This window comes from Mesonia algae (assembly GCF_003253545.1).
Taxonomy (GTDB): Bacteria; Bacteroidota; Bacteroidia; order Flavobacteriales; family Flavobacteriaceae; genus Mesonia; species Mesonia algae.
This window is the reverse complement of the sequence record NZ_QKYV01000006.1, coordinates 115343-173013: the sequence shown is the minus strand read 5'-3', so window position 1 is coordinate 173013 and position 57671 is coordinate 115343. Positions and strand designations below refer to the sequence as shown.

The window sequence follows — 57671 nt, the reverse complement described above, 5'->3', positions numbered from 1 at the left end:
TCTTTATCAATATCAATAAAAGGTAAAGAAGCTGGTTTACTTCCTGTAGCAATAATAGTATGCTTTGCCTCTATCGTTTGATCTTCCCCTTCCGCGGAAGCGATATTGATATGAGTTTTATCCTTAAAAGAACCCATACCTTGAAAAGTATCGATTTTATTTTTATCCATTAAAAACTCTATCCCTTTTGTAGTTTGCTCTACCACAGATGCCTTACGGCTCATCATCTTCTCTAGGTTAAGTTTTACCTCTCCTGGAATTTCGATCCCGTGATCTTCAAAATGTTTTAGGGCGTCTTCGTAATGGTGTGAAGAATCTAATAATGCTTTAGACGGGATACAGCCTACGTTAAGGCAGGTACCACCCATCGTGGCATATTTTTCTATAATTGCAGTTTTTAATCCTAATTGTGCACAGCGTATGGCGGCTACGTAACCTCCAGGGCCCGAACCTATCACTGCTACATCGTAAGTGCTCATAATTTAGTTTTTGTTGAGTTGAAAAACGTTCACAAAAATACGATATCTAATTCAATGAACAAGGTAGATGTGGAAAAGGATTGTTAAATTACTCAGAATTTTAAAGTACAATGTGTGTTGTGTTTTTCACTTCATTAATCACAAATGTACTTTGCGTACTACCAATTCCTGATATTACCGTTAGTTTTTCCACTAAAAATTTTCGATAAGCATCCATATTTTTCACAAATACCTTGATGATATAATCATAATCTCCGCTTACATGATAACACTCTAGTACTTCTTCTAGTTTTAAAATTTCTTTTTCAAATTGAAGTATATTCTTTTTAAGATGTTGATTAAGCTTTACGTGACATAACACCATAAAATTCTTCTCCACTTTTTCCTTATCGATTAAAGCTACGTAATTGGTGATTACTTGCTGGCGTTCTAGCTTTTTAATGCGTTCATAAACAGCTGTATTAGATAATCCTAATAAAAATGATAATTCTTTTGTCGTCTTTTTGGCATCTTGCTGTAGGTAACCTATCAGCTTCTTGTCTATGGTGTCTAGTGTTATCATCTGAATAAAATTCGGTTATCTTAATTCATCTCTTCACTAAGATAAATAATAATTCTATAAAATTTTTAATTAATAGAATTATATTCTAAGTTATCATATAATGCTTGATAATTATTTAATTAAAGTAGAATTTAGTATGATAATTAACTAAACTCTAATACGATGAAATATAAGCCTGCTGATAAAATTCAAGATTTACAATATTTCGGGGAATTTGGAGGTGTAAACCCGTCCATATCCGATTCTTCTACCTATACTTTTCTTTCTGCCAAAACTATGTTCGATACTTTTGAAGGAAATGCCGAAGGTTGTTATTTATACTCTCGACACTCTAGTCCGAGTAATTTATATCTAGGAGAAGCCCTTGCAGCTATGGAGGCTACAGAATCTGCTACCGTAACAGCTAGTGGAATGGGAGCGATCACACCGGTCTTAATGCAATTATGTAATAGTGAAGATCATATTGTCTCTAGTCGAACTATTTACGGAGGAACCTATGCTTTTATGAAAAATTTTCTTCCTAAAATGAATATTGAAACTTCATTTGTAGATATAACAAAGCTCGAAGCTGTAGAGACTGCAATAACTTCTAAAACCAAGATTCTTTATTGTGAAACTGTGAGCAATCCTTTATTAGAAATAGCAAATCTACCAGCGTTAGCGGATTTAGCTAAAAAATACGGCTTAAAATTGGTAGTCGACAATACTTTTTCTCCGCTTTCAATCACTCCTTCTCAATTAGGCGCAGATGTAGTTATACACTCTCTTACTAAATTTATTAATGGTAGTAGTGACACTGTTGGTGGGGTTGTTTGCGCTTCCGCGGAATTTATAGATGAACTAAGAAATGTAAACGATGGAGCTTGCATGCTTTTAGGATCAACGATGGACAGTTTTAGATCTGCTTCCATATTAAAAAACCTAAGAACGCTTCACCTAAGAATGCACAAGCATAGTGAAAACGCGATGTATTTAGCTAAAAAGTTTGAGGGGTTAGGTTTGAGAACTGTTTACCCAGGACTTTCTACTCATAAAGGTCATCAACTATTTAAAAAAATGATGAATGAAGAGTATGGTTTTGGAGGAATGCTGACAATCGATGTGGGATCTTTAGATAAAGCTAATACACTAATGGAACTTATGCAGGAAAGAAATTTAGGTTATCTCGCGGTAAGTTTAGGGTTCTACAAAACCTTATTTAGCGCTCCAGGAACCTCTACTTCTTCAGAAATACCTGAAAACGAACAAGAAGAAATGGGACTCAGCGACGGACTAATACGTTTTTCTATTGGCCTCGATAATCATATTGATCGCACCTTCCAAATAATGAAAAGCTGCATGGAAGAAGTTGAGGTATTATAATAAAGTAACCACATTAAAAAAGCCTCTTATTTCTAAGAGGCTTTTTTTTATAGAAAAATCTAAGAAATTCTATTTATTCTTCTCTAATATTAATTTTTCAAGACGCTCAATTCTTTGTTCTAAATCATCAATTTGAGAATCTTTCTCTTGCAATTCTTTAGCTTGAGATTTCACCTTACTATTTAACTCAATTGAATACAAAAACAGTTCTTCAATTTTCTCCAAGTTCTTTATTGATGTTGCACTTAATTCTATATTAAAATTATTTTCCTCTACTTCTTTGTAAGATTTCACTCCTGGTAAATGACCATGAGTTTTAATGAATTGCTCTACTTCCTCTAAAGATTTAAATTCATATTCTGGTAAAATAGAAGATTCTCCTTCAAAATATTTTTGAAAAACGTAATCTGGATATGTATTTGTTGGAGTTATAAAATCACCTGAAGCAAATATATCTCCGCCTACGGTAAGGGTATGCGTTAAAGGACTCACTCCAAAGCCATTTGGAGCAACACTTATATTTATCCCTACTCTATTTGAAAAATAACTTCCTGATATTAAAGGTTTATTAAACCCATCACTATTAGCGTCTTCGCCATTTTCTATAAATAACATTTGAGAAAATGGAAAACCTGTACTTCCTGCATAATTTCCTAAAACCATATTATTCGAGCCATTTGCAAAGGCAAAATTATTACCAGCATTTCTCCCTAAAAGAATATTATTATTTCCATTTCTACCATTACCCGCATTTCTACCCATAATAATATTATCACTCCCAGAAATATCTAAACCAGCGTTTCTTCCTACAAATACATTATTATTTCCTGAGTTATTAATACCTGCACGTCTACCTATATGTATATTTCTTGCACCTGAATTCCCATTACCTGCATTCCAACCTAATGCTACTATGTCTAAATCATTATCTGTAATCAATTGTCCAGAAGTTGTAATACTCAATGTTGGATTATTATTAGTTCTAATCACCAAGTCTTCATTATCTGTAGTTCCAATAAAATCAGTTGCACTATTTGTCCCTGTATTCCCTTCTAAAGACCAATAATCACCAGTAGGAGCAGTTCCCCCACCCCCAAAAGAAGTCCAACTGGATACATTTTCATCCCAATAATAAAACCCCGGAGTAAAGGTTCCTATTGTATTATTTAAATAAATTATCATACTGTGTTGGTCTGCACCTGCCGCTGGTAAAGTTTGCACTCTAGGAACAAGTAGTCCATCAGAAGGTTGTGGTGAAACCGCATCAGCTGCTTCAACATCGAGTTGCGCTTTAGGGTCATTGGTGTTAATTCCCACTTGAGAAAACGCAGAATTTGCAATAAGAAGTGCACCTACAAAAAAACTTAGGTAGTTGATTTTCATAATTTTAAATATAATTTTATATTATCGGGGGGTGATACAATATTAATTATTTTTTTTGAAGTATCCCATTATACTCTTTAAATTTTGACTAAAATTATAAAATGTTAAAAAAATCTAATTATATTTCTTGGTTCACAAAGTGAAAATTGATTACATTACTCGTCATAAACCTAACATTTTATTGACATTTTATGGATAGTCAAACTTCCGACCCTAACAATCAAAACATTATAAAAAATAACATAAGCATTGGTGCAGCATTACTTCCGGTTATCGCACTAGTAGGTATGCTTGCCTATAATGTATTTGTCTTTGGAGATGATGCCCTTAGCGGATCAAATCAATTTATACTGCTCATGGGGGCAGCTGTAGCTGCTATTGTTGGTCATTTCACCAATACCTCTTACGATACTATGGTAGAGGAAGTCTCTCAAAATATTAAATCTACCTCTGGAGCTATTTTAATTTTATTAATGGTGGGAGCTCTCGCAGGAACGTGGCTTGTGAGCGGAATTATTCCTACTATGATTTATTATGGGTTACAGATTTTAAACCCTACTATTTTTCTAGCAGCTTGCGTAGTAATCTGTTCAGTTATTTCGGTTGCCACCGGAAGTAGTTGGACTACTTCAGCAACTGTAGGGATTGCATTGATAGGGATTGCAGAAGCCTTGGGAATTCCTTTAGGTATGACCGCAGGAGCAATTTTATCTGGAGCTTATTTTGGAGATAAGCTTTCTCCCCTTAGTGACACAACCAATCTCGCTCCTGCTATGGCTGGGACAGATTTGTTTACACATATAAGATATATGTTATACACCACCGTTCCTTCTATAGTTGTCACTCTTATTATTTTTATAATTATTGGTTTAAACCTAGAAACCGAAGGTGTTGCCGATACTGATTCAATTTTAAATTCTATTGATGCTGCCTTCAATATTTCTCCTTGGTTATTTATCGTTCCTGCGTTAGTGATTTTTCTTATCATAAGAAAAACACCTCCTTTAATTGCATTATTACTAGGAACATTATTAGCGGCAGTGGCCAGTCTCATTTTTCAACCAAATATTGTGGCAGAAATTGCTGGAAGCACTCAATTAACAGTAGAAAGTGCCTATAAAGGAATTATGAATGCCATTACTGTAGATACTCAAATTGAAACTTCTAATGAAGCTTTAAACGATTTATTCTCGTCTGGTGGTATGCGAGGTATGCTAGGAACAATTTGGTTAATTATTTGCGCTATGACCTTTGGTGGAATTATGGATGCAATAGGAGCTTTATCAAGAATAAGTCAGGCTCTACTTCAAATGTTTCATACTACTTTTGGGTTATTTAGTAGTACCGTAATTAGCTGTCTTGCGTTGAATGCTACTGCCTCAGATCAATATTTAGCTATTGTAGTTCCCGGAAAAATGTTTGCTAAAGCATATAAAGATAAAGGTTTAGCACCTGAAAATTTAAGTAGAACCTTAGAAGACTCGGGAACCGTTACCTCTGTGTTGATACCGTGGAATACCTGCGGAGCTTATCATAGCGGAGTGTTAGGAGTTCCTGTAGCAAGTTATTTTGTATATGCTATATTCAATTACTTAAGTCCGTTTATGACTTTACTTTTCGCCGCATTTAATATAAAAATTAAACAACTTACACAAAAAACCACTGCATGAAATTAGATATTTTAGCCATAGGAGCTCACCCCGATGATGTTGAATTAAGCTGTAGCGGAACTATCGCTAAGGAGATAGCTCAAGGCAAGAAAGTTGGTATTTTAGATTTAACTCGTGGCGAACTCGGCACAAGAGGAACTGCTGAAATTAGAGATCAAGAAGCTAAAGATGCTGCTGAAATTTTGGGGGTTTCTATGCGAGAAAACCTAGAGTTTAGCGATGGTTTCTTTATCAATAACATAGATCATCAACTAGAAATTATAAAAATTATTAGAAAGTATCGTCCCGATGTTATTTTATGTAATGCTATTAAAGATAGACACATTGATCACGGCAAGGGAAGTCAATTGGTGAGCGATTCTTGTTTTTTAAGCGGTCTTAGAAAAATAGAAACCACTTACCAAGGTAATCATCAAAAACCGTGGCGTCCTAGATTAATTTTACATTACATTCAATGGATAGACATTGAACCCGATGTTATCGTAGACATTACAGGATATATAGACACAAAAGTTGCTTCCGTAAAGGCTTATAAATCACAGTTTTTCGATGAAAATAGCGACGAACCCTCTACTCCTATCTCTAGTGACAATTTCTTAGATAGTGTAACTTATAGAGCTAGAAATTTAGGTAGACTCATAAATACAGAACATGCAGAAGGTTTTACCGTAGAACGCTGTCCTGCAGTATCTTCTATTTTTGATTTAATTTAATTCAATTTTTATTTTGTCATATTGGTATAAAGTATTAAATTTGCCAGCTCAAACAAATGGTGGTTGTAGCTCAGCTGGTTAGAGCGCTGGTTTGTGGTACCAGAAGTCGCCGGTTCGAACCCGGTCTTCCACCCTTTTTTCAAAGCCTTGCTTTTTCAGCAAGGCTTTTTTTATTTAAAAACTTCCTGCTTTAGCTTTATAGTATATTTTTCAACTAAAAGATTGTTAATAACAACTCTATATCTATATAATTGTTTGAAATTTACCCTAGGATTAACTCCAATATGAAATCACTTTACAATAAGTTACTAAGTTTTATAAATACGATTCGCGGAAAAATCGCTTTTTACCCTACTCTTTTCAGTATTATTGGGTTCAATTTCGCAATGTTGATGCTTTATTTAGAGGATAAGGGAATTTCAGCTTTTATTATAGAACATGTACCCGAATTAGTAATCAATAACCCAGATACAGCAAAAACTTTATTAAGCTTTTTAACTGGCGGGATTATTTCTATTATGGTTTTTAGTTTCTCCATGGTAATGGTGTTGTTAAACCAAGCTTCCAGCAACTTTTCGCCGCGCGTATTACCCGGACTTATATCCAACAGAAATCATCAATATGTACTGGGAATTTACCTAGCTACCATCTTATACAACACATTTACTTTAGTTGGTATAAACCCACAAGAAGACAGCAAATATCAATTACCTGGATTTTCTGTTTTGTTAGGTATTATTTTTACTGTTATATGTTTTGGAGCTTTTCTTTATTTTATACATTCTATATCACAGGCAATACAAGTCAATAATATTCTGGATAACATCTATAAAAAAGCAAAAAATAGACTGGAGCATTTGTTAGAAAAAGAAGAAGAAACTCCGCCTGAATTTCCCGACACTTCAAACTGGAAAAGTTATTACAGTACAGAAACAGGATATTTTCAAAAAATTGCTGTATCTAACCTTATTGCCATTTGCAAAGAACACCAAATAAAAATAAAAATATTACCTATACAAGGAATTTTTGTTCTTAAGAAAGTTCCTATTATCAAAGTAAGTCAAGAAATAGATTCAGAATTAGTAAAAAGAATATTATCTAACTTCAACTTCGCAAGAGGAGAGTTTATAGAAGATAACTATGCTTTAGCTTTTAAACAAATTACCGAAATTGGAGTAAAAGCTATGTCTCCAGGTATAAACGATCCTGGTACCGCCATCAACAGTATAGATTATTTAACTGAATTATTTGCACTAAGACTTCAAAAAAATGATAAAACGGTAATCTCTTCAGAAGAAAAGGAACCGTTAATAGCTATTACAACAGCTAACTTTAAAGAAGTTCTTTACCAAGTGATGTCTTCTTATAGAACCTATTGTAAAAATGACCTTACTTGCATCCAAAAGCTTTTTATTATGTTTAAATATCTTCTCTTACAGGAACCACACCTTAAAGAATATCATTCTGCTATTTTAGCTGAAGCTGAATTACTCTTTCAAGATACCAAACGAACTATAGAAAATCAAACCGATATCAATAGAATTGAATCCTTATATAAATCACTACCACAACCCAAAACCAATTAAAAACAGTAAATTTGCATCCTAAAAAATTATTATGCCTTTAACCAATAATGATACTTTTAAGAAATTAAGAGTGGCTCACAAGTTGAGAGACGACGATATAATTAAAATTTTTGCTTTAGTAGATTTTAAAGTAACTAAAAGTGAGTTAAGTGCTATTTTCAGAAAAGAGGATCATCCTAAGTATGTAGAATGCGGAGATCAATTTTTGAGAAACTTCCTTAACGGACTTATTATTCATTTAAGAGGACCTATGCCTCCTAAAAAAGATAATAATCCTAAAGACAAAAATCCTACTGCATAAATGTTATCATATGATAGATGAAATTGCCTACCCCAAGCGAATTCTAACTGAAGAAGAAATTAATATTCTAAATAAAAAATATCAGCCTTTATCTGTTGATCAAAGAATAAATGAGCTTTACCATGACTTTGATGTGAATGAGGTAATGCTTACAAGTTCTTTTGCTGCTACTTCTGCATTTTTGCTAAAACTTTTTGCTGATATCAACAAACAACAAGAGGTGTTTTTTATAGATACAGGATATCATTTTCCCGAAACACTTGACTATAAAGAAGAGCTTTCAAGGAAATACAACTTGAATGTAAAGTCTATTAGCGCTTTAAAAGAAGAACATGCATTTACTACAAAAGATGAAACTTGGAAAAAAAATCCAGACTTTTGTTGTTCTATCAATAAAGTAAGACCTTTAGAAATTATCAAAGAAAATTATTCTGTTTGGGTATCAGGTTTAATGGAATGGCAATCAGATCACCGTTCTACTTTAAATATTTTTGAGCAAAGAGGAGAAATCTTAAAGTTTTATCCTCTATTAGATGTATCTAAAGAAAGAAGAGATTCTTATATAAAAAAACACCAACTACCCTTTCATCCATTGGTTGAAAAAGGATATCATTCTATTGGCTGTAGCCATTGTACGGTACCTGGCGAAGATCGTAGCGGACGCTGGAACAATAATCCAAAAACAGAATGCGGTTTGCATTTGTAGTTTTTAACAGATAAAAAAACCCGCTATGCTAGCGGGCTTTTTTTTATGAATTAATCTTAGTGTTTAAGCTAAGACTTTTTGAACTTTATCTGCTGCTTCTTGAAACTGAACAGCGCTCTCTACATTAAGACCACTATTATCAATTAGTTCTTTAGCGATATCTGCATTTGTTCCTTGTAAACGTACAATAATTGGCACATTAATCGCATCACCCATATTTTTATAGGCATCTACAACTCCCTGTGCTACACGGTCACAACGAACAATTCCTCCAAATATATTAATTAAGATAGCTTCTACTTTATCATCTTTTAAGATTAGACGAAAAGCTTCTTCTACACGTTTTGCATCGGCTGTACCCCCTACATCTAAGAAGTTTGCTGGCTCACCACCTGCAAATTTAATTAAATCCATAGTTGCCATCGCTAAACCTGCTCCGTTAACCATACACCCTACGTTTCCGTCAAGGTCAACATAGCTTAAACCTGCATTTCTAGCTTCTACTTCTGTTGCATTTTCCTCACGCTCATCACGCATAGCCGCATAATCTTTGTGACGGTATAATGCGTTATCATCTAAAGATACTTTAGCATCTACTGCCATAATCTTATCATCACTTGTTTTTAACACTGGGTTAATTTCAAATAATGATGAATCTGACTTATCGTAAGCTGTATAAAGAGCGGTAACAAATTTTGTCATTTCTTTAAACGCAGCTCCAGATAAACCTAAGTTAAAAGCAATTTTTCTAGCTTGGAAAGGTAAAATTCCTGTAGCAGGATCAATTTCTTCCGTAAAGATCAAGTGCGGAGTTTCTTCTGCAACAGTTTCGATATCCATTCCACCTTCAGTAGAATACATAATCATATTTCTACCATTAGCTCTATTTAAAAGTACAGACATGTAATACTCATCTGGTTCACTATCTCCAGGATAATAAACATCTTCTGTAATCAAAATTTGATTTACTAATTTTCCTTCTGCAGAGGTTTGAGGAGTTACCAAATGCATTCCAAGAATTTCTCCTGCAATAGTTTCTACTTCCTGTAGGTTTTTGGCAAGCTTTACTCCACCACCTTTTCCACGTCCACCAGCATGTACTTGTGCTTTAATCACGTGCCATCCAGTTCCTGTTTCTTCAGTTAATTTCTTTGCAGCTTCAACTGCTTCTTCTGGTGTATTTGCAACGATTCCTCGTTGTATTCTTACTCCAAAACTATTTAATATTTCTTTTCCTTGATATTCGTGTAAATTCATAATCAGGTTTTTCTAGAAGTTCAATTTTGATTCGTAAAAGTAACAAAAGTAATACTTTGTAACAATATTTTTAAGTAAAGAACAATTAAATCTATTCAATTAATTTAAATGCTTGTTTTTCACTTCGGTTTCACGAAATTTTTTCTGTTTTTGCGCTATTTTTCTTTTTACATCTTGTGGCCATTGAGAATTATCTTCTGCTTCTAAAATTCTGAGTTTTTGATCAGCTTTTACCTGAAGTAATTCTTCTGGACGTTCTCCTATAATTTTAGCAGCCGTAGCTACTCCAGAGTGTGCTGCTCCTGCAACTCCATGAGATAATATACTTGCCCCAGTTAAATAAAGATTTTCAAAAGGAGATTGAGGTTTAAATGCAAACGGACCTATTTGCTTTAAGGTTTTTTCTGTACCGTAAATATTCCCTCGTGTAGAATTGATATAATATTCATTGGTTAATGGGGTTCCTAAATCAATATGAACAATGTGATTCTCCATACCTGGAAATTCTTTTTCTAAAGAAACCATAAATAAATCACATAACTGTTTTTTGAAGTTTTGGTAATCCTCATTTCGATTTTTTCCTAAATGCTCATAAGGTTTAAATTGTTCATAGTCTATTAAGGTGACTACTTCAAAATTGTGATTTTTCCCATCAAAACTAGTAGGATCTTTTAAAGTAGTGCAGCTAATAAACATCCCAGGTAATTCTCTTAATTCTAATAAAGGGGTGTTTATTATTCCGCGTAAAGCGTTATCTATATCTACTTCAGTAAAACGCCAAATATTTCCGCTATGCATTCCGTGTTTTGTCATATCCATATCTACAGTTAAGAATAGGATAAGTGAAGTGAGCGAATAAGTAGTTTTAGCTAATTTTTTTTGAAGTTTTTTGCTTAAATTTTCTTCTCCTATAAGCCTTTGGAATGTAGTATGTGGATCGGCATTGCTAATGATATTTTCTGCAAAAAGTTGTTCACCGTTTTCTAATTCTACACCTATCGCTTTATTTTGCTGAAGCAGAATTTTCTTTACTCCGCTTCTAGTTCTTATTTCCGCTCCTAAAGCTTTAAGTCGATTAGTTTTTGCTTTTACTAAGGCTCCTCCTCCTCCCATAGGATAATATGCTCCATTTTTATAATGCCCCATTAGTGCACAATGAAAAGGAAAGGGTATTTTGCTAGGAGACAGTGCGTGATCACCACATTGCACAGAAAGTATATTACGTAATACAGAATTTTTTATAAACTTTTTAAGAACTTTTTCTAAGCTAAACAAACCGTATTTACCCATTTCTTTAGTCCGAAAAGGAATAAGTACATGATTCCAAAAACCTTTAAGTTTAGGAATCATCATAATTTGATGATTCACTTTATCAATAAGGTCTATAACTTTTACGATTCCTTTTTCCTCCTCAGGAAATCGAGCTATTAATTTTATTTTTAGTTTCTCATAGCTGTCAGGAAAATCGAATTTATAGTCTCCTAAATGACAACGTTCATAGGCATTGGGATGCATTTTAAAGAAGGTGAGGTCATTAGCAATACCTAAATCTTTATATAAATCGCTAGTAGATTCTCCTTCTCCGAGTAAACCTATATAATGTAACCCGGGACTGTGTCGCTGCCCATTCACATAAAAACTATGGCACCAACCTCCAGGAACATCGTGTTTTTCTAAAACCAAGACTTTCTTTCCTCGCTCTGCCAAACAAATCGCACTGGTTAAACCTCCTGCTCCAGAACCTATTACAATAACATCGTACACCTTATAATTTTTGGGAAAGATACACTGATATTTTTTTTAGAAAAAAGTAAATTATGTTTTCCTACATTTGCCCTTATGATTCCTGGACTAGAACCTAAAGACCTCATTAAACTCGCTTATGCCAAAATGTATTTTGGCAAGTATAAGAATTGGTACCTATCAGATATCCCTGAACCTTATTACACCTGGTTTTCTCAAAAAGGATTTCCAGAAAATAGTCTTGGCAAGCAACTTAAAGCAGTACACGAATTAAAAATAAACGGTCTAGAAGTCTTGTTAAAAGATATACGTAAGAAATACCCAAAACCTTTGTAATCATAGCGATGACAAAATGTTTATCAAATTCTATTTTTCTCTCCTATAAACGAGATTAAATTTGTACTTTTGCGCTCCGTATAGACAATATTTAAACAACCCAAAAAATGGCACAAACTAAGTACATTTTTGTAACTGGTGGTGTTTCTTCGTCTCTAGGGAAAGGAATTATCGCAGCTTCACTCGCAAAACTTTTACAAGCACGTGGTTATAGAACCACGATTCAAAAATTAGACCCTTATATTAACGTAGATCCGGGTACTTTAAACCCATACGAGCATGGGGAATGTTTTGTAACTGAAGATGGAGCAGAAACTGACTTAGATTTAGGTCATTATGAACGTTTTCTAAATGTAAATACTTCTCAAGCCAATAACGTTACTACAGGACGCATTTACCAAAGTGTGATCGAAAAAGAACGCCGTGGTGAGTTTTTGGGTAAAACTGTACAAGTTGTTCCTCATATTACCAATGAAATCAAGGAAAGAATTCAGATTTTAGGTAAAAGTGGCGATTACGATATCGTACTTACAGAAATTGGTGGTACCGTTGGTGATATAGAGTCACTTCCTTACATAGAAGCTGTTCGTCAATTAAAATGGGATTTAGGAGAACACAATTCTTTGGTAATACACCTTACTTTAATTCCGTATTTATCGGCTGCAAAAGAATTAAAGACCAAACCTACTCAGCATAGTGTAAAGACTTTAATGGAAAGTGGTATTAATGCGGATATTTTAGTTTGTAGAACAGAACATGAATTAAGTGATGATCTTAGACGAAAATTAGCGCAATTTTGTAATGTAAAACAAGAAGCTGTAATTCAATCTATCGATGCTTCAACCATTTACGACGTCCCTAATCTAATGTTAGAAGAAGGCTTAGATACCATTACGCTAAAAAAATTAGACCTTGCAGACGACACTCAGCCAGATTTAACACAGTGGAACCAGTTTATACAACGTCATAAAAACCCTACTGCAGAAATTACAATTGGCCTTATAGGTAAATATGTGGAGTTACAAGATTCTTACAAGTCTATTCTAGAATCTTTTATTCACGCTGGAGCGGAAAATGAGGTAAAAGTAAATATTAAAAGTATACACTCAGAATTTTTAGATGTAGACCATAAAAACTCTATCATTAGCAGCCTTGACGGAATTTTAGTTGCCCCAGGTTTTGGAGAGAGAGGAATTGAAGGTAAAATTGAAGCCGTACGTTATGCTAGAGAAAACAACCTTCCTTTTTTCGGAATATGTTTAGGAATGCAAATGGCGGTCATAGAATATTCCCGAAATGTCTTAAATCTTAAAGACGCTAACAGTACAGAAATGGATGACACCACAAAAAATCCTGTCATCGATATTATGGAAAGTCAAAAAAACATTACTCAAATGGGAGGAACCATGCGCTTAGGAGCTTGGGATTGCGAGCTTAAAGCAGGTACTCTTATTGAGAAAGTATATGGCAAAGCTAAAATAAGCGAAAGACATCGTCATCGTTACGAATATAACAACGAATATAAAGAACAATTAGAAGCTGCTGGATTAGTAAGCTCTGGTATTAACCCTCAAACAGGATTGGTAGAAGTGGTAGAACTCAAAGACCACCCTTGGTTTATTGGGGTACAATATCATCCAGAATATAAAAGTACGGTAGCTACTCCACACCCTCTATTTATTGATTTTGTGAAAGCTGCCAAAATTTTTTCAGAAAAAAGAAAATAATGCCATCTTGTCTTATATAAAATAAGTGGTTCTTTTTTTGAAATAATTTTTTACAATTTAATGCGTGTTTTAAATCAAAATTAAGAGTTTTGCACGCTTATTTAAAGATACTCAAGTTGTTTGAAAACTTGATCATTGAAACATTCTTATGGATAATAAAAAATTTGACCTTAATTCCCTTATCGGATTTTTCTTAATTGGAGCAGTCTTACTATGGATGCTTTATTACAACCAAGACGAATCTACACAAGTAGAAGAAGTAGGCACACCAGAAAAACAGGAAAGTGTTGAACAAACTACTCCTAAAAATGAGCTTACCACAAACTCACCTACTACAGATTCATTAAGCATTGCTAAAGCACAAGAAAAACTTGGTGCATTTGGTTATTCTTCTACCCTTCCTTCTGCTAAAGAAAACATAACTACTTTAGAGAACGATGTATTAGAATTAAAAATAAGTAATAAAGGAGGGCAAATTGTTGAAGCTAAACTTAAAAACTTTAAAACCTACGATTCTCTACCTATCTATATTGTTAAGGATGGTAATGCATCCTTCAATTTAAATTTCACCACCCAAGATAACCGTTCTATAGCTACTCAAGATATGTATTTTGAGCCTAGCCTTTCTAAAGACGGTTCTTCTTTATCGATGAAATTAAAAGTTTCTCAAAATGAGTATTTAGAATACTATTATGAGTTAAAGCCAGAAAATTATATGTTTGACTTTGCCATTCGTTCTAACGGATTGTCAAATGTCATTAACAAAGATAATATTCAGCTTGACTGGAAATTAAAAGCTTATCGACACGCCAAAAGTATTTCTTACGAGAATAGGTACACAGAAATTCTTTGGGAATATGAAGGTGATAAAGATGATTACACAGGGCAAGGAGATAACGATGACGCTGAAGATGAAGAAATCTCTTGGATAGCCTTTAAACAGCATTTCTTTAACTCTATTTTATTAACTGATGCTCCTTTTGAAAGAGCTAAATTTGTTTCTAAAAATTTAGTTCAAGATGAAGAAGTAGATACTGTTTTCACTAAAGAGTTTTCAGCTTCTGTTCCTTTACAATTAAAAGGTGGTGAATTTAATGAAACCATGGACTTCTATTATGGTCCAACCGATTATAAAATATTAAATGAATACAAGCGTAATTTAGATGAAGTAGTTCCTTTAGGATGGGGAATTTTTGGATGGATTAATCAGTTTTTAATCATTCCATTTTTTAATCTTCTTAGCGGATTTTTACCAGCTGGGATTGCTATTATTTTCTTAACTATTTCAGTTAAATTACTGCTTTCTCCTGTACAATACAAGCAGTACGTTTCTCAAGCAAAAATGAAGGTTTTAAGACCTGAAATTAATGAGTTGAATGAAAAGTATAAGGACAATGCAATGAAGAAGCAGCAAGAAACTATGAAGCTGTATAGCAAAGCTGGAGCTAGCCCTATGAGTGGATGTTTACCTGCTTTAATGCAAATTCCTGTCTTTTATGCCTTATTCAATTTCTTTCCTAGTGCTTTTGATATTAGACAAAAAAGCTTCTTATGGGCAGATGATTTATCGAGTTATGATGTAGTTGCAGAATTACCTTTTACTATTCCGTTTTATGGAGACCACGTAAGTTTATTCCCTATTCTTGCTTCTATCGCTATTTTCATTTATATGATGATGACTACAGGGCAAAATATGCAACAGACACAACCTGGGATGCCAAACATGAAATTTATCATGTACTTATCTCCGTTATTTATGTTGATTTTCTTCAATAACTACGCAAGTGGATTATCATTGTATTATTTAACTTCTAACTTAATTACAATAGGAATTATGTTGGTCATTAAAAACTTCATTATTGATGAAGATAAGATACATGCTAAGATTCAAGAGAATAAAAAGAAACCTAAGAAGCAAAATAAGTTTTCTAGAAAAATGCAGGAAATGATGGAACAAGCCGAGCAGCAAAAAAAGGCTAAAAAATAATCACATCACCTAAGTTATTGATACAAAAAAGCTCTTGAAAATTTCAAGAGCTTTTTTTGTTTGGGCTTATTCTAAGAATATATATACACTCAACCACTCTTGGAATAAGCAAACTATTCTAGTTTATTTTTGACTAATGACATTTATATTTCATTATTAAAATAACGTCGATATTAGTAAAATATCTTTAATTTTAAAATATTAATTTTAGTAAAAAAAAATCCGCAATTTTCATTGCGGATTTTTTTTACTAAATTTTGGTTTATTATAATTGTGGTAGAATAACCTTGTCTATAGCGTGAATAACTCCATTGGCAGCTTGCACATTCGTAACGATTATAGAACTCTCTCTTCCATTAGCATCTGTAATAGTAGCGTTAGAAGCATTTATTGAAACGTCTCCTCCTAAAGTAGTTACAGTTCCCGATGATAAGTCTTCTGATCTTATGTTTGCCTCAGCAATCACGTGCATATTTAAGGTCGCAGCTAATACTTCAGTGTCTATATCTGAAAGTCCGCCTACTTCCAATTCTGTAATTAAACTTGCAAAAGCATCATTAGTTGGAGCAAAAACAGTAAATGGTGCTGGAGTTGTCCCAGCAGGTGTACTTAATGTATTTACATAAGAAAAACTTTCTTCTCTAGTTAAAGCGCTAACTAAACTCGAAAAATTAGGATCTGCCGTAGCAAAAGTAACAACTGTAGGTAAAGCAATAACACTGTTTACAGCGTGAATAACGCCATTATCTGCATCTATATCTGCATTAACAACAGCTACATTTCCATTAATCATCACTCCATTACTAGTATCTAAATACATACTTAAGTTACTTTGAGTGCTTTCTTCTACAGCTAGACTATTTACGTAGCCTGTATTAATTTCATCTGATTCTATTTCACCTGCCAAAACATGGTTTAATAAGACCTGTCTCAAAACATCAGTAGGTACTTCATCTAAATTAGCGAAACCATTGTCACTTAAAAATGCAGCAAAAGCATCGTTACTTGGAGCGAAAACAGTAAACTCGGTGTCCCCAGAAAGAGTAGTTACCAAATCTGTTTTAATTAAAGCTGCTTCTAAGCTTGAATAGTTTTCATTTTCAATAACAATATCTGCAATGCTTTTATCATCGTTTACTACTGTTGTTGAATCATCATCATCACTACACCCAATAAAACTTAAGGAGCATACTAATAATAGAACTGAGAATAAATTTTGTTTTTTCATGATTTTTGTTTTTTTATTTCACGTAAAACTAAATCATCTTCAATCTATTTTTTGTTTAATAAAAGTTAATTAACATTAAACAAACATTTGTTTAGTGGAGCAATAAAGTATCAATTTTATGCAAAAGTCCGTTTTTGGCTTGAACATCTACTCTTACCGAATTAGACTGACGCTGTTGCACATCTGCTAAAGTAAAAGTACTATCGGTTTTTATAACTTGAATTTGACTTTCTAAAGTATTCACACTCAAAGGTAAATTTTCTAATGTATAAGCATTATTAGTAACGATATGATTATTAAGTACAGAGGTTAAATTTGCAGTATCAATATCTTCTAATGTAGCATTTTGATTTGGGAAAAGCTCCAACAAAGCACTTTCAAAAGCTGTATCTATAGGAGCAAAAATTGTAAACGGACTTTCAGTTCCGTCGTTACTCATTAGTCGGTTTATATAATTTTCTGGGAGTTGATCATCGCGTGTTAAGGCAGTCTGGAATGTAAATAAATCCGCATCAGCGTTAATAAACGTATACAAATCTGGCACTTCCAATACTTTATCTAAAACATGAATTACTCCATTTGTCCCTACAATATCTTGTTCTATAATATTGCTAGTTCCATTTAATAATAATCCCAAAGTTAAATTAAAATAAGTATCTATGTGATTGCTATTATTGGCTACTGCCCTATTTTTAAAATATCCAGTTTGAAGAATATCTGTTGTAAAAAAACCTTCCATAAGATGATTCTTTAAAAAATTCACTTTTTCTGAAGTAGTAAAATTTTGATTTGCCAAAAAGGGATCTAAATCGATGTCTATAGGAACAAAAATAGTTTTGTTATCTTCAGTTTGAATTTCTGACAGTAAATTTTCGGCTTCTAATTCTTCATAAAAACTAAGAAGTCGACTATCTATTTGCATTAAATTTGTGACCTTTGGTGGGTTAAGCACTTTATCAATTCCGTGTAAAACGCCATTATCTACATCTATATTAGGAAAAATTATACGGGTTTGTGCATTAAAAAGTAATTCTTCTTCACTATCTACAAACAAATCTAAATTATAACTAACAGAATCATTCAATACTTTTTTAGCATTTGTTTTTAAATAACCTGTAGTAAAGTTTTCTGCATCATTTGGGGTTTGTAAAAGGTGATAGTCAACTAATCTTTGAGCTTCTTCACCTGATAATGCTTCTAGGCCAGAAATACCTAAGTCAGAAAAATAAATATTCATAGCCTCATTATCGGGCGCGAAAAAGGTATAAGTACCAGAATTCCCATCTAAAGTACCTTCATAGCCAGCTTTGACAACCGTTTGAGCTATAATAGAATACTCATTGTTTTTTTGCAAGTAATTTATAATAGAGTTATTTCCTTCTATTACATTACCATTATCATCATCATCTTGACAAGAAAAAAGAACACAGGCAAACAATAATACTGGCAGTATTTTTGTTAATTTTGATATAGAATAATTCATTTAGAATTTACATTTAAAATTATGCCCAATATACAAAAACCATCATTCATGAAAACTCAAAGATTTTTTTTACTTCTGCTATGTATTTCTATGTTCGGAATTAAAAATTATGCTCAAACTGAAAAGTTTAATCAAACCGATGCCCAAGGTCAACGTCACGGAAAATGGATGAAAAAATTTGAAGGTACCAATCAAAAAAGATATGAAGGTACTTTTGAGCATGGTAAAGAAGTAGGTGTTTTTAAGTTTTATAAAGAGGGAAACTATAACCAACCCGTAGCTACAAAAGAATATAATACTAAAAATGATTCTATTCTAGTAACTTACTATACAAATAATGAGGTCATAGTAAGCCAAGGCAATATGGTTAACAAGAAAAGAGAAGGTACTTGGCGATATTACCACAAAGGTGGGGAAAAATTGATGATGATAGAAAATTATAAAAATGATAAACTACACGGTAACAAAAAAACCTTTTTACCTGACGGAATGTTGGCGCAAGAAGAAAATTACAAAAATGGCAAGCTTGACGGAACTGAAATCGTGTACCTTAAAGACAAGCAAATTTTACAATATTACACCTATAAAAATGGAAAGCTAAATGGCTTAACTAAAATCTACGATAAATCGGGAAACATTTTAAGTGAAGGAAATTATAAAGAAGACGAAAAAGACGGAATTTGGAAGTTTTATGATGATGGAAAAGTGGTACAAACAATAAAATACCCTTTACCTAAAACTCCATTGAAAGTAAAGAAAAAACAAACCGACTAAAATTCATATTTTTGCATTAAAAAAAGAGATTGTGGCTAAAAAAAGAGTGATAGTAGGTTTAAGTGGCGGAGTAGATTCTAGTGTAACCGCATACCTATTAAAGGAACAAGGTTATGAAGTAATTGGCTTATTTATGAAAAATTGGCACGATGACTCTGTAACTATTAGTGATGAATGCCCTTGGCTAGATGATAGCAATGATGCTATGTTAGTAGCCGAAAAATTGAATATTCCTTTTCAAACGGTAGATCTTAGTGAAGATTATAAAGAACGTATTGTAGATTATATGTTCGATGAATATGGTAAGGGAAGAACTCCTAACCCAGACGTATTATGCAATAGAGAAATAAAGTTTGATGTCTTTATGAAAATTGCACTTTCTTTAGGAGCCGATTATGTGGCTACAGGACATTATTGTAGAAAAGCTGAATTTGAAAAAGACGGAGAAACCATCTATCAATTGTTAGCGGGGAAGGATAAAAATAAAGATCAGTCTTATTTTTTATGTCAGCTTTCTCAAGAGCAATTGGCTAAAACCTTATTTCCTATAGGAGATTTGCAAAAGAGTGAAGTGAGAGAAATTGCTACCCAGCAAGATTTGGTCACAGCAGAAAAAAAGGATTCTCAAGGTTTATGTTTTATAGGGAAAGTCCGTTTGCCGGAATTTCTTCAGCAAAAACTTCAACCTAAAGATGGAATTATTGTAGAGATAGAAGCTAACGATGCTACCTATTTTTCCGATAAGGAAGAAGATACTTCTTTAACTAGTCAAATAAAAAAATATACTTACCATAAGGAACAAGGTAAAAAAGTAGGGCATCATAATGGGGCGCATTATTTTACAAAAGGTCAGCGAAAAGGTTTAGGTGTTGGAGGTACTCCAGAACCGCTTTTTGTAATCGAAACCGATGTAGATGAAAATGTGATTTATACGGGACAAGGAAAAAATCACCCCGGACTTTTAAGAAAAGGACTTTTTGTTGATAAAAATGAGATCCATTGGGTACGAGAAGATTTAAAATTACCTGTGGGTAGCCAACTGAAAACCAAAGCAAGAATTCGCTACCGACAAACCTTAGAAGATGCTACCTTATACCAAGAAGAGCAAGGTCTTTATGTAATATTTGATCAACCTCAAACCGCTATCATGGAAGGACAATTTGTTGCTTGGTATCAAGATGATGAATTGATTGGCTCTGGCGTAATTTCTTAATTTTATAAAAATGAAAAACTATATTTTTGGAGTTTTACTCGTAATTTCTTTTGGACTAAAAGCTCAAGAACACGCTTGGATTTATTTTACAGATAAGCCTAATGTACAAGCTTCTATAAGCAACCCCAGTTCTATTCTTAGTCAACGTGCAATTACACGTAAAAACTTACATAATATAGCTATAGATGCCAGAGACGTTCCTGTAAATGAAAATTACATTACTACACTAAAAAACCAAACCGGTATTGTGGTTAAAGCAAAATCTAAATGGTTTAATTGCGTTCATGTGCTAGGAAGCATTCAAAACATAAACAACCTAAGTAATCTAAATTTTGTTCAAAATATAGTTTTTGCGAATGATATGCTTAACCCAAGACCAGCTCAAATGGATCAAAGTGAAGACACCCAGCAAAAATTTGAGGTAAATGTAAATTACAATTATGGGGCGAGCAATAATCAAGTTTCAATGCTAAATGTTGAGGACTTGCATCAAGATGATTATATAGGCACAGGAATGCTTATTGCTGTTTTAGATTCAGGTTTTCCTAATGTGTTAATGAATCCTGGTTTTGCAAATTTAAATCAAGATAACCGTTTGCTTGGGGGTTATGATTTTGTAGCTAGATCTAATAACTTTGCGAGTTCAAATTTACACAACCACGGAGCTATTGTACTTTCAGATATGGTTGGTTTTCTCAATAATCAATTTGTGGGAACTTCTCCAGATGCTTCTTTTTATTTATTTAGAACCGAAGATGCTAATTCTGAAACTCCAGTAGAAGAAAGCTACTGGGTAGAAGCAGCCGAAAGAGCAGATAGTTTGGGGGTAGATTTAATCAATTCCTCTTTAGGTTATTCTCAATTTGACAATCCCAATTACAACTACACTCCACAAGATATGGATGGTAATACGGCTTTTATCACTAGAGGTGCCAACATTGCTGTAGAAAAGGGAATTTTAGTAGTTAACTCGGCTGGTAATTCTGGACAAGATTTTAGTTTTCCTATTATAAATGCTCCTGCCGACGGGAATGTTTTTACAGTAGGCTCTGTAGATCAAAATGGAGATTATGCTTCTTTTAGTTCTATAGGTCCTTCTGCAGATGGACGTGTAAAACCAGATGTAGTAGCTCAAGGTGCTGGTTCTGCTATTATTAATCTAAGTGGAAATGTCGATTTCTCAAATGGAACTTCTTTCTCTTCTCCTATTATGACTGGTGCTATAGCAAGCCTATGGCAAGCAAATCCCAACAAAACCAATCTAGAAATCATGCAAATTGTAAGAGAATCTGCTTCTCGTTACAACAATCCAAATAATGAAATTGGATACGGAATTCCAGATTTTTCAGTGGCCGTGCAAGACGTACTTTCCACTCTGTCTGTAGATAAAAACACGATTATCGCTTATCCCAACCCCACTTCTAATATGCTTTATTTGCGTAACGCTTCCGCGGAAGCGAACACTATAAAAGTTTATTCGATGTTAGGAAAAAAAGTGTTGGAAGTTAAACACGCTAACCAAATAGATTTCTCTTCTTTTTCGAAGGGGATTTACTTATTACAAGTCTCAAATAATACAGAAGAAAAAACTCTTAAAATTTTTAAAAACTAATGCAAACCAATAAAATTACTTCTCTATTTAATATAAAATATCCATTAATTCAAGCTGGTATGATATGGGCTAGCGGCTGGAAGCTGGCCAGCGCCGTTAGTAATGCAGGCGGTTTAGGAATAATTGGAGCTGGCTCTATGTATCCTGAAGTATTAAGAGAGCACATTGTAAAGTGCAAAAAAGCAACTTCCTTCCCTTTTGCTGTAAATGTTCCTATGTTGTATCCCAACTTAGAGGAAATTATGGAAATTATAATAGAGGAAGGAGTTGAAATTGTCTTTACTTCTGCAGGAAATCCAAAAACGTATACCTCTATTTTAAAAGAAAAAGGAATTAAAGTGGTGCACGTGGTAAGTAGTGTAAAATTCGCATTAAAAGCAGAAGCTGCTGGGGTTGATGCCGTCGTAACGGAAGGGTTTGAAGCAGGTGGACATAATGGAAGGGAAGAAACAACTACTTTTACCCTTATCCCAATGGTAAAAGAAAAATTACAAATTCCTTTAATTGCAGCAGGTGGGATTGCCACAGGAAGAGGAATGCTTGCGGCTATGATTTTAGGTGCAGATGCGGTTCAAATTGGAAGTCGTTTTGTTGCTTCACCCGAAGCGTCTTCTCACCAAAACTTTAAAGATTTAGTGGTAAAAGCGCAGGAAGGAGAAACGCAATTAACCCTTAAAGAATTAGCTCCCGTACGTTTATTAAAAAATAAGTTTTTTAATGATGTGATGGAACTCTATACCACGCAACCTACTAAAGAAGATTTGATAGGACTTTTAGGAAGAGCTAGAGCCAAAAAAGGAATGTTTGAAGGTGATTTAGAGGAAGGTGAATTAGAGATCGGTCAAATAAGCGGATTGATAAACGAAATTAAACCTGCTGCCGAAATCGTAAAAGAAATCATTACCGAATTTCAAGAGGTTCAAAAAGAAATAATTTCTTTTTGAAAGTATTTATAAGGTGAAATTTATATTATAAATAACACCTTCTTAATTAACCTTTTAAATTCAACTCGTTTATTAAATACTCAATTTTTTTCTCTCGATTATAAACTCCTTCTGAATTAGGATAGTAACCTTTTTGCATTAAAAAAGTTCTAGTTAAATAAAGTTCAAAATGATCAATTGATAAATTACTTTCTTGATAAGCTTTTTTTAAGTTGGGATAATAACTGAGTCTAGTTTTTAAATCAGAATGATGTATTACTACCCAAGGAGTAATATTTGCCTTTTCCGTAAAAGTATTGCTATTAGGGTATCCAAATTTATTCAAATAACGTTTAATTTTTTTAAGATTCACTTTATCAAGAGAATCCATTTTAATTAAATATTTTTTGTATTGTTTTGAGTTTTTACCAAATTTGAGTAAAATATTAGAAGATTTTTCACCTCTCATACTTTGATCAAAATTAAAAATTTCTGTTAAAAATAACTCTTTCTCAGAATTATTTTTTAATGATGAAATTTCTTCTAAATCATCAATTTCTTTTTTACTGTTTATATTACAACTAAAAAATAATAATATTAAAATTGTATAAAATATATTTTTTAGATTTATTCTCATTATGAATATTGAAAATTCTTTTGTTATGATGGATATATAAACTGTATATCTTTATCAATATCTGGGTGTAAGCTATGATAAACGGGGCATGTTAACGCCGCATTTTCAAGTTTCTTTTTTGTAGAGTCATCGTAGTTTTTAGAAAAAGTAAATTGAACTTCAATCTTAGAAATTCTACGAGGATTGGAAGCCATGGTTTTAGTAACGTTAGCTCCTGTTCCTACTAAATCTATATGTTCTCTTTCGGCCAAAATCCCCATTATCGTAAGCATACAACTTGCGAGAGCTGTTGCCACTACATCTGTTGGAGAAAATGCTTCTCCTTTACCATTATTATCTGTTGGTGCATCGGTTAAAAAAGTATCTTCACTTTTAAGATGAGTATTTCTAACTCTTAGATTCCCTTCGTAAACTACTGTAGATGTAACCATAATTAATCGTTTAAAACTTTAAGCTCAAGATTTTCTTGATATTGCATTAAATAAACTGCATCATTGTAAAACCCACCAATCATTTTTTTATGGTAACTGAATTTATTCTCAATATATTCTGATGTTCCTTCTATACTTAAAGCTTCATAAAAATCATTAGATGTTGCTAACCTCAATAAAGCATCTAAAGTGATATCATAACCTCTTACTGCATATTTGTTAGGAATTACGCCGTAGTTTTCTTTATAAGTACTAATAAATTCACTTAAAGGTTCTTTTTGGTATTCTCTAGAGATAGAAGCGTATGTAAATTTTAAATTAGTTAAGTATTGGTTAGGAACCTCATCTTCAAATGTATCAGTCTTATTGGAAGTAAATAATCTAATAGGATAACTTTTAGAAAGTGCATTTAAATAAGAAGTACTATTTGTTACTAAGGCAACATCATCTGCCTCGATAACTATCCAGTTTTCTTTATTTTTATCTAATTTAGAAGTTAAATCTGACTGTTGTAAATAATCTTCTTTCTTTTGAGTAATAATTCTAGCTTCAGGGATAGTATATGCCAATTTATCTTTAATAAATTGATGCTTTTTATCAGTTAAAATCAAGATATTTTTTCCTTGTTTTAAGCTATCTAAATACGTGATTAAGGCTTGTTCCATCATTAAATCTGACGGTCTAGTTTGTATCAAATTATTTTTTCCGTTAAGCTCTCCACTCGTTAGAGGAGATAAAACGGGAACACCAGCATTATCTAATAAACGCGAAGCCTCTTCTAAGTTTGCCGTTAATAATGGACCTATTACTAATTGAGTTTCAGAAAAATCATTGGTATTGATAATTTCGCTCACCTTAGACTTATTTCTCTGTGTATCGTAAATGTTCGCATCTACATAAATTCCTAATTTTTCCGCTTTAGCGATAGCTTCTTCAACTCCGCTATAAAAATCTAAAGAAATTCTTAGTACTTTATCATTTTTAAGTTGATCTTCTTTATCAATACCTGCCTTAAATTTCTGAAGACTAAAAGGAAGCATTACCGCAATCTTTTTACGATCACGGTTAGAAATTAACTCTTCTAAATTTATTTTTTCTGAATTGTTTAAAACCGAGAAATCATTTGATTTTTTTGGTAACTTAATCGTCATACCCGCCTCTAAACCTTCTTGAGCTAATTGAGGGTTCCAAGCTAAAAGTGAATCTTTAGAAACCTGAAAGCGTCTTGTTAAGCTATAATAAGTTTCCTTAGGTTGAACTTCATATTCTTGAAAACGATTGTTAGAATCATCTTGTGATTGATTACTTACCGCTTTTTTATTTTTATTGACAATGGTAAGTAACTGACCTGCTCTTAATTCAAAAACCGTAGGATTCAACTCATTTAATTGCTCAACACTTAAACCATATTTTTGAGCGATTCCATATTTAGTTTCTTTAGGTAAAACAATATGAATTACATTGCTAAAAGAAGATTCGCTTAAAGATTCATTATAATTAATCGTCTCTTTCTTCTCACTAAAGATAGGAATCTTAATAAGGTCTCCTTTTCCTAATTCTTCTTTTAGTAAATACGAATTATACTTTTTAATTTCATCTACAGAAACATCATTAGTTTTAGCAATGCTATATAAAGTCTCTTTGCTCTTTACACGGTATTGCTTAAAAGTAATTGAACTTCCTTCTTCTGAGGTAGGTACAATTTCTTCTGTTGGAATAACTAAAACAGTAGAAGCTATTTTTTTGTTCTTCGCATCTGGATTAAGCCTATAAATTGATGCTTCAGAAATTTTATATTTCTGAGCAATACTCTCTATTGTTTCTCCCTTTTTTACTTTATGTGTTTTATATCCCTGTGAGAATCCCAATTGAAAAACTCCAACACATACCAATAAAACCTGAATCAATTTTTTCATCTACTCGTTTTTATATTCCTTAGCAATAATTATTCCCACTCAATTGTAGCGGGTGGCTTAGAACTAATATCATACACTACTCTATTAACGCCTTTAACTCGATTTATTATAGTGTTAGATATTTTTTGAAGAAAATCATAAGGAAGATTTACCCAATCTGCAGTCATTCCATCTGTAGATTCTACTGCTCTTAAAGCAACTACTTTTTCATAAGTACGCTCGTCTCCCATTACACCAACCGAATTTACAGGAAGTAATATTGCTCCTGCTTGCCATACTTTATCATAAAGCATCCAGTCTTTTAAACCTTGTATAAAAATATGATCTACTTCTTGTAAAACTCTTACTTTCTCTGGAGTTATATCACCTAGAATTCTAATAGCTAATCCTGGACCAGGAAAAGGATGTCTTCCTAATAACTCTGGATCAATTCCCATTTCTGCTCCTACTCTTCTTACCTCATCTTTAAATAACATTCTTAAAGGCTCTACCACTTTTAATTTCATAAAATCGGGTAAACCTCCTACATTGTGATGAGATTTTATAGTTGCTGAAGGTCCGTTTACCGAAATAGATTCTATTACATCTGGATAAATAGTCCCTTGAGCTAAAAATTTTACATCTTTTAATAAGTGAGCTTCATCATCAAAAACTTCAATAAATACTCGACCTATAGTTTTTCTTTTTTCTTCAGGATCACTTTTTCCTGCTAACGCATCTAGAAAACGTGCAGATGAATCTACGCCTTTTACATTAAGACCCATATCTTTATATTGGTCTAAAACGCTATCAAATTCATTTTTACGCAACAAGCCGTTATTTACAAAAATACAGTAAAGATTTTTGCCTATCGCTTTGTGTAATAGAACCGCAGCAACGGTAGAGTCTACTCCTCCACTTAATCCTAATACAACTTTATCATCACCTACTTTTTCTCTTAATTCATCTACAGTCATATCTACAAAAGCTTCAGGTGTCCACTCTTGCTCTACTCCAGAAATTTTTACTAAGAAGTTTTCTAGTAATTGTTTCCCATCTGTAGAATGATATACTTCTGGATGAAACTGAATAGCAAAAGTTTCTTCTCCGTCAATTCTATAAGCTGCATTCAATACATCATGTGTACTGGCTAAACGAACTCCGTTTTCTGGCAGTTCTTTAATGGTATCACTATGAGACATCCAAACTTGAGAGTTTTCTGTAATAGCATCAAAAAGCATTTCCTTATCTTTAATAATAGAAAGGTTTGCTCTCCCATATTCTCTAGTTTGTGAAGGTTCTACTTTACCACCATGAAAATGAGCTAAATACTGCGCTCCATAACATACCGCAAGTAGAGGCACTTTTCCTCTAATTTTTGATAGGTCTGGATGCGGAGCATCTTCATTACGAACCGAAAAAGGACTTCCCGAAAGAATCACCGCTTTAAAGGTTTCTACGTTGTCTGGAATCTTGTTGAAAGGATGAATTTCACAGTAAATATTTAACTCTCTTACTCTTCTTGCGATTAGCTGAGTATACTGTGACCCGAAATCTAATATAAGTACGTTGTTTTGCATAGGCAAAAGTAACAATTTGAGTTAAAATTTATAAGCCTAAACCTATATTTTATATCTTTATTTTTTATTAAATAATTTATATAAATGATGAAGTACCTAAGTGCTATTATTTTTTCAATTGCTATTGTTATAGCTTCCTACTTTTTAGGCAGTGCATATATAGAACGCGCAAACACTAATGACTCTATTAAAGTTACCGGAGCTGGAAATTCTAATTTCACTTCAGATTTAATTGTTTGGAATGGTACTTTTTCTAGATTTAGTAAAGATCTTAAACAAGCTTATGAGGGTATCGCATTAGATAAAGAAATAGTAAACAAATATTTAGAAGAAAAAGGTATTAAGGAAGATGAAGTTATTTTTAACTCTGTTAATACTATAGAACGTACAAAAAGCAAATACGAAAACGGAAATTTTGTGGGTCAAGAGTTTGAAGGTTATGAATTAAGACAATCTATAAAAGTAGAATCTACTCAAGTGGAGCTGATTGAAAAAGTAGCTCGTGAAATTACTGAACTGCTAAATAGAGGTGTTCAATTTAATTCTACACCTCCAAGATATTATTATACTAAGTTGGCAGATTTAAAAATTGAAATGATTTCTAAAGCTACTGAAGATGCCAAGCTTAGAGCTGAACGCATTGCTAAAAATGCTGGAGGAAAGTTAGGAAAACTGAAAAAAGCAGATATGGGCGTTTTTCAAATTACTGGAAGAAATAGCGGAGAAGATTATAGCTGGAGTGGCGCATATAACACCTCTAGTAAAAAGAAAACCGCATCAATTACAATGCGGTTAGATTATGAAATTGAATAATATTCTTACTTCATTGAAGCTAAAATTTCTTCAATATCTTTTTCAGTAGTATCAGGATTTATAAAACAGAAACGAGAAATTGTTTCTGTTTTTCCATTTTTAGTCCATTTTGTAGGTGTAACTAAGGCAAATCCTGCTTTATGATTGTCATAAGTCCAGTCTCTATAATTATCGGGATTCCATCCTACTCTTCTAAATAGTACACAAGACAAACTAGGATCTCTTACCAATTCTAAATGAGGTGCTGCTTCAATTTGCTGGGCTGCATTTTGAGCCAGTTCTAGACCTCTTTCTATAGCTTCGGTATATTTATCGGTTCCATGCATGGCTAAAGAGAACCAAAGTGGCAATCCGCGTAAGCGTCTTGTTAATTGAATTTGATAATCTGATGGATTAAAACCTTGCGCACCTGGATCTTTAAAAATATCTAAGTAAGAACCTTTTTGAGAGTGAGCATTTTTTGCAAGTTCTAGATCTTTATAAATTACAGCTCCGCAATCGTAAGGAGAGAACATCCACTTATGCGGATCTATAGTGATGCTGTCTGCACGTTCAATACCGGTAAACAAATGTCTTACCGAGGGTGCGGCCAATGCTCCGCCACCGTATGCTGCATCTACGTGATACCACAAATTTTCTTTTTCACAAACATCGGCAACTGTATCTAACTCATCAATAATTCCTGCATTGGTAGTTCCACCGGTAGCAACTACTGCAAATAAACGTTTGCGATCAAGTTCACTTAAATCATCAATTGCTTTTTGAAGCCATTTACCCGTTAGTCGATCATCTTCATCATCGTCCACCAAAATAATATCTGCATCTATTACTTTTGCCATAGACTTCACCGAAGAATGCGCACCATTACTGGTAATAAGCAAAGCTTTATACGCTCTGTTGTCTTCGTTGCGATCGCGCCAAGCTTCACGAGCAGCAATCATAGCAGATAAATTGGCTGATGTTCCTCCACTCGTAAAAACACCAAAAGCTCCTTCGGGTAAACCGGTAAGGGAAACCAACCATTTCATAGCCTGATTTTCACAGAAGATTCCACCACCACCAGTCATCCAGTAAGCACCGTGCATACTAGAAGCTGAAGTAACTAAATCAAAAAGGGTCGCTGCTCTGGTTGGAGCGGCAGGTACAAATGCTAAATGTCTAGGATGATCTGCAGGAACGGCAGTCTTTACCAATACGTCTTTAAACATTTGGAAGGCTTTTTCGCCTCCAATGCCCTCTTTGGTGACTGTCTCGCCTACTCGATTTAAAAGTTCTTCTTCTCTAACTGGCGAGCCCAATTCTGGATTGGTATTAGAAATTCGGTTAATGGCGTATTTCATGATATCTAACGTCATCTCGACGGTTTCCATATCAATGGAATGCATGCTTTTCATAAGGTTGGTTTTTTAGTTTAGAAATTTAAAATTTCTATCTATGGTAAGGTTATAATTGTAAACTGCAAGTCTAAAGGCTTCAGTTCATTTTTCAAAGTAGGTATCAAATCTTCGCCATATATTTCATAAAACTTACTAAAGTTAGCTGTTCTCTCTTGTAAACTTTGATGTGGAAAAATTTGATCTTGTAAATGTACCAAACGTTTTAACTCGTCTTGCAATTTTCTTTTTTGAGCTTTTAATAAACGTTTTTCTAAATGGTCTAAACCATTAATTTGCTTTTTTTCTTGTGCTGCCACCGCACCATTAAAAGACTGGTCTGTTTTTTTAGCTAAGGAATAAAGATCTTTAAATTGCTGTTGAAGGTGTTTCTTTTGAGCGGAAAAATCTATTTCTATATCAGAAATTTCGTGAGTTCTTTTTGTAATTAAATCTTCTTGTTTTAAAAACATATCTGTTAAAGATAGATTTAATCGCTCTGCTTTTTCAGATTGTTTTTTAGACATAAGCAAAGCTGAATTCCTCAATAATAAGATTGGAAAAGTAACTTCTTCTTTACGGAAATATGATTTTAATTGAAACCAATAGGCTAATTCTCCACCGCCACCAATGTAACAAAGATTAGGCAAAACCACTTCTTCATAAAGCGGTCGCATAATTACATTAGGAGAAAAACGTTCGGGATGATTTTCTAATTCTACTAAAATTTCTTCTTCCGTAAAGCGGATGTTCGTCTCGTGAACGATATAAGATTCTTCATCTTTTACAATACGCTCTCTTAGGTTCTCTTTTAAATAAAAAAGATTAATCTCCCTTGGATTCACTTGTACTTTATATCCCAATTCATTCAACTTCTTTGAAGTTTTACCAACTTCATTTGAAGAATTTTGATGCAATAACTCATTTTTCACATACGGACTAAATTCTTTTTTTAGTGCTGCATCATTTCCGTCAAGGATAATTAAGCCGTATCCCCCAAATAATTCATTAGCTAAAAATCGAGTAGCTTCTGTAAGATTATCGTGCTCTAGATATGCTTTTTGAAACAGAGATTGTATATGTTTTGATTGATCTGAACCATTTAAAATGGTTTGAAACTTCTCAAAAACTTGTTTTAAACCTTTAGTATCAAGATCTCCAACCGCTCCGCTAGCTTCTCGTTGCCATTGAATTTTATGGTGTTCAAAATTAAAAAAATTGATTTCTTCAAAATCATGGTCTTCGGTAGCCATCCAATACACAGGAACAAAATGCTGTAGAGGATATTTCTCTGAAAGCTCTTCGGCTAAATTGATAGTCGAAATAATTTTATATAAAAAATAAAGCGGACCTGTAAACAAGTTGAGTTGATGCCCCGTCGTAATCGTAAAGCTATTTTCTTTCGCTAAAAAATCTAAATTTTCTTGAGTTTTAGCCGAAACAATTGTGTTTACATACTGATTCTTGAGACTTTCCACTAAAATTTTTCTAGTCTTGACAGAATAATTGTGTTGCTTGTTTTCCACTTGTTTTTGAAAATTCTCTAAACTTGGAAAGTTCTCGTAAAAGTCTTTTAAGGATTCTTTTTGATCTAAATAATCGTTGATTAAAGAAGAGAAGTAGTTCGTTTTTTGGTAAGCAATACAGTCGGCCATAGAAGTAGAATCTTAATCCTACAAAGATACATTTGTTGAGCTTTTTATCTACTAATTTTTAGTTAACAATATCAAGTAATAAATTGAACGCTTTTTTCCGTAAACTATTTATTTCATCAGATAATTACGTTTTAAGAGCAACAATGATATATTTTAATTTATAGAACTATAAAGTTCAAGTAAATAAAAAAGCCTTGGAAATTTCCAAGGCTTTTTTATTTTATTCTTCTGTAACAGGTTCACCGTAAAGATCAAAATCTTCGGCTTGGTTAATTTTTATTTGTGTAAAATCACCTGTCTTTAAGTAGTATTTAGTTGCATCTATTAAGACTTCGTTGTCTACATCGGGAGAGTCAAATTCTGTTCTACCAACGAAGTAATTTCCTTCTTTACGGTCAATAACACATTTAAACACTTTCCCTATTTTTTGCTGATTTAATTCCCAAGAGATTTGAGATTGAATTTCCATAATCTCATTCGCACGTTCTTGTTTTACTTCTTCAGGAACATCATCCTCTAGGTTATATGCGTGCGTATTTTCTTCGTGAGAATAGGTAAAAGCACCTAAACGCTCGAAACGCATCTCTCTTACCCAGTCTTTTAATTCTTGAAAATGAGCTTCGGTTTCTCCAGGATACCCAACAATAAGTGTTGTTCTTATTGCCATTTGAGGAACGATTTCTCGGAATTTATGAATTAAATCTGTAGTTTTTTTGTGGGTAGTCCCGCGACGCATAGATTTCAATAAATCATCTGAAATATGCTGCAACGGAATATCGATATAATTACAAACTTTTGGTTCTTCTTTAATCACATCGAGAACATCTTCCGGGAAACCGGTAGGGAAAGCATAATGCAAACGAATCCATTCAATCCCATCAACCTTTACCAGTTCACGAAGTAATTCTGCTAAAGCTCTTTTCTTGTAAATATCTAATCCGTAATAGGTAAGATCTTGGGCAATAAGAATCAATTCTTTTACTCCGTCTCTCGCTAAACCTTGAGCTTCTTTTACCAATTGCTCGATGGGTGTAGATTTATGACCGCCACGCATTAAAGGAATGGCACAAAACGAACAAGGACGATCGCAACCTTCGGCAATTTTTAAAAAGGCATAATTTTTTGGTGTAGTCGTAACACGTTCTCCTAAAAGTTCGTGTTTATAATCGGCTCCTAAAGCTTTTAATAAAGAGGGCATTTCGGTAGTACCAAAATATTGATCTACATTGGGAATTTCTTTCTGTAAATCTGGCTTGTATCGCTCAGAAAGACAACCGGTAACGAAAACTTTATCTACAATACCTTCTTCTTTCTTTTGTGCATATTCTAAAATAGTATTGACAGATTGCTCTTTAGCGTTATCTATAAATCCGCAGGTATTAATGACAACAATATTACCTTCTTCCTCATGAACCACCTCTTTCTTATTGGCTTTAAGCTGCCCCATAAGCACTTCAGAATCATAAATATTCTTACTACACCCCAGCGTTACGACATTAATTTTATTTTTCTTCAGTGATTTTGTTCTCATAGCAATTTTAAAAATGTGTGCAAAGATACAAAGCTTTTAAGACTTAAAAGCTTTATTTAATTAAGGATGAATTTAAATATATAGAATTTAAAAAAAGTCATTCCGTAAAGAATGACTTTTTGTTTTCTTTTCTTGTAGGGTTTAGATGGTCTTTTTAAAAAAAGAGTCTACAAATTCTAATTTATTAAATATTTGTAAATCTTCTATCCCCTCACCTACTCCTATGTATTTTACAGGAATTTGAAATTGATCACTAATACCAATAACAACTCCTCCTTTTGCTGTTCCATCAAGTTTGGTAACCGCTAAAGAAGTTACTTCTGTTGCTGCTGTAAATTGTTTAGCTTGTTCAAAAGCATTTTGTCCTGTACTACCATCTAATACCAATAAAACTTCGTGCGGAGCATCTATAATTACTTTTTGCATCACTCGCTTTACTTTAGAAAGCTCGTTCATTAAGTTCACTTTATTATGGAGTCTACCCGCAGTATCAATAATCACCACATCGGCATCCATTTTCACAGCACTCTGTAAAGTATCAAAAGCTACGGAAGCAGGATCACTACCCATACTCTGCTTTACAATAGGAACATCTACACGATCGGCCCACACCTGAAGTTGGTCTATTGCGGCAGCTCTAAAAGTATCGGCTGCTCCTAAAACTACTTTTTTACCTTGTGCTTTAAATTGATGAGCTAATTTACCAATAGTCGTAGTTTTACCTACACCATTTACACCCACTACCATAATTACGTATGGCTTTTTCTCAGAAATTAAATCTTTTTGTTCTCCTGAACCTGATTCGCTTAATAAACCTGCAATTTCTTCTCTCAAGATTACATCAAGCTCTGATGTACCTAAGTATTTATCTTTAGCTACACGAGCTTCAATACGATCTATAATTTTAATAGTCGTTTTTACCCCAACATCACTCGCTACTAATACTTCCTCTAAATCATCTAAAACCTCATCATCAACTTTAGATTTTCCTGCAACGGCTTTACTTAGTTTGCCAAAGAAGTTTTCTTTTGACTTTTCTAAACCTTTGTCTAAGGTTTCTTTTTTTTCTTTTGAAAAAATTTTTTTAAAAAAACTCATACGCTATACTTATGTGTGTTAGGCATAAGGGCAACCTTAGAGCTTTTTTAATGAAAATATAAAAAGCAACTACCCAAAAACCTAACTTTCTCATTTTAAAATTAAATTAATAAAATAAGAAACGCTCAAATTAAATGTTTCGCAAATATACACAAAAACAAAAAGCCGTCTCGAAAATTCGAAACGGCTTAGTTATTTTTTTATAAGTATTTATTTCTTATCGAAATAATCCTTTACATCTTCTGGCGCCATAATAGCTTCTTCAAAAGTATAAGCTCCAGATTTTGGAGATTTTACCATTTTGATCGCTTTACTAAGCCTCTTTGATCCTGTTTGTAACGATGCTACCGATTTCTTTGCCATAACTTATTACTTTATTTCTTTATGAACCGTCATTTTGTTAAGAATTGGGTTAAATTTCTTTAACTCCATTCTATCCGGCGTATTCTTTTTATTTTTTGTGGTAATATATCTAGAGGTACCTGGTTTACCAGATCCTTTATGCTCTGTGCATTCTAATATTACTTGAACTCTATTTCCTTTCTTTGCCATTGCTCTAAGATATTAAAGGTAAGATTACTTTTTTAAGAATCCTTTTTCTCTCGCTTCTTTAATCACAGCAGAGATTCCTTTTTTATTAATGTTTTTTAATGCGGAAGTCGATACTTTTAAAGTTACCCACTTATCCTCTTCTGGGATATAAAAACGTTTTTTAACTAAATTGGCGTTAAATTTACGCTTAGTTTTATTCATAGCGTGAGAAACATTGTTTCCTACCATCGCTTTTTTACCCGTAAGTTCACAAACTCTTGACATTTTTTCTAATCTTTTCTCGTTATTTCAAAACAGGATGCAAATTAACGATATTTTAATCTAATCTCCAACAATATCTTCATAAAAAATTAAGATAATTATGAAAAATAGCTTAAAAGAATTTCCTGCGCCTTTATTACTGCCTTTTCAATCACTTTTTCTCTTTTATTTCCGAAGTTAAATTGATAGACTTTTTCTTCTTTTTCACTCACTAAAGCAATATATACTGTCCCCAACTCTGCATCACTATCTCCTTTTGTAGGACCTGCATTACCCGTAGTAGCAATAGCTACGTCTGCCTTAAACAATTTCCTCGCTTTTAAAGCCATTTGAAGGGTTACTTCTTCACTTACCACACTAAACCTATCAATAAGCTCTGTAGGGATTCCTAAAACATCATTTTTACTACTGGTGGCATAAGTCACAATACTTCCTTTAAAGTACTGGGACGCGCCAGGATATGAGGTAAACCTAGAAGCTACTTCTCCCCCGGTACAACTTTCTGCAGTAACTAGTGTTTTTTTATGTTCAACAAACTTTTGGGCAATTTGTTCTTCTAAAGTTTCTTCTCCTTCAAAACCTTTAATAATATCACCTATAATATGCTGAAGCTTCTCTATTTCTGATTCAATTGAGTTTTCTAAAAATTCTCTTTCACTTCCCCGAGCACTTAAGCGCAATCTTACTCTTCCTAAACTAGGTAAATAAGCTAATTTAATGTGATTGGGAAGAGCTGTTTCCCAGCTTTCAATTTTTTCCGCAATAGCGCTTTCCCCTAATCCGTAAGTTAAAATCGTTTTATGAACAATATGAGGTCTTTCAAATTTTTGCTGAAGTCTAGGTAACACCTCATTATCTAAAAGTGCTTTCATTTCATAAGGAACACCTGGCAGTGAAATATATACAACATTGTTTTCATCAAACCACATTCCCGGAGCCGTACCATACTCGTTATTAAGAGCTATAGCCTTAGATGGAATCAAAGCTTGATCTCTATTAAGTTGGGAGATAGGAGTATCTACATATTTTTCAAATAATTTTTCTACATGAGAAAGAACTTTCTCATTTACCACATAAGAATCATTAAAATACCCACATAGTGTTTTTTTAGTTAAATCGTCATTGGTAGGACCTAAACCTCCAGTAATAATAACTATATGAGCTCTTCCACTTACATCATTCAGCGTTTGAGTAATATGCTCTTTTGTATCTTTTATAGAAGTGATTTGACCAACTTCTACTCCAATAGAATTTAATTTTTTTGAGATATAAGCTGAATTGGTATCTACAATCTGACCAATTAAAATTTCATCTCCAATAGTTATTATTTCTGCTATCATACGACTTGAAAATCTTCTTTTAAAGATTCGCAAGCTAACAAAACTTTCTTTTCAATAAGGCTTACATCCTCTAAAATATCTTTTCTCGTTACTCTATCTTTAGACCAAGATTCCAATCTTTTAATATTTTCTAAAAGCTCTAAACCAAAAATCTGCAAATTTGGTTTCATTTTATGAGCCACACTATAAGCCAATTCTGGATTATTATTTTCAACTGCCTCTCTCATCAGGTTGATATCTGGAGGAAGTTCTTCTAGAAATGCTTTTACTATTTCCACGACAAAATCATCATCACCTCCAGCCATTTCTTTTACCTGTTGCAAATCGTATATTTTCATTATTTCACTTTAATTTGAAAAACAGATTCTTTTTCAATATATCCATTTAACACGTCATTGGTTTTAACTCTCCCAACTCCTTCGGGAGTACCAGTAAAAATAATGTCTCCAATTTTCAAAGTAAAGAATTGTGAAACATATTCGATTATCTCATCAATTTGGCAGAGCATATGCGCAGTATTTCCTTTTTGAACCTCTTCACCATTCCTCTGTAATGAAAAATTGATATTTTGAAGACTCTCAAATTCTTCTTTTGAAAACCATTTTTCTCCAATTACTGCAGATCCATCAAATGCTTTAGATTTTTCCCAAGGCAATCCTTTTTCTTTTAATTGTGATTGTAAGTCTCTTGCCGTAAAATCTATACCCAATCCAATTTCATCATAATACTTATGAGCAAATTTAGACTGAATGTATTTCCCAACTTTATTAATCTTTACCAAAAGTTCAACTTCATAATGAACATCATCAGAAAAATCTGGAATAAAAAATGGTTGTTTTTTTAAAAGTACAGCAGTATCGGGTTTTAAAAAGATTACAGGATCTGTAGGTCTTTCATTTTTTAACTCCTCAATATGCTTAGCATAATTTCTTCCTATGCAAATAATCTTCATACGGTCTTAATTCAATTTATCTGATAGTTTTTTTAGCTTAATTGCTGTCAAAACCTTTTTTGTATATAAAGGAAAATCTGCGTTTTGAATCCAACCATAATATCCTGGTTCTTTTTCAAACACTTCTTCTACTAATTTACCTCGATGCTTTCCAAAAGAAAACACCTCTTCTCCTTTTTTATTGTAGGCTATAAACCCTGCAAAATCTACAAATTTCTTATGAGCACTAAATTCTGCTAACCATTTCATATCGTTTTCTAAATCTGGATATTTATCTAACTGCGATTCCAAAACTTCAAAAGTAGCGTTAGTATCCGCTTCAGCAGAATGTGCGTTTGTTAAATCTTTATCGCAGTAAAATTTATAAGCTGCTTCTAAAGTTCGTTTTTCTTTTTTATGAAAGATGGTTTGTACATCAACCGCCAAAGCGCTTTTAATATCAAAATCTATTCCTGCTCGAAGAAACTCTTCAGCTAAAAGTGGAATATCAAAACGGTTGCTGTTATATCCCCCCAAGTCACAACCTTTAATCATTTCATACACCTTTTTAGAAAGGTCTTTAAATGTAGGCTCATCTTTTATATCGTCATAACTTATGCCGTGAATCTTTGTAACTTCTGCAGGGATCTCCATTTCTGGATTTACACGCCACGTATAGCTTTCTTTATTTCCATTAGGAAAAACCTTAAGTATAGCTATTTCTACAATTCTATCTTTGGCAATATTGGTTCCGGTAGTTTCTAAATCGAAGAAACAAATGGGTTTGGTTAAATTTAATTTCATGGTATGGATTTTTGTAAAGATACTATATCACAAATTCTTTCATAAAAAAAAGCCCGAAACTTAATTCGGACTCCTTTTTTCTTTAATTTATTGATCTTGATTTAGACCGCTCTCGAATCATCAAAAGCCTCTAAATACTGAGCTACGCGTTGCACAAATTGACCTCCTAAAGCTCCATTTACTACACGATGATCGTAGCTATGAGATAAGAACATTTTATAGCGAATCCCGATGAAATCTCCGTCTGGAGTTTCAACCACGGCAGGAACTTTTCGTATAGCTCCTAGGGCTAAAATTGCTACTTGAGGTTGATTAATAATTGGAGTTCCCATAATACTTCCAAAAGTACCTACATTGGTAACTGTATATGTACCTCCCTGTGTGTCATCTGGTTTTAACTTTCCTCCTCTTGCACGTCCTGCTAAATCGTTAACAGCTTTAGACATTCCTACAAGATTAAGACGGTCTGCATTTTTAATTACAGGAACAATTAAATCTCCATTTGGTAAAGCTGCAGCCATACCCAAGTTGATATTCTTTCTTTTTATAATTTTATCTCCATCAACAGAAATATTAATCATAGGAAAGTCTTTTATAGCTTTTGCTACTGCTTCCATAAAGATTGGAGTAAATGTTATTTTTTCTCCTTCTTTCTTTTGGAATTCGTTTTTTACCTTATTTCTCCAGTTCCAAATCTTAGTCACATCTACTTCAATAAATGACTGTACGTGTGCTGACGTTTGAACACTGTTTACCATATGATGAGAAATCATTTTGCCCATCCTAGTCATTTCGATGATTTCATCATCACCATTTACACTAATAGGGGCAGCAGCTGGCTTTTGAGTTTTCGCTTCCGCGGAAGCGTTATTAGCAGCAACTGGCTGAGTAGAACTTTGATTCTTCCCTCTATTCGCTACAAAGTCTAATATATCATTTTTAGTTACCCTACCATCTTTTCCAGTCCCCTGAATAGATTCTAACTCGTTTAAACCAATGTTCTCTTCTTGAGCTATATTTTTAACCAAAGGAGAATAAAAACGATCGCTAGATGAAAAGTCTTGAGAAACTACCGCTTCTCTAGCCTGATTCACCATATCTTCTGCCTGCTGTGTGTTTGCTTCTTCTTTGTTTTCATTAGAACTTGGCGCTGGTGCAGGAGCATCTCCATCAGTTTCTATAATTGCAATCGTTTGGCCTACTTTCACTACATCATCTGGACCAAATAATTTTTCAACTAGAGTTCCTTCTACTTCACTAGGCACTTCACTATCCACTTTGTCGGTAGCAATCTCTAAAACTGCCTCATCCTCTTCTATTTTCTCTCCAACTTCTTTTAACCAATTGGTAATGGTTGCTTCTGCAACGCTCTCCCCCATCTTAGGAAGTTTTAATTCAAATTTTGCCATATCTTTAACCTAAAAGTGTGTTTTTTTATTTTGGTTGCGAATTTAATGAAAAAAACGCATTATGAATATCTATTTTGCAAAGTTTTACAAGTCCTTAACTTCTCCTTTACTAGTACTTTGATCGCTACCGAGGATAAAATTAAAATTTCTTGGTTTTATTCTAAAACAATTTTGTTTATTTTTTTGCTTTTCCATCACCATTTTTATATCGTCGGCTGTGATATATTCTGCATCAAAAACTATGTAGCTATCTGAAAGTGTTTTCTTTAATATTTCATTTACGGAAATACAATTAAATTTTTGATAGAGTATTTCTTCTAACCTTTCTTTTAATGCGGAAGTCTTATTTGTTACTAATAAATAGTTTGCATAGTCTTTTTGCACCTGCTCATTATTTGATTTTTTTATAAGCGCATCTTTTAAAGAAGCTAATTTTAAACCCTGTTGCACTAAAAACTGAACCGCTTTTCCCTTATTAAAATGCTTTTCATAGAAAATTTGCATTGCTCCATAAAACCTTTGCCTGTAAACCTTATCTCTAGTAGTACTTTCTCCCTTATAATGAATAATGCTTTCACTACCTAAATAATAGTTTTGATAACCTGCTTTTAAAAATTTATAGCTTAAATCTATATCTTCCCCATACATAAAATAGTCTTCATCTAACTTTCCTATTTTCTCATATCGTTCTCTGTGCATCCACATAAAAGCACCAACCAAGACATCTACTTTTCCTGTTTTGTTTTCGCTTAAAGCGGAATAATAATTTTTATTAATTTGAAAAATCTTCTCTAATGCTACTTTAGGGGTTGGTAAATTTCTTTTTGATTCTGGCAAGAAATTTCCGCAGCCATCTATGAGTTTTACTCCGATTGCTCCTACATCTTGCTTGGTTTCCGCGAAAGCGTACACATTTTTAAAAGTATGATTACCTACATAGGTATCGGGATTGAGAAGACAAACATATTTTCCTTTTGCATGTACAAAACCTAAATTATTGCCTTTACTAAAACCTGAATTCACCTTATTCTCAACCAATATCACTTGTGGGAAATACTTTTTTACCCAAGCCGAACTTTGATCTTCAGAGTTATTATCTACTACAATAATTTCGGCTTCTAAATCTTTGGTTGCCGCTATCACACTACTTAAGCAATGCATTAAATAATAAGGAACTTTGTAGTTTAGTATAAGTACAGAAAGCTGAATCACTTAAGAATTTTTTAAAGAATTTTCAAACGGAATACGATGTAAAATACTTCTACCCAATGTCACTTCATCGGCGTATTCTAATTCGTCTCCTACGCCAATACCACGAGCGATAGTAGAAGTTACTACTCCCTCTCCTTCTATTTGCCTGTAAATATAAAAATTTGTAGTATCTCCTTCCATGGTACTTGAGAGTGCAAAAATAATCTCATCTACTTCTTTAGCTCTTACTTTTTGCACAAGAGATTCAATATTTAATTGACTAGGACCTATACCATCCATCGGACTAATTTTTCCTCCTAACACATGATAAACTCCCTTATATTGACTTGTATTTTCTATCGCCATAACATCTCTCACATCTTCTACCACACAAACTATTGCTTTATCCCTGTTAGCATTGGCACAAATTTCACAAATAGTATGATCACTAACATTGTGACAATTTTTACAAAAGTTCACTTCGGTTTTTAAATCTATCAATGCTTTTGAAAGGTGCAAAGTTTGTTCTTCGGGTTGCTTTAACAAATGAAGTACTAAACGCAACGCAGTACGCTTTCCTATTCCTGGAAGCTGCGACATTTCTTCTACTGCTTTTTCTAATAGTTTTGATGAAAAATCCATAACAACAAAAATAGTATAATAATATTCAAATATTTGATTATTCGCTAAGTTTGCAAATACATAATTATTGTATTTATGCAGCCCACTACCATACTTATACTTATTGCCGCTTATTTTGGTATTTTAATGCTTATCTCTTACTTCACTGGGAAAGATGACTCTAATGATGCTTTCTTTAAAGCCGAAGGGAAATCTCCTTGGTATGTGGTTGCTTTTGGGATGGTAGGTGCATCGCTTTCGGGTGTAACTTTTATTTCTGTACCAGGTTGGGTCAAAGATTCGCAGTTTAGCTACATGCAAGTAGTACTAGGATATCTTGTAGGGTATTTAGTCATAACATTTATTTTGCTCCCGCTATATTATCGACTTAATGTTACGTCTATTTATGAGTATTTAAAAGAACGCTTTGGAAATGTAAGTTATAAAACAGGAGCGTTTTTCTTCTTCGTTTCTAGAGTTTTGGGAGCTGCTTTTAGGCTATTTTTAGTCGCAACGGTTTTGCAATATTTTGTTTTTGAAAATTGGGGAGTTCCTTTTATCCTTACCGTAGTAATTTCTATTGCCTTAATTTGGATTTATACCGCTCGAGGCGGAATTAAAACTATTGTATGGACAGATACGCTACAGACCTTGTTTATGTTGAGTTCTGTGGCTGTGGCTATTTATTTTATAAGTACAGAATTAAACTGGACTTTTGCTGATTATTTTTCCGCGGAAGCGTTACAACCTTATACCAAAACTTTTTTTACCGATGATTTTCTAGCCAAGAATTACTTTTGGAAATCTTTCTTTGGCGGAATGTTTATTACCATTTGTATGACTGGTTTAGATCAGGATATGATGCAAAAAAACCTAACATGTAAGAGTTTAGGAGACGCTCAAAAAAATATGCTTTCTTATAGTCTTGTTTTTGTACCCGTTAATATTCTATTCCTCTTTTTGGGAGCTTTACTCTTTATTTATGCCGAACAAAATGGAATTGCTATACCAATGCTTGACGGAAAAGAAAAAACAGATTTGCTTTTCCCAGAAATCGCCCTTAACGGAAATATGGGAATAGGATTGGGTATTATTTTTATTCTAGGATTGATTGCTGCCGCCTACTCTAGCGCAGATAGTGCTTTAACTTCCCTAACAACTAGTTTTTGTGTAGATTTTCTAGATATCAAAAAGAAAAAAGCTATCGCTCAAAAAGGGTTACGAAAGAAAGTACATTTAGGAGTTAGTGTTCTTTTAATTTTAGTGATTGTTGCGTTTAAATACCTTTTAGATAGCAGCGTAATCGATTTACTTTTAAAAGCCGCTTCTTACACCTACGGACCTTTATTAGGTCTATTTACTTTCGGTATTTTCACTAAAATAAGGATTAAAGATAGGTGGGTTTGGTTGGTTTCTATCACCTCTGTGATTATAACATATATTATTGGTAGTATTCCCCCAGAATATATTGCCGGTTACCACTTTAATTATGAATTACTTATTGTGAATGGCGCATTAACTTTTATTGGTTTAGTATTGATTCGTAGAAAGTAGTACCAACGTACAAGCGATTTCAACATCTATATTTGCCTCTCTTAGTAGTTTATAAAATTCGGGGTTTTCTGTCCCTGGATTAAATATTACACGCTTAGGTTGAAGTTTGATAATGTATTCATAATACGACTCTTGTCGTTTAGGATTAAGGTATAAGGTAACTGTATGTACATCATTAAATAGTTTCTGTTCTGTTTCTATTTTAACACCATTTACCTCACCATCTCGCAAACCTATAGCTACTGTATTTATATGATAAGATTTCAATCTATTGATAGCAATATTAGAATATCTATTTTCTTTTAAAGATGCTCCTATCACCAATGTTTTCTTATTTTCCATAAATTAATGTATAATAGTTTTTTATTTTTGAATCTAAATCTAACTTAAAATCATGAATTTACAATCCCATTTAACGAACTCTAACATTTTAAAAAAAACAGTATTATTTTTATTTATCTCCCTGCTATTATGCTCTTGTGTAAGCGATAAGTATACTGCAAAAAATATATCTTTTAGAACTAACGAAAAAGATTTTAGAGACCAGTTTAAGGATGCTCAACAAGCAAAATTATCTTGGTTTTTTAAGAGTGGGTATATCGATGGTGAACTTAAGACAAGTCAAAGTATAAATTTGGAGTTATATTATGCTAATGACATAATTATGACTGAAGACTTCATAGAAAATAAATTACAATTAGCACAAGAAGTTTCAAATACAGAAATCATAAATAAAACTGAATTTGATAGTTTGAATGTAAAAATATATAATGGAAGTTCATTGCTTGGAGAAAGAAGGGAAAAAATAAATCTTCTTAAAGATAATTCTTAATACCTATATTTCAATTCACTACAAATTATTACACTTTCAATTTCGTTAATAAAAAGTTAAAAATATTTAGCTGTGCAACGCATCTCAACTTATGTCGTCATTAAGGTAGAGACATTTGTTTTATTTAGTTGAACGGTTAATCAGTGCAGTAGTTATGGTTAGTGAAGTATTGATTAATCAAAATTGGTCCCGCTATGAAAATAGCGGGATTAATTTAAGTTTAAGTACTCGTTATCAAAATGTTAAAAGTAAATTTTGATGCAACTTTTTTAAACAATTATCGTCTTATAGATAGAAAGATGTTGGTAATTTATTTGAATTAGCCTTTAAAAAATTGAACTAACGGAAATCATTATAAAAACCCTTGGCTTGATCCCCAAGGGTTTTGTTTTTTACCAACTTATAACTGCACTACCCCAAGTAAATCCGCTACCAAAAGCTGCTAATACCACGTGATCACCTTCTTTAATTTTGCCTTCTTCCCAAGCCTCTGTTAAAGCTATAGGTATAGATGCTGCCGTAGTGTTACCGTATTTTTGAATGTTGTTATAAACCTGTTCGTCTTTTAATTGAAATTTCTTCTGAATAAATTGTGCTATTCTTAAATTCGCTTGATGCGGAATAAGGATATCTATATCCTTTACTTCCAGTCCGTTTTCTTGTAAACCTTCATGAATCACCTCAGAAAAACGAGCAATCGCATTTTTAAATACGAATTGTCCGTTCATATACGGGTAATATGGAATATCTTCTTGAGGGTTTTCTTCAATAATTTCTGGGACCCAATGCATAGTACTCGGGCCTTTTAAAGAAAGTTCTAAGGCGTGTTTTCCCTCTGAGTGTAAGTGAGTAGAAAGAATCCCTTGTCCGTTATGGTTACTTCTGGTAAGCACTGCCGCTCCAGCTCCATCGCCAAAAATGACAGAGACAGATCTTCCGCGGGTGCTCATATCTAAACCTCCGCTATGATTTTCACTTCCGATAAGGAGAACATTTTTATACATTCCCGTTTTAATAAATTGATCGGCTACTGATAGCCCATAAATAAAACCGCTACATTGGTTTCTTACATCTAAGGCTGGGCAAGTATGTATACCTAACATTTCTTGTACTTGCACTCCACAACCAGGAAAATAGTAATCTGGACTAAGTGTTGCAAAAACAATTAAATCGATATCATTCTTATCTATATTCGCTCTCTCTAAAGCAATTTTAGCTGCTTTTACACCCATGGTTGCCGTAGAGTTACCATCACCCTTTTTAATGTGTCTTCTTTCTTTTATACCAGTTCGCTCTTGTATCCATTCATCATTAGTGTCCATCACTTTAGATAAATCATCATTAGTGACTACATTTTCTGGAACATAACTTCCCAGTCCGGCTATTTTAGATTGATATAACATATTTTTCTATTAAAGTTGAGCAAATGGTTTTTTTTGAAAATTTTATCTGCGCAAGCAATATACATATTATTAGTATTGTATAGAAAAATTGACTTTACTAATTGCATGCATAAGACAGATATTTTCTACATTTAAAAAGTTATTTTTATCTTAATAAGCATCATCATTATAAAGATTTGAAAGTCAAATTTCTTTATATTCGTATATTAAACTAGCAACATTGCAACAACAACTTATCTTATTAGCCGTACTAGGAACTTGCTTTTTATTAATGGCTTGGCTACCATCATTATCAAAAATCACGAAGATAAGTTATCCCATTTTTTTATTGATTTTGGGAATGTGTACCTTTTGGTTAGGTATTCCGTTTGATTGGCCTGCACCATTTTGGAAAGATGACAAAATTATGTTGTTATCAGAGATTATTGTAAATGTATCATTAATGAGTGCTGGCTTAAAAATTAACCTTCACTACGCCAAGAAAAATTGGAAGATTCCATTAAGGCTTATTGCTATTACTATGCCTTTAACTATTCTAGCTTTTTTTCTATTAGGCATTAGTTATTTTTCATTATCTATACCATTAGCGGTTTTATTCGCAGCAGTTTTAGCTCCTACAGATCCTGTGTTAGCTTCAGAAGTTCAACTTAAAGATACTTTTGTAGATAAGGATAAGGGAGATGAAAATTTGACAGAATTTTCCCTAACAAGCGAAGCTGGTTTAAATGATGGTTTGGCATTCCCTATAACTTATTTAGCTGTACTGCTCATTGAAAATAATGGAATTGAAGGTTTTGATTGGCTTTCCTATTTTGGGGACAAAGTTTTTCTAAAAATAGGGATTGGTATAGCCTCTGGACTCTTGTTTGGTTATTTAGTAGCAAGAATACAGCATTACCTAAAGAAAGGTTTGAACGTTAAAACCCGCGACGGTTTATTAGCTTTTTCAATTGCAATTTGTTGTTACAGTGTAACCGAACTTATTCACGGTTATGGATTTTTAGCTGTATTTATTGCAAGCCTAACCGTTAGAAACTCGTATCATATTAACGATGATTACAAAAAGAAGCTACATAGTTTTGTTGAAGAAACTGAACGTTTACTTTTGGTGCTTTGGGTTGTTCTTTTTGGAGGTAGCATTTTAAATGGTGTTTTTGACGACATTTCGTGGACCACAATTGCAGTAGCCGTAGGATGTATTTTAATTTTACGACCAGTCTGCGGTATGCTGGGATTAGTTAACACCAAAATTAAAATGAAGGAACGATTGGTTCTCAGTTTTTTTGGCATTAGAGGGATTGGATCATTATTCTACTTATCCTGGGCATTTATGTATCTTAAAGAAAAAGGAATTGAAGTCTTAGAAAAAGATAAGCTATATTCCATTGTAATTCTCATCGTCTTTTGTTCCATATTAATCCACGGACTTACCGCTCCATACCTCTTTAAAAATTTTAAAAAGAAGTAGTTTTCAAAATCTAAGAGCATTCATGATATATGCTTGTATAATAAAAAAACAGGCTTCTTAAAGCCTGTTCTTTTCCCTAACCAATCAACTAGATATGACAACTAGTTACTTTAAATACTTTTTAAAGTTATTTACCTTAATTTCTGCTTTCAGATCGTGAAGTAAATTATATAAGCCAAAAAATGTTCTATTAATATATAGAAAATGCTTACTTCCCCTATTTCCATTCATTTTTCGCAGCTCTGTATCTTTACTATATTTTTCGCTTAGCGCGGAAATCTTATTCCAAAATTCTTCGTTAGAAAAATCAAAGGTTTCATTATGAAACGGACTCGTAAAAAGACTTAGCATCTCGTAGAATAATTCCGAAAAGAAATCTATCTCCTTATCGGAATCATCTGGACGTAAAATTTCCAATTCTGATAATTTTGCAAGAAAAAACTTTCTGTTATTAATATTTTCTGGAACCGCCAATTCAAAATAAGGTGTATAAAATTCTTCAGGAACTTCTTTAATACACCCAAAATCAATAGCGATTAAATTCTTGTCCTTATCAACTAAAAAATTACCAGGATGAGGATCTGCATGAACCGCTTTCAACTCGTGCATTTGATACATATAAAAATCCCATAAAGCCTGCCCTATTTTATCTCCGTCTTCTTTCTTAAAATCGGTTTTCGTGAATTCACTTAAATGCTGGCCTTGCATCCAATCCATCGTAATGATTTTCTCACTCGATAAGTCTTCATAATACTTAGGAAATCGTAAACCTTCAATTTGCGCGCATTTTTGAGAGATATGTTTGCTTTGCTTTACCTCTAGAATATAATCGGTTTCCTCAATCAGTTTTCCTTCTACTTCTTTAAAATATTTATCAGAATCACTTCCTTGTAAATTGAACATTCTTGTAGCAATGGGTTTTACCATCGCTAAATCTGAACTTATACTTTCAGCAACACCAGGATATTGAATTTTAACCGCCAGCTTCTTACCGTCTTTCGTCGCTTGATGAACCTGTCCTATACTGGCTGCGTTAATTGAATTAGAATTAAATGTATCATATAATTCTTCAGGATATTCTCCGTTATACTTTTTAAAAGTTTTTCTAACCAAAGGAGCCGAAAGCGGTGGAACACTAAATTGAGCTAAGCTAAATTTTTCAACATAAGCACTTGGCAACAAACTTTTTTCCATAGAGAGCATTTGCGCTACTTTTAAAGCACTCCCCTTAAGGTTTTTTAGTCCGTCATAAATATCTTCCGCATTGTCGTTATCCAGTTGATCTCGGCTTAATTCTTTATCAAAAGCTTTCTTACTATAATATTTCAAGTAATTTCCGCCAATTTTAACACCGGTCTTTACCATTTCTGTGGTGCGCCCGAGCTTTCCCGTTGGTATTTTATCTATTGATTTCATTTTCTAAGCCATTTTTTCTTTAAAGAGGAACTTTCCAAAATCTAATACACGTTCTAAAGGTGTATTATCAAAAACATCAAAAATAGTATTGACAGACTTTTCTATGGCAACATCGGTTTTCTCAAATTGAGGAGAATTATCATCCATCCAAAATTTCAGTAAAAACATCATTTGCAACCAAGCTCCTTCAGAAAAAACAGTTTCATTCTTTTGAAGCAACTTTATATTTTTGGCGTCATTATCTTCAGCAATTAAATCTTTAGCGAAATTTTTTACATTTTTCCGCAGACCTTTTAACTGTTCTAGGTTCTTAAGTGTACTTTCGTTTCTATTCAGCATAAAGAGAACATAACTTCTATTTGCAGTAAGCATTTCAAAAAAAGTATAGAAGAAAGTGAGCATTTTTTCTCTATTAGAAAATGAATCCACTTCGGGTGCAGCTTGCATTAAAGTGACACTCTTTATATAAAATTGTTCCCAAATTTCTTTTTGAATAGCTTCTAGGCTTCCAAAAGATTGATAAAATTCTTCTTCGTTAGATTTGTTTTCTTTCGCAAACTTATAAACAGACTTAGGAACTGTTTCGTGTTCTAAAACATATTCCATATAACTAGAGATCCACTTTTCTGTAGTCATTTTTACTGATTTCTTTTTCGTAACAGTTTTTTTCTTCTCCATAACATTCTATTTGAATCAAAGATACGGTTTTGTTAACCTATTATTTAAAAACATTAAACAAAACTTTGTTAAATATAATCTATTGTTTTAGGCGTAAAAAGATAGAAGTTATTACACTTCTAGTATGCCAGTTTGTCATTTTAATTTTAATGGTATTTTTTTTGACATTAGGGAAATAAGAAAACAAAGTTTAAATAAAAAAATATAGATATGGCAACAGGAAAAATTAATGTTTCAGTAGAAAACATTTTTCCCTTAATTAAGAAATTTCTTTATAGTGATCATGAAATTTTCTTACGCGAATTAATTTCTAATGCAACAGATGCAACATTAAAATTGAAGCATTTAACTAGCATTGGAGAGACAGACGTTGAGTACGGAAACCCAAAAATTGAAGTTAAGATTGATAAAGAAAATCAAAAGCTTCACATTATCGACCAAGGGATTGGGATGACTAAAGACGAGGTTGAAAAGTACATTAACCAAGTAGCCTTTTCTGGCGCTGAAGAGTTTCTAGAGAAATATAAAGATTCTGCTAAAGATAGTGGTATTATTGGTCATTTTGGTCTTGGTTTCTACTCTGCTTTTATGGTAGCTAATAAAGTAGAGATTATTACTAAATCTTATAAAGATGAACCTGCTGCGCATTGGATTTGCGAAGGAACTACAGATTTTACTATTGAGGATGCCGATAAAAAAGAACGCGGATCTGAAATTATTCTTCATATTAATGATGATGAAAAAGAGTTTTTAGAAGAAAGTAAAATTGATGAGCTTTTAACGAAGTATAACAAGTTTATGCCAGTTCCCATTAAGTTTGGAACAAAAGAAAAAGAACTTCCTAAAGCTGAGGACGCTCCTGAAGATGAAGAGGCTAAGAAAGTAACCGTAGACAATATCATCAATAATCCTGAACCAGCTTGGACTAAACAACCTACCGAATTAGAAGAGCAGGATTATAAAGGTTTTTACCGCGAATTGTATCCTATGCAATTTGAAGAACCTCTTTTTCATATTCACTTAAATGTTGATTATCCTTTCAATTTAACAGGGATTTTATACTTCCCTAAATTGAGTAATAATATGACGATGCAACAAGATAAAATTCAGTTGTATCAAAATCAGGTTTTTGTAACCGACAATGTAGAAGGTATTGTACCTGAGTTTTTAACGATGTTACGTGGGGTAATAGATTCGCCAGACATTCCGTTAAACGTATCTCGTTCTTATTTACAAGCTGATGGAGCGGTAAAGAAGATTTCTAGCTACATTACTCGTAAAGTGGCAGATAAATTAAAGTCTTTATTTAATGACAATCGCGAAGATTTCGAAAAGAAATGGGACGATATTAAAGTAGTTATTGAATATGGAATGCTTTCTGAAGATAAATTCTTCGATAAAGCAGATAAGTTTGCATTATACCCAACTGTAGACAAAAACTACTTCACTTTTGAGGAATTTCAAGAGAAAATAAAGGAAAATCAGACTGATAAAGACGGTAAAACGATAATCCTTTACGCTTCAAATAAAGACGAACAACATAGTTATATTGAAGCTGCTAAAACTAAAGGATACGAAGTTCTTTTATTAGACTCTCCTATTGTATCGCACTTGATTCAGAAATTAGAAACTTCTAAAGAAAATATTTCTTTTGTTCGTGTAGATAGTGATCACGTAGATAACCTAATTAAAAAAGAAGAAGAACAAGTTTCTAAACTTTCTGATGAAGAAAAAGAAAAACTAAAAACCGATTTTGAAAAAGTAGTTCCAAAAGAAACCTACACAGTTCAATTAGAGGCAATGGATAGTTCTTCTGCTCCGTTAATTATTACACAACCAGAGTTTATGCGTCGTATGAAAGAGATGCAACAAACCGGTGGTGGTGGAATGATGGGAATGGGAAATATGCCAGAAATGTACAATTTGGTAGTAAATACTAACAATGAGTTAATATCTACTATTTTAAATAGCGATGAAGAAACTCAAGGGAAGTTAATTAAGCAGTCGTTAGACCTAGCTAGGTTGTCTCAAAACCTTTTAAAAGGTGAAGAGTTGACTAATTTTGTAAAACGAAGCTTTGAGATGATAAAGTAAATTTTTGTTGATCATATTTATTAAAAAAAAACCGTTTCATACATCCTGAAACGGTTTTTTATTTTTTTAACTTAGCAGCTTAATTAAATTTGAACGACTATGAAAAAATATATTTTATTGCTCTGTACTGCTTTCGTCTTATTTTCTTGTCAAGAAGAGAAAAAAGCTGAAAAAGAAACTAAAGATGAACCTATTATAGAAAAAGAGGTAGAACAGAAAAAAGAATTATCACCAGCACAACAATTTGCTGCCAACATTCAGTCTGCCCATCAAACCTCTGATTTTAAAAGTCAGGAAGCGGTTCAGTTTCAATTAGATTTAATGTTTGGAGGTAAACAAAGAATGAAAGCTAAGATTACGATGCTCACCAATTCTAGCAAAATTAAAATTGAAAAGGAAGATGGCACAGTGTTGATGTATGACAATGAAAAAGCGTCTCTATTTCCTAAAGAAAATAATTATGACGGAGCTAGATTTGATATGTTTACTTGGACGTACTTTTTTGCTTTACCATTTAAATTAACAGATCCTGGTACAAATTGGCAAGATTTGAATGAAGGCGACCTTAATGAAACTACATACGATACAGCAAAACTTACCTTTGGCGATAATATTGGAGACGCACCAGATGATTGGTATGTAATTTATTCTGATAAGCAAACAAAACTAATGAAAGCAGCAGCTTATATCGTTACTTTTGGGAAAGATACCGCTACTGCGGAAGAAAATCCACACGCTATTGTTTATGACAATTATTTTAGTGTAAGTAATGTTGCTTTTGCAAAAGACTGGTCTTTCTATAATTGGAATGAAGAAGAAGGAATTTATGGAGAACCTATAGGAAGTGCAAAAATCTCTAATCTTAAGTTTTTAGAAACAGAAGACGGCTTTTTTAAAGCACCACAAGAGAGCGTAGAAATTAAAAAATAATAAAACTTAGCATATTGTAAAGACCGCAGATAGCTTTATCTTTGCAAGATTAAATTTTTGATATGATAAAAATAACTTTGCCAGATGGCAGTATAAAAGAATTTGAGAAAGGCACTACTGTATTAGAAGTTGCCAAAAGTATTAGTGAAGGTTTAGCCAGAAATGTGATTTCTGCAAGTTTTAACGGTACCACCGTAGAAACGAAAACAACCCTTACAGAAGATGGTTCTCTAATTCTTTATACTTGGAAAGACGATCAAGGTAAAAAAGCTTTTTGGCATAGTTCTGCGCACGTTTTGGCTCAGGCAATTCAAAAATTATATCCAGAAGCCAAGCTAACTATAGGTCCTGCTATTGACAATGGTTTTTATTATGACGTAGATTTTGGAGAGCATAAAATATCTGATACCGATTTTAAAAAGGTTGAAGATAAAATGCTAGAGATTGCTCGTGGAAAACACGAGTTTGACATGCGTGAAGTATCCAAAGACGATGCATTAGCATTTTATAAAAACGAGAACAACCCATATAAAGTTGAGTTAATTGAAAATTTAACTGACGGAGATATTACCTTTTGCGATCATGATACCTTTACAGATTTGTGTCGAGGAGGACATATTCCTAATACTGGTATTATTAAAGCAGTAAAAGTAATGAGTGTCGCTGGAGCTTATTGGCGAGGAGACGAAAACAATCCGCAACTTACAAGAGTTTACGGTATTACTTTTCCGAAACAAAAAGAATTAAAAGAATATTTAGAGCTATTAGAAGAAGCTAAAAAACGAGACCATAGAAAATTAGGAAAAGAACTACAGCTTTTTACTTTTTCACAAAAAGTAGGACAAGGTCTGCCATTATGGCTTCCAAAAGGTGCCGCCTTAAGAGAAAGGCTTGAAAATTTTCTAAAGAAAGCCCAGAAGAAAGCTGGTTATGAAATGGTGGTTTCTCCGCATATTGGTCAGAAAGAACTTTATGAAACTTCGGGACATTATGCAAAATATGGAGAAGATAGTTTTCAGCCAATTACTACACCAAATGAAGGAGAAGAGTTCTTATTGAAACCTATGAATTGCCCTCACCACTGTGAAATTTATAATGCTTCACCTTGGTCTTATAAAGATTTACCAAAGCGTTTTGCAGAATTTGGTACAGTTTATAGATATGAACAAAGTGGAGAATTACATGGCTTAACTCGTGTTCGTGGTTTTACTCAAGATGATGCGCATATTTTTTGTACTCCAGATCAATTAGATGAGGAGTTCAAAAAGGTAATTGACTTGGTGCTATATGTTTTTGGCTCTTTAGGGTTTGAAAATTTTACAGCTCAAGTTTCTCTTAGAGATCCAGAAAATAAAGAAAAGTATATAGGTGCAGATGAAAATTGGGAAAAAGCAGAAAATGCTATTATCAATGCAGCTAAAGAAAAGAATTTAAATTACGTAGTAGAAACTGGAGAAGCAGCATTTTACGGACCTAAATTAGATTTTATGGTTAAAGATGCCTTAGGAAGAAGCTGGCAATTAGGAACTATACAAGTAGATTATAACTTACCAGAACGTTTTGAATTGACTTACAAAGGCAGTGATAATGAACTTCACAGACCTGTGATGATTCACCGAGCTCCTTTTGGAAGTATGGAACGTTTTATCGCTATCTTGTTAGAGCATACGGGTGGTAATTTCCCACTTTGGCTTATGCCAGAACAAGCTATTGTTTTGTCTTTAAGCGAGAAGTATGAAAATTATACGCAAAAAGTTTTAAATTTGCTAGAAAATAACGAAATTCGCGCCCGTATAGATAACAGAAGTGAAACGATGGGTAAAAAAATTCGGGAAGCCGAAATGAACAAACTACCGTTTATGCTTATTGTCGGGGAACAAGAAGAAAAAGACGGCACAGTTTCTGTACGTAAACATGGTGGCGAGGATTTAGGCGCCATGAGTGTAGAGCAATTTTCTGAAATTATAAAGAATGAAATTGCGTCTACTCTAAAAACATTTGAAGTTTAATTTAAAATTATAAAGTCATAGCAATACGTAGAAAAAAATCAAGAAAACCTTTAAGAGAAATTAAGGAAGATCCGCACAGAATTAACGGAAAAATTCGCGCAGAAGAAGTTCGTTTAGTTGGTGATAATGTGGAGATGGGTGTTTATCCTATCAAAAAAGCATTAGCTTTAGCAGAAGAGCTAGGCGTAGATTTGGTTGAGATTTCACCAAATGCTAAACCTCCTGTTGCAAAAGCAATGGATTATAAGAAATTCCTTTACGAACAAAAGAAAAGAGAAAAAGTTTTAAAAGCAAAAGCTTCTAAAGTTGTGATTAAAGAAATTCGTTTTGGTCCTAATACAGATGATCATGATTATGAATTCAAGAAAAATCACGGTAAAAAATTCTTAGAAGAAGGTGCAAAACTTAAAGCATATGTTTTCTTTAAAGGACGTTCTATTGTATTTAAAGATCAAGGAGAAATTTTGCTACTTCGTTTAGCTCAAGACCTTGAGGAATATGGTAAGGTAGAACAAATGCCTAAATTAGAAGGTAAACGTATGACCATGTTCATTGCTCCTAAAAAAGTAAAGTAACTTCTATCGTAGAAGTCAAAATTATATAGAGAGAGATAAATAAAACCTAAGGATATTATGCCTAAAATGAAAACAAAATCTAGTGCTAAAAAGCGTTTTAAGCTTACAGGTACTGGTAAAATTAAAAGAAAGCACGCGTTTAAAAGTCACATCTTAACAAAGAAGTCTAAAAAACGTAAGCTTGCTTTAACTCATAGTACATTAGTACATAAAGCAGATGAGAGTAACATTAAACTTCAATTACGTTTAAAGTAATTGACCGTTTAATTGGTTAAAACAATTTAATAACCCTGGAGTTAGGCCTTACAAAGAATTCGTGAAAATGAATCGCCTACTACAAAAACAATAAAATTATGCCAAGATCAGTAAATTCAGTAGCTTCAAGAGCCAGAAGAAAAAAGGTGATGAAGCAAGCAAAAGGTTACTTTGGACGTCGTAAAAACGTTTGGACAGTAGCAAAAAATGCGGTTGAAAAAGCAATGTTATATGCTTATAGAGACCGTAAAGCAAAGAAAAGAAACTTCCGTACTTTATGGATTACCCGTATTAATGCAGGTGCTCGTATGCACGGAATGTCTTATTCTCAATTTATGGGAAAAGTAAAAGCTAACGGAATCGAATTAAACCGTAAGGTTTTAGCCGATTTAGCTATGAATCACCCAGAGGCTTTTAAAGCTATTATTGAGAAAGTAAAATAAATTTGCAACCCATTTATCTCTCATATATTAAAAACCTTCTCTTTTAGAGAGGGTTTTTTTATCTTTATAATTATGCGAAAAATTCTACTTCTAATTATCGTATGGATCATAGGTATTACCGCAACTGCTCAAGTTCCTGTCAACATAATTAAGTTTAAGAAGTTTTATCGGTTAAAAAATCAGTCTCAAGTTTTCATTCCTTTAGGTAATGTAGCTTTTGCTGATACACTTATTGACTTTCGAGAAGGAAATCCTCCAGCTTTACCAGAGTATAGCAATCCGCAAGCAGCTGCTGGAGAACCAGACTATGAAAAATACTTAGACCAATCATACCTTTCTTTAGGTTGTCAAGGCCAAATTACCGCTGTTTTTAAAGACAATGGTTTTATAGATATTGACGGACCTGATCTTTATTTTTTTGAGATCGGCCCATCAATTGAAGCTTTTAAAGTAGAGATCTCTAGTGACAATAAAACTTGGATCAATGTAGGAAAAGTAGATGGCGGAACTTCACAAATAGATATTGCTCGTGCTAATATTCCAAAAGATAAAGAAGCAATTTATTATTACATAAGACTTACAGATTTAGCCTCTTTTTGTAGCGGACCTACAGCTGGAGCAGACATAGACGCTATTGGAACGGTAGGTGGAGTTTTAAAACTAAATGTAGACGCTAATTTGCTTTTTGACACAGATAAGTATGATTTAAAAGAGACCGCTTTAAAAAAGCTGGAAGAGTTTAAAAAAGTGATTTCACAAATACCTAAAGCAGACATCATCATCTCTGGACATACTGATAGTGATGCGGACGATAAGTATAACTATATATTAGGAAAAAACCGAGCAGACGCTGTAGAAGTATATATTCATAAAATTTTGGATGGCAAAGGTGAATACACCTACAAAACAGAATCATACGGTGAAACACAACCTATCGTAGAGAACAATTCAGAGAAAAATAAACAAAAAAACAGACGTGTAGAAATATTGGTATTACCAGATAAAGAGTTTTATATACGACCCAAGAAAAATTAGGTTTTTTGCTTTTTCTTCTTAGCTGCAGGAAATAAAACGTTATTTAAAATAAGACGGTATCCTGGAGAAGTAGGGTGTAAAGAAAGTTCTGTTTTTGGATCTCCCACTTTATGTTGGTAATCTTCTGGATCGTGACCTCCATAAAAGGTAAAAAAGCCTTTTCCTTTTATTCCGTGAATATAACGAGCCTCACCATTGGCTTTATTTTCTCCCATGACCAATACATTAGATTTGATAGTCTGTCTATCAAAAGAAGTGGTTTGTCCCATAAAACCTTTAACTAAAGCGGTATGATTTTGACAAAGCATAGTAGGCACAGGGTCCCATTTTGCCGAAAAATTCATTAAAGTAAAGTAATCTATTTCTCTTGGTATTCTTCTTTTAGTGGTCATATCAATAGAAGAAAACTCATACACCATAGGACTTCTCTCTAAAACAAAATCGGTGAAAGCGAAGGTTTTTGAATAGTCTATTTTACTTTGGTAAGCAGGATCACTAGCGTCACCATCAAACATAGGTTCACAAATATCTACCCCTTCTGCAGAGAGAGCAATATCAAAACTATCTGTAGCACTACACATAGCAAACATAAAGCCTCCACCTACTACGTAGTTTCTAATTTTTAAAGAAACTGCCAATTTTTCTTCAGATACTTTTTGATAACCTAATTCATTTGCTAAAGCTTCTGCGTTTTTCTTTTCTTCAATGTACCAAGGAGTAGCTCGGTACCTCTTATAAAATTTACCGTATTGACCGGTAAAATCTTCGTGATGTAAATGCAACCAATCGTAAAGGAGCAATTCGTCTTCTAAAACCTCTTTATCATAAATGGTTTCGTAAGGAATTTCTGCATAAGTTAAAACCATCGTTACAGCATCATCCCAAGGAGCATTTCCACTAGGGGTATAAACAGCGATTTTAGGAGCTTTTTCTAAAATTACTGCATCCATATTCTGAGACGGACTTTCAATTTCACTTAAAATTGATTCCGCTTTAGCGTTACTCAGTAACTCAAAAGAAACACCTCTAATTTGGCATTCTTTTCTCAAAGCATCGGTATCTGGCATCAAAAAAGATCCTCCCCTATAATTAAGTAACCACTTTACTTTTTGCTGTTTAGCCAGCACCCAATAAGTAATCCCATAGGCTTTCAAATGGTTTTTTTGAGTATCAGCATCCATAGGAATCAACACATAAGATGCATAAGACTCTATAGAAAGAACAAAGAATAAAACAGTAAATAAAAGTATTTTCTTCATACTTAAAAGTAAGTATAATTATTTAGAAAATAGAGTTAATCAATCTTTTTAAAACGGCACATCATCTTCATCATTTTGTCTTAAATTAGGCGATGATGAACCAAATGCGTCTTCGGCAGAGGGGAAGTTTTGAGTACTAAACCCTCCATTTTCATTATCGTCGTGATTCATTTTAGAAGGAATCTCTGAAGGGTAATCAAACTGATCTAAATTATCAAACTTACCAAGGTGACCAAGAAACTTAAGACGTATATTTTCTAAACCACCATTACGGTGCTTGGCGATAATAAATTCTGCTTGACCATCGGTTGGAGTTTGCTCCTCATCATCCCATTCATCAATTTTATAATATTCTGGCCTGTATATAAACGAAACAATATCTGCATCTTGCTCGATTGCTCCAGATTCCCTTAGATCGGAAAGTAATGGACGCTTGCTTCCTCCCCTAGTTTCTACCGCACGTGATAGTTGCGAGAGTGCGATTACAGGTATATTCAATTCTTTTGCTAAAGCTTTTAGATTTCGAGAGATGGTAGAAATTTCTTGTTCCCTA

At 33.2% G+C, this 57671-nt stretch carries 55 protein-coding genes and 1 tRNA gene (2 of these 56 running past the window's edge); 25 read left to right on the top strand and 31 right to left on the bottom strand.

Going from position 1 to position 57671, the window contains the following annotated elements; translation table 11 throughout:
* Both lpdA and LX95_RS11425 read right to left on the bottom strand, forming a co-directional pair.
* Window positions 1–479, bottom strand: the 5' end (the start) of a protein-coding gene (gene lpdA, locus LX95_RS11430; protein WP_111541591.1) for a dihydrolipoyl dehydrogenase. 928 nt of this gene lie to the left of the window's left edge; the window shows 479 of its 1407 coding nt (coding positions 1–479); its start codon is at window positions 477–479; its stop codon lies off the left edge, out of view.
* 100 nt (window positions 480–579) lie between these two features.
* On the bottom strand, window positions 580–1038 hold the full coding sequence (locus LX95_RS11425) for an Lrp/AsnC family transcriptional regulator (protein ID WP_211307658.1): 459 nt from the start codon (window positions 1036–1038) through the stop codon (window positions 580–582).
* 165 nt (window positions 1039–1203) lie between these two features.
* Here LX95_RS11425 and LX95_RS11420 point away from each other — a divergent pair, with 165 nt between their 5' ends.
* The gene (locus tag LX95_RS11420) at window positions 1204–2403 is read left to right on the top strand and encodes an aminotransferase class I/II-fold pyridoxal phosphate-dependent enzyme (protein ID WP_111541589.1); all 1200 of its coding nucleotides are present in this window, start codon (window positions 1204–1206) and stop codon (window positions 2401–2403) included.
* 69 nt (window positions 2404–2472) lie between these two features.
* Here the strand turns inward: LX95_RS11420 and LX95_RS11415 are convergent, their stop codons facing one another.
* The gene (locus LX95_RS11415) at window positions 2473–3786 is read right to left on the bottom strand and encodes an autotransporter outer membrane beta-barrel domain-containing protein (RefSeq protein WP_111541588.1); all 1314 of its coding nucleotides are present in this window, start codon (window positions 3784–3786) and stop codon (window positions 2473–2475) included.
* 191 nt (window positions 3787–3977) lie between these two features.
* Between LX95_RS11415 and nhaC the strand changes: the two genes are divergently transcribed.
* From nhaC to LX95_RS11385, 6 genes are all read left to right on the top strand, one after another.
* Complete coding sequence (nhaC, locus tag LX95_RS11410; protein WP_111541587.1) at window positions 3978–5456, top strand: Na+/H+ antiporter NhaC; 1479 nt, start codon at window positions 3978–3980, stop codon at window positions 5454–5456.
* Window positions 5453–6169: a bacillithiol biosynthesis deacetylase BshB1 gene (bshB1, locus tag LX95_RS11405; protein WP_111541586.1), complete on the top strand. Its 717-nt coding sequence runs from the start codon at window positions 5453–5455 to the stop codon at window positions 6167–6169. The genes nhaC and bshB1 overlap by 4 nt, the downstream gene beginning before the upstream one ends.
* A 58-nt stretch (window positions 6170–6227) precedes the next feature.
* Window positions 6228–6303, top strand: a tRNA-His gene (locus LX95_RS11400).
* Between the two features lie 150 nt (window positions 6304–6453).
* Complete coding sequence (locus LX95_RS11395; protein WP_111541585.1) at window positions 6454–7755, top strand: DUF2254 domain-containing protein; 1302 nt, start codon at window positions 6454–6456, stop codon at window positions 7753–7755.
* A gap of 31 nt (window positions 7756–7786) precedes the next feature.
* Window positions 7787–8056: a DUF1456 family protein gene (locus tag LX95_RS11390; protein WP_111541584.1), complete on the top strand. Its 270-nt coding sequence runs from the start codon at window positions 7787–7789 to the stop codon at window positions 8054–8056.
* Between the two features lie 13 nt (window positions 8057–8069).
* Window positions 8070–8762, top strand: coding sequence for a phosphoadenylyl-sulfate reductase (locus tag LX95_RS11385; RefSeq protein ID WP_111541681.1), 693 nt, complete (start codon window positions 8070–8072; stop codon window positions 8760–8762).
* 63 nt (window positions 8763–8825) lie between these two features.
* Here the strand turns inward: LX95_RS11385 and sucC are convergent, their stop codons facing one another.
* A complete protein-coding gene (gene sucC / locus LX95_RS11380; RefSeq protein ID WP_111541583.1) occupies window positions 8826–10019 on the bottom strand; it encodes an ADP-forming succinate--CoA ligase subunit beta in 1194 nt (397 codons plus the stop codon).
* A 99-nt stretch (window positions 10020–10118) separates the two neighbouring features.
* Window positions 10119–11783, bottom strand: a complete 1665-nt coding sequence (locus LX95_RS11375; protein ID WP_245924767.1) for a phytoene desaturase family protein — start codon at window positions 11781–11783, stop codon at window positions 10119–10121.
* Window positions 11784–11858: 75 nt separating this feature from the next.
* Between LX95_RS11375 and LX95_RS11370 the strand changes: the two genes are divergently transcribed.
* The 3 genes from LX95_RS11370 to yidC all read left to right on the top strand — a co-directional run bounded on the left by LX95_RS11370 (window position 11859) and on the right by yidC (window position 15812).
* Entirely contained in the window at window positions 11859–12098 is a 240-nt protein-coding gene (locus LX95_RS11370; RefSeq protein ID WP_111541581.1) for a DUF3820 family protein, read from the top strand.
* A gap of 107 nt (window positions 12099–12205) precedes the next feature.
* Window positions 12206–13825 carry a CTP synthase gene (locus LX95_RS11365; RefSeq protein WP_111541580.1) on the top strand — a complete coding sequence of 540 codons (1620 nt, stop codon included), beginning with the start codon at window positions 12206–12208 and terminating at the stop codon, window positions 13823–13825.
* A gap of 148 nt (window positions 13826–13973) precedes the next feature.
* The gene (gene yidC, locus LX95_RS11360) at window positions 13974–15812 is read left to right on the top strand and encodes a membrane protein insertase YidC (protein WP_111541579.1); all 1839 of its coding nucleotides are present in this window, start codon (window positions 13974–13976) and stop codon (window positions 15810–15812) included.
* A gap of 265 nt (window positions 15813–16077) precedes the next feature.
* On the opposite strand, the gene LX95_RS11355 is transcribed toward yidC, so the two are convergent.
* The gene (locus LX95_RS11355) at window positions 16078–17040 is read right to left on the bottom strand and encodes a fasciclin domain-containing protein (protein WP_111541578.1); all 963 of its coding nucleotides are present in this window, start codon (window positions 17038–17040) and stop codon (window positions 16078–16080) included.
* A 91-nt stretch (window positions 17041–17131) separates the two neighbouring features.
* Complete coding sequence (locus LX95_RS11350; protein ID WP_111541577.1) at window positions 17132–18523, bottom strand: fasciclin domain-containing protein; 1392 nt, start codon at window positions 18521–18523, stop codon at window positions 17132–17134.
* 48 nt (window positions 18524–18571) lie between these two features.
* Here LX95_RS11350 and LX95_RS11345 point away from each other — a divergent pair, with 48 nt between their 5' ends.
* From LX95_RS11345 to LX95_RS11330, 4 genes are read left to right on the top strand one after another with little or no spacing between them, the layout of a single operon-like run.
* Window positions 18572–19297 carry a toxin-antitoxin system YwqK family antitoxin gene (locus LX95_RS11345; RefSeq protein ID WP_170116611.1) on the top strand — a complete coding sequence of 242 codons (726 nt, stop codon included), beginning with the start codon at window positions 18572–18574 and terminating at the stop codon, window positions 19295–19297.
* A 31-nt stretch (window positions 19298–19328) separates the two neighbouring features.
* A complete protein-coding gene (mnmA, locus tag LX95_RS11340) occupies window positions 19329–20510 on the top strand; it encodes a tRNA 2-thiouridine(34) synthase MnmA (RefSeq protein ID WP_245924766.1) in 1182 nt (393 codons plus the stop codon).
* 10 nt (window positions 20511–20520) lie between these two features.
* Window positions 20521–22122 carry a S8 family serine peptidase gene (locus tag LX95_RS11335; RefSeq protein ID WP_111541574.1) on the top strand — a complete coding sequence of 534 codons (1602 nt, stop codon included), beginning with the start codon at window positions 20521–20523 and terminating at the stop codon, window positions 22120–22122.
* A complete protein-coding gene (locus tag LX95_RS11330) occupies window positions 22122–23066 on the top strand; it encodes an NAD(P)H-dependent flavin oxidoreductase (protein WP_111541573.1) in 945 nt (314 codons plus the stop codon). Before LX95_RS11335 ends, LX95_RS11330 begins: the two co-directional genes overlap by 1 nt.
* A gap of 46 nt (window positions 23067–23112) precedes the next feature.
* Here the strand turns inward: LX95_RS11330 and LX95_RS11325 are convergent, their stop codons facing one another.
* From LX95_RS11325 to guaA, 4 genes are read right to left on the bottom strand one after another with little or no spacing between them, the layout of a single operon-like run.
* Window positions 23113–23682: a hypothetical protein gene (locus LX95_RS11325; RefSeq protein WP_111541572.1), complete on the bottom strand. Its 570-nt coding sequence runs from the start codon at window positions 23680–23682 to the stop codon at window positions 23113–23115.
* A 23-nt stretch (window positions 23683–23705) separates the two neighbouring features.
* Window positions 23706–24113, bottom strand: a complete 408-nt coding sequence (locus LX95_RS11320; protein WP_111541571.1) for an OsmC family protein — start codon at window positions 24111–24113, stop codon at window positions 23706–23708.
* Window positions 24114–24115: 2 nt separating this feature from the next.
* Entirely contained in the window at window positions 24116–26029 is a 1914-nt protein-coding gene (locus LX95_RS11315; RefSeq protein ID WP_111541570.1) for a LysM peptidoglycan-binding domain-containing protein, read from the bottom strand.
* A 29-nt stretch (window positions 26030–26058) separates the two neighbouring features.
* A complete protein-coding gene (guaA, locus tag LX95_RS11310) occupies window positions 26059–27588 on the bottom strand; it encodes a glutamine-hydrolyzing GMP synthase (protein ID WP_111541569.1) in 1530 nt (509 codons plus the stop codon).
* A gap of 87 nt (window positions 27589–27675) precedes the next feature.
* Between guaA and LX95_RS11305 the strand changes: the two genes are divergently transcribed.
* A complete protein-coding gene (locus LX95_RS11305) occupies window positions 27676–28401 on the top strand; it encodes an SIMPL domain-containing protein (protein WP_111541568.1) in 726 nt (241 codons plus the stop codon).
* 5 nt (window positions 28402–28406) lie between these two features.
* On the opposite strand, the gene LX95_RS11300 is transcribed toward LX95_RS11305, so the two are convergent.
* The 14 genes from LX95_RS11300 to recR all read right to left on the bottom strand — a co-directional run bounded on the left by LX95_RS11300 (window position 28407) and on the right by recR (window position 41188).
* Complete coding sequence (locus LX95_RS11300) at window positions 28407–29795, bottom strand: pyridoxal phosphate-dependent decarboxylase family protein (protein WP_111541567.1); 1389 nt, start codon at window positions 29793–29795, stop codon at window positions 28407–28409.
* A gap of 38 nt (window positions 29796–29833) precedes the next feature.
* Complete coding sequence (bshC, locus tag LX95_RS11295) at window positions 29834–31429, bottom strand: bacillithiol biosynthesis cysteine-adding enzyme BshC (protein ID WP_111541566.1); 1596 nt, start codon at window positions 31427–31429, stop codon at window positions 29834–29836.
* A 220-nt stretch (window positions 31430–31649) separates the two neighbouring features.
* A complete protein-coding gene (gene rimO / locus LX95_RS11290; RefSeq protein WP_111541565.1) occupies window positions 31650–32960 on the bottom strand; it encodes a 30S ribosomal protein S12 methylthiotransferase RimO in 1311 nt (436 codons plus the stop codon).
* A 141-nt stretch (window positions 32961–33101) separates the two neighbouring features.
* Complete coding sequence (gene ftsY, locus LX95_RS11285; RefSeq protein WP_111541564.1) at window positions 33102–34058, bottom strand: signal recognition particle-docking protein FtsY; 957 nt, start codon at window positions 34056–34058, stop codon at window positions 33102–33104.
* 210 nt (window positions 34059–34268) lie between these two features.
* Window positions 34269–34421 carry a DUF4295 domain-containing protein gene (locus LX95_RS11280; RefSeq protein ID WP_111541563.1) on the bottom strand — a complete coding sequence of 51 codons (153 nt, stop codon included), beginning with the start codon at window positions 34419–34421 and terminating at the stop codon, window positions 34269–34271.
* 6 nt (window positions 34422–34427) lie between these two features.
* Window positions 34428–34610, bottom strand: coding sequence for a 50S ribosomal protein L33 (gene rpmG, locus LX95_RS11275; RefSeq protein WP_111541562.1), 183 nt, complete (start codon window positions 34608–34610; stop codon window positions 34428–34430).
* Window positions 34611–34634: 24 nt separating this feature from the next.
* Entirely contained in the window at window positions 34635–34874 is a 240-nt protein-coding gene (gene rpmB / locus LX95_RS11270; protein ID WP_111541561.1) for a 50S ribosomal protein L28, read from the bottom strand.
* A 95-nt stretch (window positions 34875–34969) separates the two neighbouring features.
* The gene (locus LX95_RS11265; protein WP_111541560.1) at window positions 34970–36211 is read right to left on the bottom strand and encodes a CinA family nicotinamide mononucleotide deamidase-related protein; all 1242 of its coding nucleotides are present in this window, start codon (window positions 36209–36211) and stop codon (window positions 34970–34972) included.
* Window positions 36208–36549, bottom strand: a complete 342-nt coding sequence (locus LX95_RS11260; protein WP_111541559.1) for an Hpt domain-containing protein — start codon at window positions 36547–36549, stop codon at window positions 36208–36210. The genes LX95_RS11265 and LX95_RS11260 overlap by 4 nt, the downstream gene beginning before the upstream one ends.
* The gene (locus tag LX95_RS11255) at window positions 36549–37163 is read right to left on the bottom strand and encodes a fumarylacetoacetate hydrolase family protein (protein WP_111541558.1); all 615 of its coding nucleotides are present in this window, start codon (window positions 37161–37163) and stop codon (window positions 36549–36551) included. Before LX95_RS11255 ends, LX95_RS11260 begins: the two co-directional genes overlap by 1 nt.
* Before the next feature lie 6 nt (window positions 37164–37169).
* Window positions 37170–37946, bottom strand: coding sequence for a 3'-5' exonuclease (locus tag LX95_RS11250; RefSeq protein WP_111541557.1), 777 nt, complete (start codon window positions 37944–37946; stop codon window positions 37170–37172).
* A gap of 101 nt (window positions 37947–38047) precedes the next feature.
* Window positions 38048–39355 carry a dihydrolipoamide acetyltransferase family protein gene (locus LX95_RS11245; protein WP_111541556.1) on the bottom strand — a complete coding sequence of 436 codons (1308 nt, stop codon included), beginning with the start codon at window positions 39353–39355 and terminating at the stop codon, window positions 38048–38050.
* 84 nt (window positions 39356–39439) lie between these two features.
* On the bottom strand, window positions 39440–40567 hold the full coding sequence (locus LX95_RS11240; RefSeq protein ID WP_245924765.1) for a glycosyltransferase family 2 protein: 1128 nt from the start codon (window positions 40565–40567) through the stop codon (window positions 39440–39442).
* On the bottom strand, window positions 40568–41188 hold the full coding sequence (gene recR / locus LX95_RS11235; RefSeq protein ID WP_111541555.1) for a recombination mediator RecR: 621 nt from the start codon (window positions 41186–41188) through the stop codon (window positions 40568–40570).
* A 75-nt stretch (window positions 41189–41263) separates the two neighbouring features.
* On the opposite strand from recR, the gene LX95_RS11230 reads away from it, so the two are divergent.
* Entirely contained in the window at window positions 41264–42721 is a 1458-nt protein-coding gene (locus LX95_RS11230) for a sodium:solute symporter (RefSeq protein ID WP_111541554.1), read from the top strand.
* Here LX95_RS11230 and LX95_RS11225 read toward each other — a convergent pair.
* Complete coding sequence (locus LX95_RS11225; protein WP_111541553.1) at window positions 42698–43063, bottom strand: CoA-binding protein; 366 nt, start codon at window positions 43061–43063, stop codon at window positions 42698–42700. The two genes, LX95_RS11230 and LX95_RS11225, sit on opposite strands and share 24 nt — an antisense overlap.
* Window positions 43064–43115: 52 nt before the next feature.
* Here LX95_RS11225 and LX95_RS11220 point away from each other — a divergent pair, with 52 nt between their 5' ends.
* Window positions 43116–43553, top strand: coding sequence for a hypothetical protein (locus tag LX95_RS11220; protein WP_111541552.1), 438 nt, complete (start codon window positions 43116–43118; stop codon window positions 43551–43553).
* Window positions 43554–43945: 392 nt separating this feature from the next.
* Here the strand turns inward: LX95_RS11220 and LX95_RS11215 are convergent, their stop codons facing one another.
* Window positions 43946–44956: a 3-oxoacyl-ACP synthase III family protein gene (locus tag LX95_RS11215; RefSeq protein WP_111541551.1), complete on the bottom strand. Its 1011-nt coding sequence runs from the start codon at window positions 44954–44956 to the stop codon at window positions 43946–43948.
* A 220-nt stretch (window positions 44957–45176) separates the two neighbouring features.
* Between LX95_RS11215 and LX95_RS11210 the strand changes: the two genes are divergently transcribed.
* Window positions 45177–46424, top strand: coding sequence for a cation:proton antiporter (locus LX95_RS11210; RefSeq protein ID WP_245924764.1), 1248 nt, complete (start codon window positions 45177–45179; stop codon window positions 46422–46424).
* A gap of 105 nt (window positions 46425–46529) precedes the next feature.
* Here the strand turns inward: LX95_RS11210 and LX95_RS11205 are convergent, their stop codons facing one another.
* The gene (locus LX95_RS11205) at window positions 46530–47840 is read right to left on the bottom strand and encodes an ABC1 kinase family protein (protein ID WP_111541550.1); all 1311 of its coding nucleotides are present in this window, start codon (window positions 47838–47840) and stop codon (window positions 46530–46532) included.
* A gap of 3 nt (window positions 47841–47843) precedes the next feature.
* On the bottom strand, window positions 47844–48518 hold the full coding sequence (locus tag LX95_RS11200; protein ID WP_111541549.1) for a TetR family transcriptional regulator C-terminal domain-containing protein: 675 nt from the start codon (window positions 48516–48518) through the stop codon (window positions 47844–47846).
* Between the two features lie 210 nt (window positions 48519–48728).
* On the opposite strand from LX95_RS11200, the gene htpG reads away from it, so the two are divergent.
* The 7 genes from htpG to LX95_RS11165 all read left to right on the top strand — a co-directional run bounded on the left by htpG (window position 48729) and on the right by LX95_RS11165 (window position 55859).
* Window positions 48729–50612 (top strand): molecular chaperone HtpG, encoded by a 1884-nt coding sequence (gene htpG, locus LX95_RS11195; protein ID WP_111541548.1) that lies wholly within the window; start codon window positions 48729–48731, stop codon window positions 50610–50612.
* A 99-nt stretch (window positions 50613–50711) separates the two neighbouring features.
* Window positions 50712–51542, top strand: a complete 831-nt coding sequence (locus LX95_RS11190) for a DUF6503 family protein (protein ID WP_111541547.1) — start codon at window positions 50712–50714, stop codon at window positions 51540–51542.
* Between the two features lie 62 nt (window positions 51543–51604).
* Window positions 51605–53551 carry a threonine--tRNA ligase gene (gene thrS / locus LX95_RS11185; RefSeq protein WP_111541546.1) on the top strand — a complete coding sequence of 649 codons (1947 nt, stop codon included), beginning with the start codon at window positions 51605–51607 and terminating at the stop codon, window positions 53549–53551.
* 59 nt (window positions 53552–53610) lie between these two features.
* Window positions 53611–54126: a translation initiation factor IF-3 gene (gene infC, locus LX95_RS11180; RefSeq protein ID WP_255505992.1), complete on the top strand. Its 516-nt coding sequence runs from the start codon at window positions 53611–53613 to the stop codon at window positions 54124–54126.
* Between the two features lie 57 nt (window positions 54127–54183).
* Window positions 54184–54381 (top strand): 50S ribosomal protein L35, encoded by a 198-nt coding sequence (gene rpmI / locus LX95_RS11175; protein ID WP_073147228.1) that lies wholly within the window; start codon window positions 54184–54186, stop codon window positions 54379–54381.
* Window positions 54382–54479: 98 nt separating this feature from the next.
* A complete protein-coding gene (gene rplT / locus LX95_RS11170; protein ID WP_111541544.1) occupies window positions 54480–54824 on the top strand; it encodes a 50S ribosomal protein L20 in 345 nt (114 codons plus the stop codon).
* Between the two features lie 72 nt (window positions 54825–54896).
* Window positions 54897–55859 (top strand): OmpA family protein, encoded by a 963-nt coding sequence (locus tag LX95_RS11165; RefSeq protein WP_111541543.1) that lies wholly within the window; start codon window positions 54897–54899, stop codon window positions 55857–55859.
* Here LX95_RS11165 and LX95_RS11160 read toward each other — a convergent pair.
* Window positions 55856–57118 (bottom strand): asparagine synthetase B, encoded by a 1263-nt coding sequence (locus tag LX95_RS11160; RefSeq protein WP_211307656.1) that lies wholly within the window; start codon window positions 57116–57118, stop codon window positions 55856–55858. The two genes, LX95_RS11165 and LX95_RS11160, sit on opposite strands and share 4 nt — an antisense overlap.
* 48 nt (window positions 57119–57166) lie before the next feature.
* A protein-coding gene (dnaB, locus tag LX95_RS11155) for a replicative DNA helicase (RefSeq protein WP_111541542.1) crosses the window boundary here: on the bottom strand, window positions 57167–57671 show its final stretch. 1049 nt of this gene lie beyond the right edge of the window; 505 of the gene's 1554 nt are visible here — the last part of the coding sequence; the start codon falls outside the window, past its right edge; it ends in the stop codon at window positions 57167–57169.

What these genes read in the sequence shown, in the direction of transcription:
- LX95_RS11395 (WP_111541585.1), top strand. Translation starts at nt 6,454, where the DNA reads ATGAAATCACTTTACAATAAGTTACTAAGTTTTATAAATACGATTCGC.
- rplT (WP_111541544.1), top strand. Translation starts at nt 54,480, where the DNA reads ATGCCAAGATCAGTAAATTCAGTAGCTTCAAGAGCCAGAAGAAAAAAG.
- yidC (WP_111541579.1), top strand. Translation starts at nt 13,974, where the DNA reads ATGGATAATAAAAAATTTGACCTTAATTCCCTTATCGGATTTTTCTTA.
- LX95_RS11390 (WP_111541584.1), top strand. Translation starts at nt 7,787, where the DNA reads ATGCCTTTAACCAATAATGATACTTTTAAGAAATTAAGAGTGGCTCAC.
- LX95_RS11230 (WP_111541554.1), top strand. Translation starts at nt 41,264, where the DNA reads ATGCAGCCCACTACCATACTTATACTTATTGCCGCTTATTTTGGTATT.
- LX95_RS11215 (WP_111541551.1), bottom strand. Translation starts at nt 44,956, where the DNA reads ATGTTATATCAATCTAAAATAGCCGGACTGGGAAGTTATGTTCCAGAA.
- rpmB (WP_111541561.1), bottom strand. Translation starts at nt 34,874, where the DNA reads ATGTCAAGAGTTTGTGAACTTACGGGTAAAAAAGCGATGGTAGGAAAC.
- LX95_RS11165 (WP_111541543.1), top strand. Translation starts at nt 54,897, where the DNA reads ATGCGAAAAATTCTACTTCTAATTATCGTATGGATCATAGGTATTACC.
- LX95_RS11265 (WP_111541560.1), bottom strand. Translation starts at nt 36,211, where the DNA reads ATGATAGCAGAAATAATAACTATTGGAGATGAAATTTTAATTGGTCAG.
- LX95_RS11305 (WP_111541568.1), top strand. Translation starts at nt 27,676, where the DNA reads ATGAAGTACCTAAGTGCTATTATTTTTTCAATTGCTATTGTTATAGCT.
- nhaC (WP_111541587.1), top strand. Translation starts at nt 3,978, where the DNA reads ATGGATAGTCAAACTTCCGACCCTAACAATCAAAACATTATAAAAAAT.
- LX95_RS11300 (WP_111541567.1), bottom strand. Translation starts at nt 29,795, where the DNA reads ATGAAAAGCATGCATTCCATTGATATGGAAACCGTCGAGATGACGTTA.
- ftsY (WP_111541564.1), bottom strand. Translation starts at nt 34,058, where the DNA reads ATGAGTTTTTTTAAAAAAATTTTTTCAAAAGAAAAAAAAGAAACCTTA.
- LX95_RS11200 (WP_111541549.1), bottom strand. Translation starts at nt 48,518, where the DNA reads ATGGAGAAGAAAAAAACTGTTACGAAAAAGAAATCAGTAAAAATGACT.
- rpmI (WP_073147228.1), top strand. Translation starts at nt 54,184, where the DNA reads ATGCCTAAAATGAAAACAAAATCTAGTGCTAAAAAGCGTTTTAAGCTT.
- LX95_RS11245 (WP_111541556.1), bottom strand. Translation starts at nt 39,355, where the DNA reads ATGGCAAAATTTGAATTAAAACTTCCTAAGATGGGGGAGAGCGTTGCA.
- LX95_RS11280 (WP_111541563.1), bottom strand. Translation starts at nt 34,421, where the DNA reads ATGGCAAAGAAATCGGTAGCATCGTTACAAACAGGATCAAAGAGGCTT.
- LX95_RS11160 (WP_211307656.1), bottom strand. Translation starts at nt 57,118, where the DNA reads ATGAAGAAAATACTTTTATTTACTGTTTTATTCTTTGTTCTTTCTATA.
- bshC (WP_111541566.1), bottom strand. Translation starts at nt 31,429, where the DNA reads ATGGCCGACTGTATTGCTTACCAAAAAACGAACTACTTCTCTTCTTTA.
- thrS (WP_111541546.1), top strand. Translation starts at nt 51,605, where the DNA reads ATGATAAAAATAACTTTGCCAGATGGCAGTATAAAAGAATTTGAGAAA.
- LX95_RS11350 (WP_111541577.1), bottom strand. Translation starts at nt 18,523, where the DNA reads ATGAATTATTCTATATCAAAATTAACAAAAATACTGCCAGTATTATTG.
- rimO (WP_111541565.1), bottom strand. Translation starts at nt 32,960, where the DNA reads ATGAGAACAAAATCACTGAAGAAAAATAAAATTAATGTCGTAACGCTG.
- LX95_RS11345 (WP_170116611.1), top strand. Translation starts at nt 18,572, where the DNA reads ATGAAAACTCAAAGATTTTTTTTACTTCTGCTATGTATTTCTATGTTC.
- guaA (WP_111541569.1), bottom strand. Translation starts at nt 27,588, where the DNA reads ATGCAAAACAACGTACTTATATTAGATTTCGGGTCACAGTATACTCAG.
- LX95_RS11190 (WP_111541547.1), top strand. Translation starts at nt 50,712, where the DNA reads ATGAAAAAATATATTTTATTGCTCTGTACTGCTTTCGTCTTATTTTCT.
- LX95_RS11320 (WP_111541571.1), bottom strand. Translation starts at nt 24,113, where the DNA reads ATGGTTACATCTACAGTAGTTTACGAAGGGAATCTAAGAGTTAGAAAT.
- LX95_RS11365 (WP_111541580.1), top strand. Translation starts at nt 12,206, where the DNA reads ATGGCACAAACTAAGTACATTTTTGTAACTGGTGGTGTTTCTTCGTCT.
- LX95_RS11205 (WP_111541550.1), bottom strand. Translation starts at nt 47,840, where the DNA reads ATGAAATCAATAGATAAAATACCAACGGGAAAGCTCGGGCGCACCACA.
- LX95_RS11335 (WP_111541574.1), top strand. Translation starts at nt 20,521, where the DNA reads ATGAAAAACTATATTTTTGGAGTTTTACTCGTAATTTCTTTTGGACTA.
- recR (WP_111541555.1), bottom strand. Translation starts at nt 41,188, where the DNA reads ATGGATTTTTCATCAAAACTATTAGAAAAAGCAGTAGAAGAAATGTCG.
- LX95_RS11415 (WP_111541588.1), bottom strand. Translation starts at nt 3,786, where the DNA reads ATGAAAATCAACTACCTAAGTTTTTTTGTAGGTGCACTTCTTATTGCA.
- LX95_RS11220 (WP_111541552.1), top strand. Translation starts at nt 43,116, where the DNA reads ATGAATTTACAATCCCATTTAACGAACTCTAACATTTTAAAAAAAACA.
- LX95_RS11255 (WP_111541558.1), bottom strand. Translation starts at nt 37,163, where the DNA reads ATGAAGATTATTTGCATAGGAAGAAATTATGCTAAGCATATTGAGGAG.
- sucC (WP_111541583.1), bottom strand. Translation starts at nt 10,019, where the DNA reads ATGAATTTACACGAATATCAAGGAAAAGAAATATTAAATAGTTTTGGA.
- rpmG (WP_111541562.1), bottom strand. Translation starts at nt 34,610, where the DNA reads ATGGCAAAGAAAGGAAATAGAGTTCAAGTAATATTAGAATGCACAGAG.
- LX95_RS11420 (WP_111541589.1), top strand. Translation starts at nt 1,204, where the DNA reads ATGAAATATAAGCCTGCTGATAAAATTCAAGATTTACAATATTTCGGG.
- LX95_RS11330 (WP_111541573.1), top strand. Translation starts at nt 22,122, where the DNA reads ATGCAAACCAATAAAATTACTTCTCTATTTAATATAAAATATCCATTA.
- LX95_RS11355 (WP_111541578.1), bottom strand. Translation starts at nt 17,040, where the DNA reads ATGAAAAAACAAAATTTATTCTCAGTTCTATTATTAGTATGCTCCTTA.
- LX95_RS11325 (WP_111541572.1), bottom strand. Translation starts at nt 23,682, where the DNA reads ATGAGAATAAATCTAAAAAATATATTTTATACAATTTTAATATTATTA.
- LX95_RS11225 (WP_111541553.1), bottom strand. Translation starts at nt 43,063, where the DNA reads ATGGAAAATAAGAAAACATTGGTGATAGGAGCATCTTTAAAAGAAAAT.
- htpG (WP_111541548.1), top strand. Translation starts at nt 48,729, where the DNA reads ATGGCAACAGGAAAAATTAATGTTTCAGTAGAAAACATTTTTCCCTTA.
- LX95_RS11260 (WP_111541559.1), bottom strand. Translation starts at nt 36,549, where the DNA reads ATGAAAATATACGATTTGCAACAGGTAAAAGAAATGGCTGGAGGTGAT.
- LX95_RS11370 (WP_111541581.1), top strand. Translation starts at nt 11,859, where the DNA reads ATGATTCCTGGACTAGAACCTAAAGACCTCATTAAACTCGCTTATGCC.
- LX95_RS11315 (WP_111541570.1), bottom strand. Translation starts at nt 26,029, where the DNA reads ATGAAAAAATTGATTCAGGTTTTATTGGTATGTGTTGGAGTTTTTCAA.
- bshB1 (WP_111541586.1), top strand. Translation starts at nt 5,453, where the DNA reads ATGAAATTAGATATTTTAGCCATAGGAGCTCACCCCGATGATGTTGAA.
- LX95_RS11250 (WP_111541557.1), bottom strand. Translation starts at nt 37,946, where the DNA reads ATGAAATTAAATTTAACCAAACCCATTTGTTTCTTCGATTTAGAAACT.